Source organism: Caballeronia cordobensis, from assembly GCF_001544575.2.
Classification (GTDB): Bacteria; Pseudomonadota; Gammaproteobacteria; order Burkholderiales; family Burkholderiaceae; genus Caballeronia; species Caballeronia cordobensis.
This window is the reverse complement of sequence record NZ_FCNY02000003.1, coordinates 398648-455978: the sequence shown is the minus strand read 5'-3', so window position 1 is coordinate 455978 and position 57331 is coordinate 398648. Positions and strand designations below refer to the sequence as shown.

Below are 57331 nucleotides of genomic sequence, written 5' to 3'. Positions count from 1 at the left end.
AAGGACCCCGAGGCGCCGATCTTCAGCGTGGCCGACTACGGTCTCGAAGCCGACCTGTTCCAGGCCGTGCCCGAGCTTGCCCAGACCTTGTGATGCATCATACGAACAACGCGATGGAGCGCACGGCCGCATGAATTCCGAATCCCCTGAATCCTTCGATGCCTGGGTCGGCCGCAGCGACGAAAGCGCGGACACGATCACGCCGGCACCCATTCGTCTCATGCAGGCGACGCTCGACTACCCCGATGCCTCGTCGCTGCCCAGGACGCTGCCGCCGCTGTGGCACTGGCTGTACTTCCTGCCGGGCGAGCGCCAGTCCAATATCGGCACGGACGGCCATCCGAGGCGCGGCGGCTTTCTGCCGCCCGTCACGCTGCCGCGGCGCATGTGGGCCGGAGGACGTCTGCAGTTCCTGCGCGCGCTTTCCGTGAGCGCGCCGGTCCGCCGTGTCTCGACGATCAAGCGCATTCAGAGCAAGTCCGGGCGCAGCGGCCATCTGGTGTTCGTAACCGTGCTGCACGAGATTTCCGATGCAGAGGGCGTCGCCATCCGCGAAGAGCAGGACATCGTCTACCGTGACGCACCGGCTCCGGGGGCGGCCGCGCCCGAACCGGCGCCCGCGCCCGTCGACGAGCAATTCGGGCAGACGATCTCGCCCGATCCCGTGCTGCTGATGCGCTACTCGGCGCTGACCTTCAACGGTCACCGCATCCACTACGACCGTCCGTATGCCATCGAGGAGGAGGGCTATCCCGGCCTCGTGGTGCACGGACCGCTGATCGCGACGTTGCTCATGGAAGCGCTGCGCCGCGCGCATCCGGAAAAAGCGATACGCAGCTTCGAATTCAAGGCCGTCAGCCCGGTGTTCGACATCGCGCCGTTCAGCGTCAACGGCAAGCTCGAAGGCGGCACAGCGCGTTTGTGGGCGCGCGGTGCTCAAGGCCAGCTGGCCATGCTGGCCAGCGCGCAAATCGAATAACCGAGACGAGACACGCCATGTCGGAATCCCTCCGCCCAGGGCCGCTCAGCGGCCTGACCGTCATTACGCTGGAACATGCGATCGCCGCGCCGTTCTGCACACGTCAGCTCGCTGATCTGGGCGCGCGCGTCATCAAGGTGGAGCGTCCGGGCACCGGCGATTTCGCGCGTGCCTATGACCATCGCACGCGCGGCCTGGCCTCGCACTTCGTCTGGACGAATCGCTCCAAGGAGAGCCTCACGCTCGACCTGAAGCAGCCCGCCGCGCAAGAAGTGCTGGCCGAACTGATCGCCCAGGCCGACGTCCTGGTGCAGAATCTGGCGCCCGGTGCGGCCGCTCGCATGGGCCTCTCGTGGGACACGCTGCATGCGAAATACCCTCGGCTGATCGTGTGCGACATCTCCGGCTACGGCGATGACGGCCCCTATCGCGACAAGAAGGCCTACGATCTGCTGATCCAGAGCGAGGCGGGGTTTCTCTCCGTCACCGGCACGCCCGACGAGCCCAGCAAGGCCGGCAACTCGATCGCCGATATCGCCGCCGGCATGTACGCCTATACGGGCATTCTGAGCGCGCTGCTGCAACGCAACCTCGCGGGCACCGGCTCGCATGTGGAAGTCTCGATGCTCGAAGCGTTGGGCGAGTGGATGGGCTTTCCCATGTATTACGCCTACGACGGCCAACAGGCGCCGGGGCGCAATGGCGCGGCGCACGCCACGATCTATCCGTACGGCCCGTTCAAGGCGGGCGATGGCAAGGTGGTCATGCTCGGCCTGCAAAACGAGCGCGAGTGGAAAGTCTTTTGCGACATCGTGCTGCAACGCCCTGAACTCGCGGCCGATCCGCGCTTCGACGCCAATGTGCGTCGCGTGGAGAATCGCGCGGTCCTGAAGGAAGTCATCGAAGCGTGCTTTTCAGGCATCACCGCCGAGGACGTGATCGCCCGCCTGGACCAGGCCCGGATCGCGAACGCCGCCGTCAATCAGGTGGGTGATCTGTGGACGCATCCGCAACTGCATGCGCGTCAGCGTTTCCGTTCCATCGATTCGCCAGCGGGCCCATTGCAGGCGCTGCTGCCGCCCGCGACCGTCGATAGCTTCGATGCCCGCATGGATGCGGTGCCCGCGCTGGGCGAGCATAGCGAACAGATACTGCGCGAACTGGGCCGCTCGGACGCCGAGATCCGCCAACTGCAAACCGACGGAGTGATCTGAGACATGGGCGCAACCATCGCATCTGCCGTGCGCCATGCGCGCAGCCTGCTGTTCGTGCCCGCCACCCGGCCCGAGCGCTTTGCCAAGGCGCTCGATTCGGGCGCCGACTGCATCATCGTCGATCTCGAAGACGCCGTGGCCGAGGACAGCAAGGACAGCGCGCGCGCGCATCTCGTGCAGCACCTTCCGCAGCTCGCTCCCGCGCAACTGGCCCGCACCGTGGTACGGGTGAACGCCACAGGCACCCCCTGGCACGATGCCGATATCGCGCTGCTGCGCGACTGGGTCGGGCAGGGCGTGGCCGTCATGCTGCCCAAGTCGGAAGATCCGGTCGCACTGCGAGGCGTAGCGAACGAGCTCGGCGAGGCGGCGTGCGTCGTGGCGCTGATCGAATCGCTACGCGGACTCGATGCCGCCGATGCGCTCGCGCACGAGCCGCACGTCGCGCGTCTCGCCTTCGGTCATCTGGATTTTCAGCTCGATCTCGGCATGCACGCCTCGTCGGAGGAACCGGAACTCGCCTTCGCGCGCAACGCGCTCGTCGCCGCGTCGCGTCGCGCCGGCTTGCCGGCTCCCATCGACGGCGTGACGACCGACACGGGCGACACCGGCCGTCTGACGGCGGATGCCGGGCGTGCACGGGCCTTCGGCTTCGGCGGAAAGCTGTGCATCCATCCGGCTCAGGTAGCCGGCGTGAACGAGGCGCTGGGGTATTCCGAGGCCGAGCGGGCCTGGGCGCAGCGCGTGCTCGAAGAGGCCGCGAAGCGCGGCGGAGAAGCCTTCTCGCTGGACGGACGGATGATCGATTTGCCCGTGATACGCGCAGCAGAAGCGATTGCCGCAGCACGCAACTAAAGTCATAGACCTGGCACGATGAACAGCGAAGAACTTCTAGCGCAGTACGGCCCACGCGAATCCATGGAGTATGACGTCGCGATCGTGGGCGGCGGTCCCGGCGGCCTGGCCACGGCCATCCGCATCAAGCAACTGGCGGCGGAAAAGGGCGGTGATATCTCGGTCGTGGTACTCGAAAAAGGTTCCGAGGCCGGCGCGCACATCCTCTCGGGCGCGATCATGGATCCGCGAGCGCTGAGCGAACTCTTCCCGGACTGGAAAGAGCGGGGCGCGCCGCTGAATCAGCCTGTCACCGACGAGGCCTACGTGTTTCTCGGCCAGAAATCGTCGATGCGCGTGCCCAACATGCTGCTGCCGCCGTTCGCGCACAACCACGGCAACTACATCATCAGCCTGGGCGCGCTGACGAAATGGCTTGCGGAACAGGCCGAGTCGCTCGGCGTGGAAATCTTTCCCGGCTTCGCCGCGGCGGAACTCCTCTACAACGATGACGGCTCCGTCAAGGGCGTGGCAACAGGTGACATGGGCGTTGGCAAGGATGGCGAGCCAACGGAGAACTTTCAGCGCGGCATGGAACTGCACGCGAAGTACACCATCCTTGCCGAAGGCGCGCGCGGACATCTGGGCAGGCAGGCCATCGCGCGCTACGGGCTCGACGCGAGGCGCGACCCGCAGAGCTTCGGCATCGGCATCAAGGAATTGTGGGAAATCGATCCCGGGCGTCATCGGCCTGGCTTCGTCGCGCATACGGCTGGCTGGCCGATGGACAACAAGACCTATGGCGGAGGGTTTCTCTACCATCTGGAAGGCAACAGGATCGCTGTCGGATTCGTCACGGGTCTCGGCTATACGAACCCGTACCTCAGTCCTTTCGAGGAATTCCAGCGCTGGAAAACCCATCCGGACATTCGCCGCTACTTCGAGAACGACAAGGGCGAGATCACGGCGAAGCGTTTGTCGTACGGGGCGCGCGCGATCAACGCCAGCGGCATCAATGCCTTGCCCAGGTTCGTCTTTCCGGGCGGCGCGCTGGTGGGCTGCAACGCGGGCTTTCTCAACGTCAGCCGCATCAAGGGCAGCCACGCCGCCATCAAGACGGGCATGCTGGCGGCCGAAGCCGCCTACTCGGCCGTGGCGGCGGGCCGCCAGCACGACGAGCTTGCGGATTATCCCGAAGCCTTTGGGAAGAGCTGGCTCCATGCGGAACTGAAGAAGGACCGCAACTTCAAGAACTGGTTCAAGTACGGCCTCGTGGCGGGAACGGTGATGAACGGCTTCGAGCAACTCGTGCTGCGCGGCCGTATGCCCTGGACGTTGCGTCGTGACAAGCCCGATCACGCATACCTGAAGAGCGCCAGCGAATGCGAGCCGGTCGTCTATCCCAAGCCGGATGGAAAACTGACTTTCGATCGTCTTTCCAGTGTGTTCATCAGCAATACCAATCATGAGGAAAATCAGCCCGCGCATCTGACGTTGAAAGACGCAGGCGTGCCGGTGAGCGTCAACCTGGCTCGCTACGCGGGTCCCGAGGCGCGCTACTGTCCGGCGGGCGTCTATGAATTCGTCGATGACGAGACGCAGGGCGCCAAGCGGCTGCAGATCAACGCGCAAAACTGCGTGCATTGCAAGACCTGCGACATCAAGGACCCGACGCAGAATATCGTCTGGGTCACGCCGGAGGGCGGTGGCGGACCCAACTACTCGGGGATGTAGATCGGGGCCGCCCTGCTTGGCCCTGTGCAGAGCAACGCCCGGACGGCTCAGCCCCCGATCACTGATCGGTGGCGCACAGGCGCATCAAGTCGGCGGCCTTCATCGCGGGGACCATCTCGCGCAGCGTGATCAGAAGCTTTCTGGCCTGCGCGGTTCCCAGCACGTCTGCTGTGAGTTCCATGAACTTCTCGTCCTGCTCGCGTTCGGACATGGGATTCGTATCGGTGCCGATCGGGTCTTCGACAAACACATGCTCCGCGCTGCCGTCCGTGAACGTGACGGTCACGTCGGCCACGAACTTTCCAGGGTATTGCTTTTCGAGCGCAGGCTCTTCGGTGATGCGGATGCTGCGCGCCATGGCGATGACGGGCGTCATGTCGATCCTGCCGGCCAGGTAGTCGCGATGGATCGCGTAGCCGTTACCCTTGCCGAGCAACGCGAATGCCGCCTGTATGGGCAAGCTGAATTGAACGTGCTCGATGTTCCTCGGCTCGTAAGCGTTGGCGTTGGCCGTCCCGACCACGACGTTGAAGTGCGGCGTGATCTTCAGATGCACGTCGGCGATCTCGTCGCGGCGCGCGGCAAACGGGCGCAGCGCGTCGATGTAGGCATGTGTGCAATAGCAGGCGCAGTACGCCTTGAGCCAGACGGTGGCGATCTCGAACGGCCGGCCCGCTGCAAAGCGCTGCTCGGCGCCATCGCCGGCCGTACGCTGCAGGAAGGTGCGGAAGAACCCTTTATTGCCGCTCAGGAACGCGCGCGGTCCGGTGATGCCGGCCTTGGCCATGTCGGCGGCGGCCATGCCGTTGCGCGTGCCGATGCCTGCGTGAATCCGTTTGATCGAGCCGCCCGTGGACGTGTACTCGGTCGTCCCCGACATATGACTCAAAGCAATCGCGAGTGCGTGCAGCGTGGTTTCGGCGTCGAACCCGCGCAGCTTCGCCGCGACCGCGGCGGCGCCCAGATTGGACAGCGTGCAGTGGGGGTGAAAGCCTCGCTGCAGAAGATCGGGCGAGGCCAGCACGCCGATGCGCGTATACACCTCGTAGCCGGCGACCATCGCGGTGATCACGTCTTCGAGCGACAAACCCAGTTCCTCGCCGATGGCCAGCGCAGCCGGTATGACGCAACTGCCCGGATGGCTGTAGCTCTGGCCATGCGCGTCGTCGTACTCGAAACCGTGGCCATACGAGCCGTTGACGAAGGCGGCATCCGGCGCGCTCATGGTCAGGGTGGAGGCGCTCACGCGGCTCTTGCCCGGACGCTGCTGGGCGACGGCGTACTTCAGCAGTTGCCCGGACCACGGCATCGTCGAGATGCCGATCTGCAATGCGAGCTGGTCGCGCATCAGCCTGCTTACGCCGGCGCGCGCGGAGGCGTCGATATCTTCGTATCTCAACGTCTGGATGAAGCGCACGACGGCCTGCTCCAACGGAGGGCAGTTGGATAGCGAGTCAGCTTGCGTTTCGCGGGTGGTGCTCATGTCTGTCTCCTTGTTGAATGGTCTGGGTCGTCTTAATAACTAATATTAGTTAGGTTTGCGAGCGCGGCATGACGCCGCGTAGAAGTGGGCCGCCGCCTACCGGGGCAATCGGGCTGACGGAAAGTCCGGCTGCCGCTTGGCGCGCATGGCCGCCACGCCTTCTTTGACGTCCGCGCCGAGGAAGCACAACATCTCCATGGCGAGCGAGTTGTCGAAAATGGGTCCGGCCATGCGCATCCAGTTATTCAGCGACTTCTTGGTGGCGCGGATGGCGGTCTGGCTGCCGCGCGCCAGATTGGCGGCGATGGCCAGCGATTTGACGAGCACGTCGGCACGCGGCGCACAGAAGGTGACGAGGCCGATACGTTCGGCCTCTTTTCCATCGACGAAATCCGCGGTCATGAGGTAGTACTTGGCCTTGGCCATGCCGCAGAGCAGCGGCCATACGATCGCGGCGTGGTCGCCCGCCGACACGCCCAGACGCGCGTGGCCGTCGGTCAGGCGCGCGTCTTCCGCCATCACGCTGACGTCCGCGAGCAGCGCGACCACGAGCCCTGCGCCTACGGCTGTTCCGTTGATGGCGGAAATAATCGGCTTATCGCAGGCCAGCATGTTGTAGACGATATCGGAGGCCTCCTTCATCACGCGCATGGTGGCTTCCTGGCTGGCCGACATCTCTTCGACCACCGACAAATCGCCGCCCGCCGAAAACGCGCGTTCGCCCGCGCCCGTCACCACGATTGCATTCACCGTGGGATCGTCGTTGGCCACGCTCCAGACCTGGGTCAGTTCCCAGTGCATTCTGTTGTTGGTCGCGTTCATGACCTCCGGACGGTTCAATGTGACGAGCAATACGCCGTCAGCCTGGCGGTCGAACAGAAGGAACTGAAAGTCTTCGTATCGCATGCGTGAATCCAGAGTTGAGTTGAACGGTGGCGACGTACATTGAACTCGCCGGCATCGAATGGTGCAATGTGCGTGGTGCGGATGTTCCGTACTTTGATCACCGCCCCTCATGTGCGCTGGTATCCGTGCTGCCGGGAACTTGGCCTGGATTTCGCAAGCCTGCCGTTCATCTTCCTCCGTTCGATCTCAATCTAACATATGTTCGTAAGGTATGCGTGCACGATGCCGAATCACTTATCGAGTGGTTTGATCAAAGTACGGAACGCGTCGCTCGGCGCCGTTGACGCCCGATTGCGGCAGGTCGCACGATGAGCATCATGATGAAGGCATGTGCAGCCGGTGGCTGAAAGCAGGAGAGGGTGATGAACGTGACGAGAAAGACCTTGCGCGACGCAATCGAAAGTTGGCTGACACCGAACGGCGCGATCCCGTTTCGCATCCACTTTCTGCGGCGCACGGCATGCAGGCGGTGTGTGAGGATCGATGCCCGCGCATCGACGGGCGACGTGGCGATCTGCTTCTTTCAGCACGACGACGGCGCGTGGCATGTATTCCCGCCGCAGCCGCGTCACGCGACGATGCGCATCGCGTAGCCGTCTCCGCCGCTTTCGTTCGAAACGCGCGTCGGCGCAGCGATTACGCGACGAGACCGCGAAGCCGCTCGCAGATGAAGCCGAGCCCGCTGCGGCTGCCGGGCAGCACACCGATCATCATCAGAAAACCATGCATCTGCCCCTGTGCACGAAGATGATGAACCGGCACGCCAGCCGCTTCGAGGCGCTGCGCGTACGCTTCACCCTCGTCGCGCAGTACGTCGTGTTCCGCGGTGACGACGATCGCCTCCGGCAAGCCGGAAAGATCGGCTTCCCGCAATGGCGAGGCGAGACTCGCCTGCCGGGCGGCGTCGGTTGGCGCGTAGTGAGTCCAGTACCACATCATCACCTCGCGGTTGGTCAATAGCTGGTTCTCCGGTGCGACGTACGACGGTCGATCGAACGTGCAGTCGGTCACCGGATAGACGAGCAACTGACCTTTGAGCGGCACCGTGCGCTCGCGACGCGCGAGCAGCGTCACCGCGATTGCGAGATTGGCGCCCGCGCTGTCGCCGCCCACGAGCACCGGCAATTCGACGCCGAGCAGCGCGGCCCGTTGCGCGGCGAGCCACTGCGTCGCCTGCCATGCATCGTGCACCGGCCCCGGGAACGGGTGCTCCGGCGCCTTCCGGTACTCGACGAGCGCAACGGCGACGCCCGCTCCCGCCGCGAGCTCCCGGCAGAGCGGCGTGAATTCATCGACGCCACCGACGACCCAGCCGCCGCCGTGGAAGTACACGAGCAGTGCTTGCGATTTTTCGTCCGGCACGAACAGGCGTGCACGGAGCATGCCGCCCTCGACGGGGATATCGAGGGGAACGATGGCGCGCACATCGGCACCGGTGGACAGGATCGTGCTGATTCGCGCAAACGCGACGCGCGCTTCGTCCGGCGTCATCTGATGACGCGGCTTCGATGCCGCCGCGGCGAGCTTGTCCATGAACACGCGGGTGTCGAGGTCTAGGCTCATGACGCAGTCCTTTTTATTGGCGAGATTGCAATCCGTCCAGCACGGTCTCCACACCGCCGAACAGGTTCCAGCCCAGCGCCGCGGTCGCGCCGGCATCCACGACGATATTGGTGCCGGTCATCGCCGAGGCCGCATCGGACAACAGGAACGCGATCGGACCTGCGAGTTCGCCGGGCGTGATCACGCGGCCGAGCGCGGTTTGCCGCGCCATCACGGCGGGATCGCGTTCGCCGCGCGCGTAGCTGGCCTCGATCACGGGCGTGCGCACCGGCCCCGGCGAGACGGCATTCACGCGAACGCCCTGTCGGCCGAGATAGACGGCGAGGGCGCCGGCCAGATTGATCATCGCGGCTTTCGACGGGCCATAGGCAAGATGGGGCGTCGGCATCATGCCGGCGAGCGACGAGAGCATCACGATGCTGCCGCGTCCGCGCGATGCCATGAGCAGTCCGACCGAGCGGCAGACTGCATACGCGCCGCGCGCGTTGATGTCCAGAATCCGGTCCCAGGCCGACAGGTCGGTCTGCAACGGGCCCTGCGCGGGCGGGATCACGCCGGCCGCGAACACGAGCCCGTCGATGTCGCCGCATTCACGCTCGATGGCCTCGATACACGGCTCAATGCCGTCGATGTCACCGACATCGAGCCGATAGGCACGCCCCCCGGTTTCGGCGGCCACGCGTTGTGCGGCTTCTTCGTCCCGGTCAACCACGATCGGGTTCCACGCCGATGCGAGCGCCGCGCAGCATGCCGCGCCGATGCCGCCGGCGCCACCCACCACGAGCACGTTCCTGCGCAATTCCATGAACCTCTCCTTTGAATAGGTGTCTTCCGGAAGGCCGCCTGCCGCCGATCCGTGCCCGATACGGCATGGCGCTTCCTTCGCTGTGGAATTCAACGATGACTAACCGGCGCGTAGCGTGTCAACGCGCATTGCGCGCGCTTGCCGTACTTTGAAATCCGGCGCGATTCGTGCGCGAGATTGACCGTCGGAGCGACGCAAAAGAAGTGAGCGCATGCCGCCTGCCAGGCTTGCGGCACCGCGCTTCTAGAGTTCGCTTGCAAGCTCCGGCACGAGCGCGAACAGATCGCCGACGACGCCGTAATCCGCTACGCTGAAAATAGGCGCTTCCGCATCCTTGTTGATCGCGACGATTACCTTCGAATCCTTCATGCCCGCCAGATGCTGGATCGCGCCGGAGATGCCGACCGCGATATAGAGCTGCGGCGCGACGATCTTGCCGGTCTGGCCGACCTGATAATCGTTCGGCACGTAGCCGGCATCGACCGCCGCGCGCGATGCGCCCAGCGCTGCGCCGAGCTTGTCCGCGAGCGGCTCCAGCACCTTCGTGTAATTCTCGCCGCTGCCGAGGCCCCGTCCGCCCGACACGATGATGCGCGCGCTGGTGAGTTCCGGGCGATCCAGCTTCGTCACTTCACGGCCGACGAACTGCGACGTGCCCGTGTCCGCCGCCGCGGCGATAGTCTCGACCGATGCGCTCCCGCCTTCGGCCGCAGCCGGATCGAACCCGGTCGCGCGCACCGTGATGACCTTGATCGGATCGCTCGACTGAACCGTTGCTATCGCGTTGCCCGCGTAGATCGGACGCTCGAAGGTATCGGCACTGACGACCGCCGTGATTTCGGAGATCTGTGCGACATCCAGCTTCGCCGCGATACGCGGCGCGATGTTCTTGCCGTATGCGGTCGCCGGCGCGAGGACGTGCGTATAGTCCTTGGCGATATTCAGAGCGGTCGCCTCGACGTTTTCCGCCAGGCCCGCTTCGAGCTGTGGCGCGTCGGCCAGCAGCACTCTTGAGACACCTGCGATTTTCGCCGCCGCATCCGCCGCGCCCCTCGCAGTGTGACCCGCGACCAGCACGTGAATGTCGCCGCCGATCTTTGCGGCCGCCGCAACCGTGTTCAGCGTCGCGGTCTTGAGCGACGCGTTGTCGTGTTCCGCGATTACCAGAATCGTCATTTCTTTCTGCTCCCTCTCACAGCACCTTGGCTTCGGTCTTCAGCTTGTCGACCAGCGTCTTCACATCCGGCACCTTCACGCCCGCCGCGCGCTTCGATGGTTCGGCCACCTTCAGCGTCTTGATTCGCGGCGCGACATCGACGCCGAGGTCTTCGGGCTTCACGGTGTCCAGCGGCTTTTTCTTCGCCTTCATGATGTTCGGCAGCGTCACGTAGCGCGGCTCGTTCAGGCGCAGGTCGGTCGTGACGACGGCCGGCAGCGTCAGCGACAGCGTCTCCGTGCCGCCGTCCACTTCGCGCGCGACCGTGGCACGGCCATCGGCGATCGTGACCTTCGATGCGAACGTCGCTTGCGGAAAACCGGCCAGCGCAGCCAGCATCTGGCCCGTCTGGTTCGAGTCGTCGTCGATGGCCTGTTTGCCGAGAATCACCAACTGCGGCTGTTCCTTGTCGACCAGCGCTTTCAGCACCTTCGCGACGCCGAGCGGCTCGACGCCATCGATCGACTGAACGAGGATCGCGCGATCCGCGCCGATTGCAAGCGCCGTGCGCAGCGTTTCCTGCGCCTGCGCGACGCCGACTGACACGGCGATCACTTCGGTCGCGACGCCCGCTTCCTTGAGGCGGACCGCTTCTTCCACCGCGATTTCATCGAACGGATTCATCGACATCTTCACGCTACCGATATCGACGCCGGACTGATCGGATTTCACGCCGACCTTCACGTTCGCGTCCACGACACGCTTGACGGGGACCAATACCTTCACTTTGCCTCTCCTTTCCATTTCAACATTCGACCGAAAGCCGGGTGAGCGGCCATTGCTTGCGCATGGCATTCACAGTGGCGGTTCGGCCGGCGTGGCGTCAATCCCGCTCGCCCGATGGTTCCGTACTTCAGAAGCCCGCCAACCGCGACGCCTTGCCCGATGCGCGGCTTCGACCGCATCGAAGCGCGAGTTCGATATTTCGAAATTGGACTGCCTGTCTAACGCGCGTAAGCTTGATCGGAACTTCCATGGAGACGTTCGAGATGCAACACGCTAAAGGGCCGCTTGCAGGGATCAGGATCGTGGAACTGGGCGGCGTAGGGCCCGTGCCGTTCTGCTGCATGCTGCTGTCGGATCTTGGCGCCGATATCATTCGTATCGACCGCCCGCCGGGTTACGACGGCGGCCAGCCCGGCGATCCGCGCTTCAATCTCCTCAATCGCGGCCGGCGCAGCGCGGCACTCGATCTGAAGAGAAAGGAAGCGGCCGAGGCGGTCCTCAAGCTCGCCGGCCGGGCCGACGCGCTGGTGGAGGGGTTCCGCCCGGGCGTCGCGGAGAAACTGGGCCTCGGGCCGGATGCGTGCCTCGCGGCGAACCCCGCGCTCGTCTACGGCCGCATGACCGGCTGGGGGCAGCATGGCCCGCTCGCGCACGCGCCGGGCCACGACATCAATTACATCTCGCTGAGCGGCGTGCTGCATTCGGTCGGCGTGGCCGGCGGGCCGCCCGTGATTCCGCTGAATCTGGCGGGCGATTTCGGCGGCGGTTCGCTGTATCTCGCGCTCGGCGTGGTGTCGGCGATTCTCGAGAGCAAGCGGTCGGGGAAAGGGCAGGTCGTGGACGCCGCGATGGTCGATGGCTCCGCGTCGCTGATGACGCTGTTCTACGGCATGCTCGCGAGCGGTTACTGGAAGGACGAGCGCGGCAGCAATCGGCTCGACTCGGGCGCGCCCTGGTACAACGTGTACGAGACCCGCGACGGCCGCTGGTTGAGCGTCGGCTCGAACGAAGCGCGATTCTGGAGCAATACGCTGTCGATGCTGGGTCTGCGCGAAGACGAGATGCCGGACCAGCACGATCGCTCGCGATGGCCGGAGGTGCACGCAAGGTTTGCCGCGATCTTCCGCACGCGCACCCGCGACGAATGGTGCGCGCTCGCCGAGGGACGCGATGTGTGCATCGCGCCGGTCATGTCGCTGGCGGAAGCGCCGGAGCATCCGCATTTGCGCGCGCGGCAGACGTTCGTCGAGCGCGATGGCGTCGTTCAACCGGCGCCGGCGCCGCGTTTCAGCAGGACGCCCGGCGAGATACAGTCGGGGCCGGCACAGCCGGGCGAGCATACCGACGAAGTGCTGGGCGACTGGGGATTCACTGCCGTCGAACTCGCCACGCTGCGCGAGGCCGGCGCGATCGCGTGACGCCCTAACCGCAGCGCGTCATTTGCGCCCGCTCCGCATGCGGGCGCTGCCTGCTTTTTCTCCAACGGATGTTCTCCGCTCCCCGCGCATCGAATCCTTTCGTCTCCGGTTACAAGCCGATTTCGATTACGCGAATCGTCACTTCAGAAACGGTCAGTTGGTTTGTGACGCGTGACGCTCTAAGCTCGTTTCACGATGAACGTGCGGCTGCTTCAGCAGACGTCAATAACTGGAGTGCAGACTAATGGCTAATTTTCTCGACGAATCGCAAACGATGTGGCTCGACACCGTGAACAGGTTCATGGACAACGAGATCACGGTCGAATACGTGCGCAAGTGCGACATGAATCGCGATTACCCGTACGAAGCGTATGACATGATCGCGAAGCAAGGCTGGCTCGGCATTCTCATTCCGGAAGCCGAGGGCGGTTCGGGCGGCGACATCTTCGATTACTCGCTGATGGCCGAAGGTCTCGGCAAGTTCGGTTTCGACTTCGCGTGCTCGGTGCTGGTGCCGACGTTCACCGCGATGAACATCATCAAGTTCGGCACGCCGCAGCAGAAGAAGCAATACGTGCAGCCGTTCATCGACGGCAAGATCCGCTTCTCGGTGTCGATCTCCGAACCCGATGCCGGCTCCGACGCCGCCAACACGAAGACGCGTGCGCGCCGCGACAGCAACGGCGACTGGATCGTCAGCGGCCAGAAGCTGTGGTGCAGCGGCGCAGCGGCGAAAGACACCGTGATCGCCATGCTGGTGCGCACGAGCACGGACGACAAGCACAAGGGCCTGTCGGTGCTCCTGATTCCGAACGATACACCGGGCATGGTGATCAACAAGCTGCCGACGCTCTCGCGTCATGCCACCGGCACGACCGAAATCTTCCTCGACGAAGTGCGCGTGCCGGGCGACGCGCTGCTCGGCGACGAAGGCCAAGGCTGGAAGATCATCACGGAGCATCTGGAGCTCGAACGCTGCGCGGTGGCGGCCGCATACACGGGCAATGCGCAGCAGGCCGTCGCGACGGCCACGCGCTACGCGCACGAGCGCATTCAGTTCGATCATCAGCTCTACGACTTCCAGGTCGTCCGCCACATGCTGGCCGACTGTCAGACCAAGGTCGATGCCGCGCGCCTGCTGTGCTATCGCGCCGCGCAAATGGCCGCGAATCATGTGCCGTGCAGCCGCGAAGTATCGATGGCCAAGCTCTACGGCTCGGAAACGCTGAAGGAGTGCGCGCTCACCGGCATGCAGGTCCTCGGCGGTTACGCGAACCTGCCGGAAGCCGACATGGAGCGCTATCTGCGCGAGAGCATTCAATCGACCATCGGCGGCGGCACCTCGCAGATTCAGCGAACCATCATCGCGAAATCGATGCGCCAGTAACGGCGAGGAAGCAAGCCAACGACGCGCCCTTCGAATTCAATTGATAAGGAAACCGTAATGAGTACCATCAACAACAGCATCAACATTCCCCTCGACGAACTGGAGGTCGGGCAGAAGTTCCGCTCGCCGGGCCGCACGGTGACCGAAAGCGACGTGGTGATGTTCTGCATGTTCACCGGAAACTGGATCGAGATTCACTCGAACAAGGAGTACGCGGAGAAGACGCGTTGGGGCGAGCGCATCGTTCAGGGCATGCTGACGTTCTCGCTGATCTCGGGCCTCCTGCAATTCGGCCCCGCGATCCAGGCGAACTATGGCGTGGACAAGATGCGCTTCCTGAACCCGGTCAAGATTGGCGACACGGTGTACGCGACGGCCGAGATCATCGGAAAGAAGGAAAAGGACGAGAAGTTCGGCGTCGGCACGATGCTGATTCAGGCGTACAACCAGCGTGGCGAGGTCGTGCAGCGCAGCGAATGGAGCCTGCTGATGCTGCGCAAGCGCGCGGATCTCGACGCGCTGATCGCCGAAGCGCAACCCGAGTTCAAGGTCTGAGGAGCATCGCCATGACTCCTCGTCCGGTTGCGGCGATCATCGGCATGGGCGATGCGTATGCATCCCGCGCGAATCGCAAGGACCCGTTGCAGTTGGCCGCGGAGGCGACGTTGAACGCGCTCGCCGATGCGGGCATCCGCAAAGACCAGGTCGACGCGGTGTTCACGGGCCGTTCGCCGTGGGCCGACAAGCGTTCCCAGTGGAGCAACATCTTCATCTCGCACATGCAGATGCCGGTGACGATCACGAGCGAACTGACGATGCATGGCGCGGGCCTGACATCGACGCTCGCGGTCGCATCGCAGATGATCGCGGCCGGCCGCGCGGAGTACGTGGTGTGCCTGCAGAGCGACGCGACGGAACTGTTCGTCGACGCGGTCGCGATGGGCGCGGAAGCCGACGCCGATCCCCAGTTCGAGATTCCCTACGGCCCGACGATTCCGGCACTCTATGCGCAAGCCGCGCAGCGCTACTTTCACGAGTTCGGCCTCGCCGAAAGCGACCTCGCCGACGTCGCGATCGCGAATCAGCGCTGGGGCCGCCATCATCCGCACGCGGCGAAGGCGAAGTTCGGCGAGATCGACCGCGCGACGGTACTGTCGTCGCCGTATGTCGCAACGCCGCTACGCCGCTGGATGTGCTCGACGTGGGGCGGAGGAACGGGCGGTGCGCTCGTCGTGACGTCGCCCGAAAATGCGCGCGATGCACGCGATCCCGTCTACCTGCTCGGTTACGGATCGGCCACGACGCACGAATATCTGACCGACCGGATGAACATGCGCGAATGCCGGTTCGACAGCCTCGGCGCTTTCCCGAACCTGACGACCACGGCGACCGCCGAGGCGGCACGGCAGGCCTACGCGATGTCGGGCCTCGCGCCTTCCGACATCGACATGGCGCAGATTTCGGTGAACTTCGCGCACATGGGGCCGATCGTGATGGAGGATCTGGGCTTCGCGAAGAAAGGGCGCGGCATCGATCTCTATCGCGAAGGGCGCACGGGTGTCGACGGCGACCTTCCCACCGACACGAACGGCGGCTGGCTGTCGTTCGGGCAACCCGGCATCTCGTGCAACATGGACAGCATGGTCGAGGCGGTCAGGCAGTTGCGCGGGCAGCCGTTGGGGCTTGCGCCGGCGCGCCGCCCGCGAACCGTGCTCGTGCAGGGCGCGGGCGGGATGCTGGCCGCGGGCGCCGTGCTGCTTTTGTCGTCCGCAACGTGATTTTCGATCGAGACCTTCCATGACCGAAACGCATTCGCCGAATACACCGAATACCTGGCCGCAGCCGTACCGGCTGCTCGACGCACAGCCCTACTGGGACGCGCTGGCCGAAGAAAAGCTGACGTTCCAGCGCTGCAACGCTTGCCACGAAGCCGTCTGGCCCGCCCATTCGTTCTGTACGCACTGCGGCGCGAAGTCGCTTGGCTGGACCGAGTCGTCCGGCCTTGGCGAGATCTATTCGCACAGCACGGTCGTGCGCGGCCCGACAGCCGTGTGGGCCGCTATCGCGCCGTACACGGTCGGCTTCGTCCGGATGGACGAGGGCTATTACCTGTTCACGCAGATCGACGCGCCGCCCGAAGCGATACGGATCGGCCAGCGCGTCGAAGTCCGCTTCGTGCAGCGCGGCGAACAGAAGCTGCCGGTGTTCGTTCCTTCGGCATCCTGACAATCTCGCGCGGCGCGCCGCAAACGCGGCGGCCGCCCGGTCATCCATAAAAACGGAGGAGACATGGCCGGACCACTCGACGGTGTGCGCGTACTCGACCTCACGTCGAATTTCATGGGCCCGTATGCATCGCTGTTGCTGGCGGACATGGGCGCCGACGTGTGCAAGATAGAATCGCGCGACGGCGACACCACGCGCAACATCGGACCCAGCCGGCATCCCGGCATGGGGCCCATTTTTCTGCATCTCAACCGCAACAAGCGCAGCCTCGTGCTGGACCTGAAGCACCCGGACGGCATCGCGACGCTCAAACGCATGGCGCAAGCGGCCGACGTCCTGCTGTACAGCATGCGGCCGCACACCATGGCGAAGCTGGGCGTCGCCTACGAGGAGGTGCGCGCGCTCAACCCCCGCATCATCTACTGCGGCGCATTCGGGTTCGGGCAAAACGGCCCCTATGCCGCACGCCCGGCCTACGACGACCTGATTCAGGCCGCGGTCGGCATGCCGGTGCTGCAAAGCCGGAAGCACGGCCCGCCGGACTATGTCGCGACTGCCATCGCGGACCGCGTCGTCGGCATGGCGACCAGCAATGCGGTCGCAATGGCGCTGTACTGGCGCGAGAAGACCGGCGTCGGCCAGCAGGTATTCGTGCCGATGATGGAAACCTTCGCGCATTTCGTGCTCGGCGATCACCTGTACGGGCACACGTTCGTGCCGCCGCTCGGCGACTGGGGCTACGCGCGCATGATGAATCCGGATCGGCGTCCGTATCGCACGCGCGACGGTTATATCGGCGTGAACGTGTACGCGGACCATCACTGGAAGCGCTTCTTCGTGCTGACCGGGCATGCGGAGATGGCCGACGATCCGCGCTTCAACAACATCGGCGGGCGCACCGAGCACATCGCGCATCTGTACGCGTTTCTCGCGCGCGTGTTCGAGACGCGGACCACGGCCGAATGGGTGAGCGCGCTGACCGAAGCCGATATCCCGGCGATCGAGATGAATACGCCCGAAACGCTCATCGACGATCCGCACATGAGGGCGGTCGAATTCTTCGCGGAGCAGGATCATCCGTCCGAAGGGCGGATCCGCACGCTCGGCATTGCGCAGCAATGGAGCGAAAGCGTGCCGGAACTGCGCCATCCGGCGCCACGGCTTGGCGAACATTCGGTGGCGCTGCTGACGGAGTATGGCTTTGGCCGTGCCGAAATCGACGCGATGCTGCGTTCCGGCGGCATCTACGCGCCCGATACCGATGCCGATACCGATGCCAAGCCGCAAACCGAGAAAGTACTGAATCAGGAGAATTGACATGTTGCGCGATCTGCCGCTGTCGGGTGTCGTCGTAGTCGAACTGAGCGACAGCGCGTCGGCGCCGTTCGCCGGAAGGATCCTGGCGGCGCTGGGTGCCGAGGTGTGGAAAGTCGAGCGCCCCTCGGGCGACTCGGCACGCGGCTGGGGGCCGAGCGAATGGAAGGGCAGCGGCGCTGCGTATCACGGGCTCAATCGCGGCAAGCGCGCGATCTGCATCGATATCAAGGATCGCGAGCAACTCGCGACGCTGCACCGGCTGATCGCGGAACACGCGGACGTGTTCCTCCACAACCTGCGACCGGGTTCGAGCGCGCAGTACGGACTCGACGCCGACAGCCTGCGCGTGACCAAGCCGGAGCTGGTCTATTGCGAAATCGGCGCATTCGGCCATCTCGGGCCGATGAATACGCTCCCCGGCTACGATCCGCTGATGCAGGCGTTCTCGGGGATCATGAGCATTACCGGCGAGGACGGGCAGGCGCCGGTTCGCGCCGGCGTGTCGATCGTCGATTTCGGTTCGGGGTTGTGGGCGGCGGTCGGGATTCTGGCGGCGCTGTATCGCCGTCAGGTCAAGCATTGCGGCGCGACCGTCAACGGATCGCTGCTGGAAACGGCGCTGGCATGGATGACGGTCAACGTCGCGAACTACAGCGCCGATGGCGATACCGGCGGCCGGCACGGCTCGGGCGTCGCGTTCATCGTGCCGCATCGCGCCTATTCGGCGACCGACGGTCACCTGATCGTCAGCGCCGCGAACGACGCGCTGTTCGGGAAGCTATGCGCGGCGCTCGGCCGTCCCGAGTGGGCGCTCGACGACCGGTTCGCGACCAATGCGGGGCGGCTCAAGAACCGCACGGAGATCGATCGCCTGATCGGCGAGCGCATGGCGACCGATTCCCGCGCCGCCTGGCAGGCGAAGCTGCAGGCCGCTGGCGTGCCCGTGGCGCCCATCCAGACGACGGCGGAAGTGCTCGATCATGCGCAGACGCATGCGCTCGGCATCATCGAAACGCCGTCGGACGACGAGATCGGGCTGGTCGGGCTGCCGCTGTCGTTCGACGGCAAGCGCGCGCCGCCTTTACACGCGGCTCGGGACATCGGCGCGGACAATCCGTCGCTCGACACGCTGCTCAATACGAGCCGCTGACGATGATGTACGATGGCTTCCGAACTCCAGTGCTGGACATCGGTCACGGGTTCCGACAACGTCATCAAGGCGTGCATGAGGGGAGACATGAGTACTTTCAATCGCCTGCATCTGATCCGGCAGGTCGATCTGCTCACGTTGAAGCTGTTCCTGTCGGCGGTCGAGGAACAGCAGATTGGCCTGGCGGCGATTCGCGAAAATGTGGCCGCATCGACGGCGACCAAGCGCATTCAGGAGCTCGAGGACGTTGCGGGAATCAAGCTGCTCGAACGCGGCCCGAAGGGGGTCGTGCCGAGTCCCGCGGGCGCAGTCCTCGTCCGCTATATCCGCCGGATCTTCGACAATCTCGACGACATGCGCGCGGAGATCGCGTCGTTCACCGACGGCATGCGCGGCGAGCTCACGATTGCATCGGCGCGATCGATCATCGTTCCGTTTCTCGCGCGTGAAATAGGCGACTTCCAGCGCGAATATCCGCTCGTCGATCTCGTCATCAGCGAGCTGGAGAATGCCGAGGTCGTGCAGGCGGTCGCGCGCGGCGAGGCCGACGTCGGCGTATTCGCGGCGGCGCACAAGCTCGATCTCGGCGGTGTCGACGTGACGCCGTACCGGGAGGATCGGCTGATCGCCGTCGTTCCGCAGGGACACCCGTTCGCCGGGCGCGCGAGCGTCACCATTCAGGATCTGCTGTCGGAAAATCTGATCGTGGTCGGCGCGATGCTCGGCGCGATCCAGGCGGCCGCGCGCCGGCTCGGCAGAGAGTTCGAGCCGCGATACGGCGTCAGGAGCGCAGGCGTGGCCGTCAGTCTGGTGCAGGCCGGGCTCGGCGTGTCGGTTCAGCCGGAGTGCATGGTGAGCCATGAACTGTTCAGCCGTGTGGCCGTGCTCGACCTGGCGGAACCGTGGGCCGTCCGGCGCGTTCAGATCGCGACGGCACGCGGTCGCGAGTTGAACCCGATTGCGCGTGCGTTGATCGAGCAACTGCTCGATCAGCCGGGAGACACGCAGGCCGCGTGAGGGAGGGTCGGGCGGACGGCACGGCATGCGGCGGGCCGATCGTATCGCCTCGGCCCGCGCTTTCGGCGTGAGTTATGCCAGCGGCTGGTCGAGCACGATGGTCTTCGATTCGACGAACGCATTCAGCCCTTCGACGCCGCCCTCGCGCCCAATACCAGATTGCTTGAACCCGCCGAAGCCGATCGAGAAGTCGGTGCGCGACGCATTATGACCGACGCTGCCGGTGCGCAGCCGCCGTGCCACATTCAGTGCACGCCCGGCGTCGGACGTAAACACCACGGCGTTCAACCCGAAGATGGAATCGTTGGCGAGTTCGATCGCATGCGCTTCGCTGTCCGCGGCGATCACCGAGAGCACGGGTCCGAAGATCTCTTCCTGCGCGATGGCCGCCCGGTTGTCGACATTCCCGAACACCGTCGGCTCGAAAAAGAAGCCGCGCGACAAATGGCGCGGACGCGCACCGCCAGCGGCGAGCGTCGCACCTTCGGCGATGCCCTTGGCCACGTAGCGCTCGACGGTGTCGCGCTGGCGCGCAGTCGCAAGCGGACCGACCGTCGTGCCGTCGTCGAAGGGATCGCCGGGCACCATCGCACGCGCGGCCGCGCTCAACGCTTCCACCATGGTGTCGTGCTTCGCGCGCGGAACGATGATGCGCGTCAGGCTGTGGCACACCTGGCCGGTCAGATAGCTGAAGTACGGTTGGCCGAGCGCCTGGGCCGCCGCGTCGATGTCGTAATCGTCGAGAACGAGCGCCGCCGATTTGTCGCCCAGTTCCAGCGTGACGCGCGCGATCCGGCCGGCTGCCGCCTCGCTGATGCTGCGGCCAGCCGATGTCGAGCCGGTAAAGGTGATCTTGTCGACGGCCGGATTGCGGACCATCGTTTCGGATACGTCGCGGTCGGCCGTCAGGACGTTGACGACACCGGGCAGCAAGCCGATCTCGTCACAGATCTGCGCGAACAGATACGCCGACGTGGGCGCTTCCGGCGACGGCTTGACGACGACCGTGCAGCCCGCGAGCAGCGCCGGCGCGACCTTGTAGGCGAGCAGTGCGGCAGGACCGTTCCAGGGAACGATCGCAAGTACCACGCCGGCCGGTTCCTTCACCGCGTAAGCCTGATGTCCGGTGGCTGAGCGGCGCGGTTCGACGAACGGATACGTCTCGGCCATCGCGGCGTACTGGCGAAACGCCGCGCCGAGAAACTGGCCGATGCGCGGTTTGGCGATCCGCTGCAGGATGCCCGATTCGATGCTCCAGCCGCGCGCGAACGCGTCGTTCGCTTCTTCCAGGCGTTGCGCAATTTTTTCCAGATAGACCGAGCGCTCGCCCGGCGTCATGCGCGGCCATGGCCCACGGTCGAAGGCGCGGCGCGCGGCGTCGATCGCACGCGCGGCGATTTCCGCATCGGCTCGCGCGACGTGCGCCGCGACGCGTTCCGTGCTGCAGTCGAGCACCTCGAAGGTGTCGGAGTGGGGCGCGGGCATCCAATGGCCATCGATGTAGAAGGCGTCGGGATGCCTCAGCGGAATCGTTCGTTCGGTTGCTTGCATGAAAGCCTTTCCTGAATGAGGAGTTCAGATAGAAACCGCGCGGGGCGGGGCGGCGTCCGCGCGGATCATGTCGGCGCCCTTTTCGCCGATCATGATGCAGGCCGCGTTGGTGTTGCCCGCCACGATTCGCGGCATGATGGACGCGTCGACGACACGCAGCCTGCCGACGCCGTGCACGCGCAGCCGGGGATCGACGACGGCCCTTTCGTCGACGCCCATCCGGCACGTGCCGACCTGATGCCAGCCGCTGTTGCCGTTCGTCCTGAGATGCGCCAGCAATTGCTCGTCGGTCGTGGCCGGCGCGCCCGGCACGAGTTCGTGAATGATCCGCGACGCGAGCGGTGCGGCTTCGGCAATGCGCCGCATCATCCGCAGGCCCGCGATCGAACGGCGGATGTCTCCCGCGTCGCTCAGGTAGTTCGGATGAAACGCGGGCGCTTGCAGCGGGTCGGACGACTTGAGCGCCATATGGCCGCGCGAGTCGGGTGTCAGCAGAACCATCGATCCGCCGATGGCAGGGAAATCGTCGACGACCGGCTCGCCGGACGCGTCGAACTTGAAGGTCATCGGACTCACCGTGAGTTGCAGGTCCGCTTCGGGGCGTCCGGGCTCGCTGCGCGCATAGGCCGTCACGGGGGCCGCGCCGATCGCGAGATAACCGCCGCGCGTGAGCAGGTAGCGCGCGCCCTCCAGATACTTCCGCAGCCCGCGCAGACGGTGGTTGTACGAGCTTCCCGGCGTGACGCGCCACGCGAACGAGCCGAACCAGTGATCCTGCAGGTTGCGGCCCACGCCGGGAGACTCGACTGTCGCGGCGATGCCGTGCCGGCGCAGTTCCGCGGCATCGCCGATGCCCGACAGCATCAGCAGGTGGGGCGAGGCGAGGGCGCCGCCCGACAGGATCACCTCTCGCGTGGCGGCAATCATGCGCCGCTCGCCCCGTTCGAGCACCTCGATGCCGGTCGCCTCGCCGGATTCCAGCGCCACACGCGTCACGCGCACGCCCGTGCGGACGGTCAGGTTGCCACGATGGCGCACGGGTTCGATGAACGCGTTATACGAGGTGTGGCGGCGGCCGTTGCGGATCGTGTATTGCCGGTACGCGACGCCTTCGTGCGGCGGTCCGTTGAGATCCTCGCTGCGGCGAATGCCGATCTGCTGCGCGGCGGCGATGAAGTCGTCGGCAGTCGGGTGCGTGATCGCGGCGTCGCTCACGTGCAGCGGACCCTGGGCGCCGTGATAATCGTTCGCGCCGCGCTGATTCGTCTCCGATCGCACAAAGTAGGGCAGCACCTCGGCCCAGCTCCAGCCAGGGTTGCCGAGCGCGGCCCAGTGGTCGAAGTCGCCCGGCTGGCCGCGCATGTAGATCATCCCGTTGATCGAGCTGCTGCCGCCGAGTCCCTTGCCGCGCGGCCAGTACACGGTGCGTCCGCCGAGCGTCGGCACGGGCTCGGTATCGAACGCCCAGTTGAAGCGCCTGTCCATGAACAGCTTGCCGCCGCCCGCAGGCGTGCGCACCCAGAAGGTGTTCATGTCCGGACCGGCTTCGACGAGCAGCACGCGAACGGCGGGATCTTCGGACAGGCGGCTCGCCACCACACAGCCCGACGAGCCCGCGCCCACCACGATGTAGTCGTAGATTTCCATCGAAGCGGCTCTTATTGCGCCTTCGGGATCAACGGGACGATCGTCGCCGCAATGACGGCGGGGATCGCGAACGCATAGAAGTTCCAGTGCAGCCCGAGGTTGGACCCGACGATCCAGCCGCCGATCATCGGTCCCAGAATCGAGCCGAAGCGCCCGATGGCCTGCGCGCCGCCAAGCGCGGACCCTCTGCACGCCGCCGGGAAATGCGCGGCGATGTAACCGTAGATCAGGCTGCTGGTGCCGATCGAACCGAGCCCGGCGCCGAACACGGCGAGCATCAGCCATGCGAAATCGAGCTTCTGGCTCAGCGCGATCAACGACAGTCCGCCGATGACGAGAAACGGAAGCATCACGTGTCTCGATCCGAGGCGATCGGCCAGCCACGCGCCGCCGAGCATGCCCACGACGGCGCCCAGTTGCATCACCAGCAGGAACTGCAGCGACGAGCCGAGCGGATAGCCGGCCGAACGCATCAACTGAGGCAGCCACGCATTGAGCCCGTAGATGATGAGCTGGACACAGAACGTCATGAACGCGAGCAGCAGCGCGGTCGCGCGAAATTCGCGAGAAAGCACCAGTTGATATCCGCTTTTCGCTCGCACGCCATCGAGCGGCGCGCGCTGCGCGTGCTTGTCGCGCAGGATCTGGTCGAAATCGAGCGAATACCGGGTTGCGAGCTTGCGTGCCTCGTCGAGCCGGCCACGATCGACGAGAAAGTCCACCGACTCGGGAAGAAAGAAGTACATCACCGGAAGGATCAGTGCGTAGAACGCGCCGAGTGCGTACAAGGTGCGCCACCCATGCTCGTGAAGCAATGCGATGGCGAGCAACGCGGACACGATGCCGCCCACCGAGTAGCCAGTCAGGGTCAGCGCGTTGTATAGCTGGCGCCGCGACTTTGGCGCGTACTCGACCGACAGCGCGACCGCCGAAGGCACGACGCCGCCCATGCCGATGCCGGTGACGAAGCGCGCTGCGCCCAGGAACGTCGGCGAGGTCGCGAGCGCGCAGACGATCGAACCCACGGAGAACCAGAGGACACCCGCCATGAGCAGGCGACGCCGTCCGATGCTATCGGTCAGCGGTCCTGCCGCCGCCAGTCCGACCATCAGGCCGACCAGCGTCCAGCTTCCGATCATGCCCGCGCCGGCGGGGCTGAGATGCCAGCCGGGTTCGTTCAGCAGATGCGGAACGGTCGTCCCGTACACGATCAGATCGTAGCCGTCGGCTACGAGGGTCAGAAAACAGAGAAGGATAACGAATAGACTGCTGCGGACCGGCGGCGTTGCTTGACTCACGTTGTCTCCTTACCTTTGTTGTGCAGGTCTTGTAGCCGGGCAGATCGTCGGGAGGTGCGACGGGCGCGACGAACCTGCTCGCGATTCCGCTGTTGCTCGTCGACGGGCTGGGCCCGGCTCTTTGAAGTGTGTCGATTACAGCCACGCAAACTGTTGCACTCGCGGACGAATCTGCTGTGGTTCCCGGCTGCTGCCTGTACGGGGAATTCGAAGCGAATCCGATTCGTCACGACTAGAGTAAGAGCATGTCCACGGCAAGCCAATTGAGCGTTTCCGAAGTCTCGATTCGACGGTGACGAATCTGTCCGGCACGCGCTAACCGGCTTCCGGTTGGCAGGAGAGTGGGCGTCGCGGCGCCCTGTGTGAAGGAGGGGATTTCTGATGTATGTACGGAAGGGATATGCGGGGACGCTATATCCAGTCAGATTGCATCTTCCAATGCACTCCGAAGTTTCGATGCGTTCGAACGCTTCAGCACCACGCCGTTGATGCTACCTGGCGCCTGAGCCCCGTCAGACGATCTTGCGCGACCGCAAATCGGCGACCATCTGGGCATCGAGTCCGAGCCCGGCCAGAATCTCCTCGGTATGCTCGCCCGTCAGCGGCGGCCGGGTATGGATTTCCGGCGGCGTGCGTGACAGCGAAACGGGTGTGGCGAAGATCGGCACCTTCTTCGGCGCGCCAGGATAGTCCATCCAGCGAATCACATCCGCGGCCTTGATGGTGTCGTCCTCCAGCACCTGGCGCGGCGAGTTGACAGGGCTCGCCGGAATGCGGGCCGTCTCCAGCGCGCGGAGCGCCTCGGCCTGCGTCTTGTCCGCACACCATCGGCTCATGAGATCGCTCAGGATTTCGCCATTCTCGCCACGTAGCGTGTCGTCGGCAAAACGCGGATCGTCGAGCAGTTCCGGCTGGCCGATCAGTTGAGTCCAGCGCTTGAACATCGGCCGTCCGATGACCTGGGTGATGAACCATCCGTCCTTCGCCTTGAAGATGTCGGACGGCGCATAACCTGATGCGCGATTCAGCGTGGCCTGGCGGTCCAGGCCGAGCAACGCTTCCTCGATCAGCGCGCCGCTTGCCATGTTCAGGCCCGTGCACAGCAGCGAGGCGGTGACTTCCTGACCCATGCCGCTGCGCTGACGTTCGTAGAGCGCCAGCATGACCCCGAGCGCGCAGGAAAACGCCGTGGCGAAGTCCACCACGGGCACCATGGCCTTTTGCGGCCGGTCGGGCGTGCCCGCGATGTAGACCGCGCCGCTCAGGGCCTGGCCGACGCCGTCGAAGCCCACGCGGTCGCGCACGGCCTCGCTGTTGCCGAACGCGTTGGAGGCGACGAGGATGATGTCGCGCCTGATCTCGCAAAGGCTCTCGTAATCCAGGCCCAGGCTCTTGAGCGTGCGGGGCGGCATGTTGGCGATCACCACGTCGGCGTCGGCCACCAGCTTGCGCACGATGTCGCGCCCCTCGGGACTATCGAGGTCGAGCGTCATGGAGCGCTTGTTGCGGTTGACCTGCAGGAACAACGCGCCTTCGCCCTGTTCGGTCACGGGCACGATGAAGCGGTCTTCGCCGCCGCCGACGCGGTCGATGCGGATGACGTCGGCGCCATAATCGGCCAGCAGCGCCGAACAGAACGGCCCGGCGATGAAGCGTCCGAAATCGAGGACCTTGATGCCTTCGAGTACTTTCATGTCTTGTTCACGTTTTCGATCAGGTAGCAGTTCCGATTGCGCCTCGCACGCGCACACATCGTTGGATGTCCAGACGGTGAGTCAGCCGGAGCTCGCAGCCGAGCGCACTTCGTCGAGCGCGGCGGGATTGTCCAGCGACGACAGATCGCCGGGCGGCAAGCCGCAATACACGCTGCGGATCACGCGCCGCATGATCTTGGAGCTGCGCGTCTTCGGCAATTGCGCGACGACATGCACGCAGCCGGGCCGGAACGGCCGCCCGAGGCGCTTGTCGACATGAGCCGAGACGATCGACGTCAACTCCGCGGCCACGACGCTCGCGTCGGGCTTCGGCACGACAAAGACGACTAGCTTCTGCCCCTTGTCGGCATCCGCCACGCCGATGGCAGCCGCTTCGGATACGTCGGCCAGTTCCAGCACGACTTCTTCCACCTCGGCCGGTCCGAGACGCTTGCCGGCGACCTTGAGCGTGTCGTCGGAGCGTCCCATCATGAAATAGTTGCCCTCGGGCGTGCGCAGCGCCAGGTCGCCATGCACCCAGATTCCGGGAATGGTCTGCCAGTATGTTTCCAGATAGCGCTCGTCGTCGCGCCAGAACGATTGCGTCATGCCGACGAAGGGCGCTCGCATGGCCAGTTCGCCCACAACACCCGTCACGCTTTCGCCCTCGGCATTCACCACGTCCGCCGCGACGCCGGGCGAGACCGTGTTGAAGCCGCTCGGTGGAATCGGGCGGATCGGCACGCTGGCGAGCAAGGCGCCGGAAGCCTCCGTGCCGCCCGTGTAGTTGATGACGGGCGCCGTGCCGTCGCCGAAGCGTTGCAGGAACCAGTTGAAGTGCTCCGGCGCGATGCCTTCGCCTGCCGTGATCAGCAAGCGCACTGTCGAGCGGTCACCCGCCAGCGCCAGCGCTTCGTGGCTCGCCATGCCGCGAATCAGCGTGGGCGCCGAACCGAAGTGCGTGATCCGGTGCCGTTCGACCACGCGCGACATGCGCGACCAGTCGGGATAATCGGGCGCGCCGTCGTAGCACACGAGCGTCGCGCCGCGCAGCAGCGCGCAGCCGAGCACCAGCGTGCCCGCGATCCAGCCCATATCGGCGGGCCAGCAGTAGACATCGCCGGGATGCACGTCGAAATGAACCAGCGAGTCGTGCGCGACTTTGATCGGGAAACTGCCGTGCGTGTGCACCACGCCTTTGGGCTTGCCCGTGGTGCCGGACGTGTAGATCACCATGAAGGCCGTGTCGGGCGTCACGATGACGGCGTCCGTGCCTTGCCCCTGCGCGGCGACTGAAGTTTCCTGCCAGTCCAAGTCGCGTTCGTCCCGCGCCGTTTCGCCTTCGGCGCGCTTCCAGACCACATGTTCGAGCAGCGGCAACTGACGCCATGCGTCGCGCAACGCGCCTTCCACGTTCACGCGCTTGGTGCGGCGCGCGAAGCCCGTGGACGCGATCACGAAACGCGCCTCGGCGGCCGACAGGCGTGCGACGATCGCATCGACGCCGAAGCCGCTGAAGAGCGGCACGACCAGCGCGCCCAGATGCACGATGGCCAGAAGCGAGATGGTCGCTTCGACGCCGTTTTCCATCAGCAGGCCGATACGGTCGCCTTCTTTGACACCGTGGCTCGAGAGGCCCGCCGCGAAATCGCGCACGCGCTGCTCCAGTTCCGCATAGGTCAGCGTGCTCACGCTGCCGTCCTCGCGTTCGGCCACCACCGCCTTTTGCTGCGCCGTGGCAGGACGGCGTGCCCACGCATAGATCGTGTTGACCCAGTTGAGCCGGCCGCCGGGAAACCAGCTCGGAAACTGCGGGCCGCGCGAGAGGTCCGCGTAGCCGGTGGGCGGCACATCCCACGCGATCGCGCATTCGCGCATCACGGTTTGCCAGTAGCGCTCCGGCTCCGCGATCGACACGCGCATCAGTTCGTCATACGAACGCACGTCCAGCGCGCGCATCAGCGTGACGATGCCGGCGTTCTGCAGTTCGCGCTCGCCCGGCTGCCAGATGTGACCGGACGCGTGACCAGATTCCAGGTTGCTCATGATCTGTCTCCTGCCTTCAGGCGCGTTCGAAAATCATCGCGATGCCCTGGCCGCCGCCGATGCACATCGTCTCCAGGCCATAGCGGGCCTCGCGGCGCTGCATTTCGTGCAGCAGCGTGCTCATGATGCGCACGCCCGTCGCCCCCACGGGATGGCCCAGCGAGATGCCCGAGCCGTTCACGTTGAGCCTGTCTTCCAGCGCGTCCATGGTACTGCCCCAGCCCTTGACGCAGGCCAGCGCCTGACACGCAAAGGCCTCGTTGAGCTCGATCAGATCCATCTGGTCGAATGTCAGCCCGGTGCGCACAAGCACCTTCTGCACGGCGGGCACGGGGCCGATACCCATGCGCGCCGGATCGCAGCCCGCGGCGGCCCAGCCGACCAGCCAGCCCATCGGCGTGAGGCCCAGCTCGTCGAGCTTGTCCTCGGCGACGATCAGGCAGGCAGCCGCGGCGTCGTTCTGCTGGCAGGCGTTGCCCGCGGTGACGACACCTTCCTTCATGATGCTGCGCAGCTTGGCGAGGCTCTCCGCCGTCGTCTCGCCGCGCACGCCTTCGTCCTGCTTCACGATCACCGCATCGCCCTTGCGCTGCGGCACCGGGACGGCAACGATCTCGGCATCGAAATGTCCGGCTTGCTGCGCGGCGGCGGCGCGCCGATGGCTGCGCGCGGCGAAGCGGTCCGATGCCTCGCGCGTGATGTCGTACTCGCGCGCCAGCGTCTCCGCCGTCTCGATCATGCCGCTGATACGGCCGAAGCGGCTTTCCGGCTGCGAGCGCTCACGGCCGCGGTCGAGCCGGTCGTGCATCGTGACCGAACCCGCGCGCTTGCCCCAGCGCATGTCGGTCGTATAGAACTCGACGTTGCTCATGCTCTCGACGCCGCCGGCCATGACGACGTCGGCCGCGCCGGTCTGCACCATCATCGCCGCCGTGGCCAGCGCCTGCACGCCGCCGCCGCAGCGCCGGTCGAGCTGCATGCCCGCCACTTCGATCGGAAAGCCCGCCTGCAGCGCGACCCAGCGCCCGGTGCACGGCGTCTCGCCGCTGGCATAGCTCTGCGCGAACACGACATCATCGATGCGCGCGGGATCCAGACCGGTGCGCTCCACGATGGCGCGCGCGACCGTGGCGCCGAGTTCCTCGACGGGAACGCCCTTCAACGCTCCGCCGAACGCGCCCACGGGGGTGCGCAGCGGGGAGACGATGGCTGCTCGTTTCATTTCGAATGCCTCTTCAATGTCATCAATCTTGCACCGCCAGCGCTCGCCTGTCGCGCGCTGGCGGCTATCGTTCCTGTTCTGCCGTTGCGCGATCAGCCGTAGCGTCCGCCGGTGACGTGCAGCACTTCGCCGCTGATAAAGCCCGCGCGCTCGCTGGCGAGGAAGGCCACCGCGTCCGCGATGTCGTCCGGGCGTCCGACGCGCTTGATCGGCTGGGCGGCCACGGCGCGCTCTTTGATCGTTTCGTAGGTCGGAAGCGCCTGCACCATTTCCGTTTCCATGAAGCCGGGCGCGACGCAGTTCGAGGTGATGCCGTAGCGGCCTTCCTCCATGGACAGCGCCTTTGCCATGCCGATCAGGCCTGCCTTGGCAGCCGAATAGTTCGCCTGCGTGGGGTTGCCGAGATACGCGCGCGAACTGATGTTGATGAGCCGCCCCCAGCCCTGTTCGATGAAATGCGGCATGACGGTCCGGGCGGCCAGAAACGCGCCCTTGAGCATGACGTTCATCACGAAGTCCCAGTCGTCCGCGCTCATCTTCACGAGATACTTGTCGCGCGGCGCACCGGCGTTGTTGACTAGAACGTGCACGCCGCCGAAATGCGCGACCGTTTCATCCACGACGCGCTGGACGTCGGCTTCGCGTGTGATGTCGCCCACGACGCAGTGCGCGGCCAGTCCTTCGTCCTGCAGCGCCGTCGCGGTGGCTTGCGCGAGTTCAGCGTTGATGTCGGTGATGACGACCTTCGCGCCTTCCTGCGCGAGACGCCGCGCCGTGGCGGCGCCTAGCCCGCGCGCCGAACCGGTGACGATCGCGACCTTGCCGGTCAAACCCAGATCCATGTGTCTCTCCTGAGAAAATATTGATCAGCGCAGATCGACCCGCGCATTGTTCAGAACCACGACATTGCGTTCGACGGCGGTCACGCGTAGCGACACCGTGCTGCCGCGCATCCACATCTCGGTACGCAGCGTGTCGCCGGGCCAAGCGGGCGCCGTGAAGCGCACGCGCATGCCCGCGAAGCGCGCGTCGTCGTAATCGAGCACCGTGCGCAGCACCGCATGGGCGGCGACGCCCATCAGGGCCATGCCGTGCAGAATGGGGCGCGCAAAGCCCGCCGCGGCGGCCACGGCGGGGTCGGCATGCAGCGGATTAAGGTCGCCGCTCAGGCGGTAGATCAGCGCAAGCTGCTCGGGTGTCGCGAGATCGCATACGTGGTCGGGCGCGCCGTCCGGCATCGCATGGGGCGCGGGCGGCGCACCGGCGCTGCCGCCTGCGCCAAAGCCGCCGTCGCCGCGCAACAGGCTCAGTTGCACGACGGTCGCCAGCGGGCGGCCCGTTTGCGCGTCGGCGATCTCGCGCGTCTGCTGCAGGAACGCGCCCTTGCCGGGGCCCTTGTCCCACAGCCCGGTAATGCGCGTCGTGCCGTTGATGCGTCCGCTGGCCGGCAACGGTGCGTGGATCCTGATCTCCTGCTCGGCGTGCAGGATCTTTTGCCAGGTGATGCCCGTGTCCGCTTCGCGCGCCCAGAAACCGGGGTAGGCGAGCACGTTCGCCATCGTCGGCAACGCGCGCAGCGACTGACCGTCACTGCCTTCGTAGACATAACGCAATTGCCCTGCGTCGAGTGGGTCGGCTCCAAGGCCGAGACCGAGGGCATAAACCTGGCTATCGCGCAGCGAGTAAGCCTGCTCGATGGAAGGAAACGGACGGTTCAACAAGTAATCGGCTCGGAGCGGCATGGCGAACGTGGCATCGTTTGATTCGAGTTCGTACGATGGGTCCGCACCGCCCGCCGGTCAACGGAAGCGCGACCATTGTTCCGTACCTTGGTAGACGTCCTGCCGGTCCCGGAAGTCGGCGCGCGTGCCCGTCTTGCGGGGACGATTCCATCTTCCGGAACGTTTTCGCCAATGAGGTTGTTCCGGATCGGCCGCCCGGCGCAGCATCCTGTCGTGTTCCTCAATCTTTCAAGCGTACCGACATGATTCGCGATCAAGAAACGCTCAACGGCCTGCTCGACTCCATCGCCCGATTCGTGCGCGAGCGCCTCGTGCCCAACGAGGAATTGGTGGCCGAAACCGACGAGATTCCCGACGATATCGTCGCCGACATGAAGGCGATGGGCCTCTTCGGTCTCACCATTCCCGAGCGCTTCGGCGGCCTCGAACTGACGATGGAAGAGGAAGTGCTCGCGGTGTTCGAGCTGTGCCGCGCTTCGCCGGTATTCCGCTCGCTGCTGGGGACGACCGTAGGCATCGGTTCGCAGGGCATCCTGTTCGACGGTACGCCCGAGCAACAGGAGAAATACCTGCCGCGCTTAGCCACCGGCGAACTGATCGCCTCCTTTGCGCTGACCGAGCCGGAAGCCGGCTCCGACGCGGCCTCGCTTCGCACGACGGCGATCAGGGACGGCGACGACTACGTGGTCAACGGCACCAAGCGCTTCATCACGAATGCGCCCCACGCGGGCATCTTCACGCTCATGGCCCGGACCAATCCGGAAGACAAAGGCTCGGGGGGCATTTCGGCATTCATCGTCGATGCGAAGACGCCGGGCTTAAGCTTCGGCAAGCGCGACAAGAAGATGGGGCAGAAGGGCGCGCATACCTGCGACGTGATCTTCGACAACGTGCGCGTGCCGGCGGCCAACCTGATCGGCGGGAAGGAAGGGCAAGGCTTCAAGACCGCGATGAAGGTGCTGGACAAGGGCCGCATCCACATCGCCGCGGTGTGTGTGGCCGTGGCCGAACGCATGTTGTCGATGGCGTTGTCGTACGCGGTGGAGCGCACGCAGTTCGGCAAGCCGATCGCCGATTTCCAGCTCGTGCAAGCCATGCTGGCCGACAGCCGTGCCGAAATCTATGCGGCCCGCTGCATGGTGCTGGACGCCGCGCGCCGCCGCGACGACAAGCTGCCGGTGAGCACCGAGGCGTCCTGCGCCAAGCTGTTCGCGTCCGAAATGTGCGGCCGCGTGGCTGACCGCGCCGTGCAGATTTTCGGCGGTGCGGGCTACATGGCCGAGTATGGCATCGAGCGCTTCTACCGCGATGTGCGGCTGTTCCGCATCTATGAAGGCACGACCCAGATTCAGCAACTGGTGATCGCCCGCGCCATGATTCGCGATGCTCAATAACGCCGAGGGAGAGGATGTAATGACGGACTCTGGCAAACGCTGTAATGAACAGCGTGCCGTGGATGAACAGACGATCGGCGCCGGACCATCGGCGGTCAGCGCGGATTCGAGCGGTGCACGGCGCGATAACGTCAACTGGGCATGGACAAGCGGCGCGGGCCACTACGACTGGATGGATCACGCGCCGCTCTTTCATCACCGCGACTGACGTCGGCGCGCTACTGTTCCGTACTTCGACCGGCCCGACACGCGCGCCTTGAAAGCGCATTCGCCGGGAAAACCCCGAGTTTTCCGACCGAGTTGCCATTGCCCGCCCGGTCGCGATTCCAGAGTACGGAACGCGGCTACGCTTTGATTTGACTCGTTTGCGCCTCGCTCGTGTAATGCAAGGCATCGGAGGGACGAGACAATGGAGCTATCGATGTCGCTGCAGGCAAACCAGACAGCGCTGCGTTCGTCAGTGCATGAAGACGCGAGCCGGTACGATGCGTCGATTCGAGAGATCGGAGACAGCGAGCCTGCCGAGGGCGCGCACGCGTCGCCGGGCATGGTCGCTCCGCTGGCGCGAAGTCTGGCGATACTGGCGGCGTTTCCACCGCACGAGGCCTGGCTCGGCAACCAGGAGCTCATGATCGGAACCGGCATCCCGGCACCGACGGTTTCGCGGATCGCGCGCTCGCTCGTCGCACTCGGGTATCTGCATTATTCGCCGGAGCGCCGCAAGTATCGGCTCGCCGCCCCCGTGCTGTCGCTCGGTTATGCGGCGACGGCCCATTCCAACGTACAACTGCTCGCGCGACTCGAAATGCAGGCGTTCGCGACCGGAAGCGAGACCTACGTGATGCTCGGCTCGCGGGACCGTCTCGACGTGATCGTGCTCGGAACGTGTGTGAGCAAACCCGCATCGGTCGATCTCAAGCTGTATGCGGGCACGCGCCTGCGCATCGCATCGTCGCCGATGGGCTGGGCCTTGCTCGCGGCGTTGCCGGAGCTCGAACGCTTCTATCTGCTCGGCAATATCGAGCGCAAGGCGGGGCGCGACTGGCCCGGCCTGCGCCGCCGTATCTGCCAGGGCATCTCGCAGGTGCATAACGTCGGCTATTGCATGTCGATCGGCGAATGGGAGCCGGACCTGACGATCATCGCCGTGCCGCTGGTGGTGCAGGACCAGACGCCGCTCGTACTCGCCTGCATCGGGCGCAGTGCCCGGCTCGGGCGGGCGCGGGTCGAACGGGAACTCGGGCCGCGGCTGGTTGCGGCCGCGCAGCGCTTGCAGGAGCAGGCGGGCGTCATCGACTGAAACGAACATGGACAAGACCGACATGCACAATGGTGTAACGCTGACCGTCGAACGCGGACTCGAAGTGCTCCATGCGTTTCGTGCGACCCGCGCCCCGTTGTCGAACGCGGAACTCGTGCGCCGCACGGGGCTGCCGAAGGCCACGGTATCGCGGCTGACGACGACTCTGATCTCGATCGGCTATCTGCGCCGGGTGGGCGGCGGACGCCAGTTCGAACTCAGCGCGGGCGCACTGAGCATGGGGCACGCCTATCTGGAAGCGAATCCCGTCACGCGGCTGGTGGCGCCCGTCATGCAGCAGCTTGCCGACAAGCTGAATCTGTCGGTTGCGCTGGCGGTGCCGCATCGGCTCGACATGGTGTATATCGCGTGGCGGGCGAGTGCGACCATCGCCACGCTGCGCCTGGGCGTCGGTTCGCTTCTGCCGATGGCATCGACAGCGGTAGGACGCGCCTATCTGTATGCGCTGCCGGACGCGGAGCGCGAACCGTTGATTGCCGAGTTGCTCGAAGCGGCCGGAGACGATGCGGGAACGGTACGCACGAATCTCGATGCCGCATTCAGCGATCTGAAGGAATCGGGCGTATGCATGTCGGTAGGCGAGTATCAGCGCAACGCGTTTGGCATTGCATTGCCGATCGTGGTCGGCCGAACCCGCACGCTGATGGCGCTCAACTGCGGCGCGGTGGAACTGGAGCCGGACATGGCGGCGATCCGCCGGCGCGTGGCGCCCGCCTTGAAGGCCGCGGCGCTGACGCTGGCCAGTGTGCTGAACGACATCGACTGCGAGCCTTGACGGGAACGCCCGCGCATCGGTTGGATCGCGCTCAACGCCCCGTATGACACTCGCGCTCCAGCCGTTCGCGGTGATCCGGATGCGCGACGGCAATGATCTTCGGAATGCGCTCGGCAATCGACAGGCCGCGCAGATCGGCAATCCCGTATTCGGTGACGATCACGCATGCGTCGCTTCGCGGCACCGTCACGGGCCCCGATACGCGCGTGACGATACGGCTGTGCCGGCCGGCGGTCGACGGTAACGCAACCACGGGCACGCCTCCCCGACTAGCCTGCGCCGCACGCAGAAAATCGCCGACGCCACCCACCGCACCGACATACGTATCGCCGATCGCCTCGGCGTTGACCTGGCCCGTGAGGTCCACCTCCACCGCCGAATTGATCGCGACGAAGCGATCGATCCGGCGCAGCACGTCGGGATCATGCGTGTATTCCGTGCCGCGCAACTGGATCGCAGGATTGCGGTGCGCGAAACGGCGCGTGCGCGCGGAGCCCATGATGACCCCGCCGATGGTGATGCCGGTATCGATCGTCTTTAGCGCATTCGTCACGACACCCGCCTCGCACAACGCTGCGACGCCATCTCCGATACTGCCGGTGTGCACGCCGAGATCGCGTCTGTCTCGCAGTTGCGCCATCACCGCGTCCGGGATCGAGCCGATCCCCGTCTGCAGCGTCGCCCCGTCTTCCACCAGCGATGCGACATGCCGTCCGATCATCTGCTCAACCGGTCCCGTCTCGGCTGCCGGAGTGTCGGGGAACGACGCGTCCGACGCCACCAGCAGATCGATGTCGGCTTGCTGGAGATACGGGCCGCCGTAGGTCCACGGCACGTCGGGATGGACTTCCGCGACGATCGCGCGTGCATGTTTGACCGCTTCGACCAGATACTCGCGTGCGAGCCCGAGGCTGTATCGGCCATGTTCATCCGGAGGCGATACCTGCAGCATCGCGACATCGATCCGCAGGCGGCCGCTGCGAATCAGTTCCGGAAGCTGGGAATAGTGCACAGGAAGGATATCGAGCACGCCCGCGCGCGCGAGCTTGCGATTGGTGCCGCTGCCGCAATAGGCGAGGAAATCGAAGGCGTCGGCATGTTCTGGGCTGAGTACGTCGGCAAGACCGATACCCAGAAAGAGGCGGATCCGCTTCAGATGCTCCCGTTGAGTGACGAGCGCGCGCATGAGCGTCACCGGCTCTGCATGCGACTGACCCCACATCACGGTATCGCCTGGACGAATGAGCGCGCTGAGTTCCCGGCAGTCGCCGGGTGGATAGGCATTGATCACTGATTCAGTGTGGTTCATGCGTAGAAGAATTCAGTTGCGACGTTAAGCGATCCTGTGCGCTGGCCGTGAACGCGTCAACGCGCGGCCGGGCGTTGTTCCGCGCGTCGAAACTTCCTTTGGCGCGCCGTCTCGCGCGCAGGCTTTCGAACGACACGCGGTTTCAAAGTACGGTAGAGGATCTCAGGCCCGATTGACGGTGCGATGTGTGCGCTCGATCATCGGCAGCACGAACACAGGAATGCAGGGAACGAATCGCTCGTTCCGCCGGATTGCTTTCACCCCCGGTCCCTGAGGCTGCGTCGAGGAGACGGAATATCGATGGAACTTGCACGAACGGGAACGCATGGCCAGTTCATCCGGCCCGCAGTCGATGAAGTCCGGTTCGGTGCGGGATGCATCGACCAGTTGGCGCAACTGCTGGAACGCGATGGCATTCGCCGGGCAGTCGTCGTCACTGGAAAGACGCTCGCCAACACGCCGGCCCTGCTCGATGCCGTGATATCGGCCACGGGCGGGCGTTGCGCCGGGATGTTCTGCGAGACGCAGCCGCATGTGCCGCGCGAAACCGCCATCGCGGCCGCCGAATTCCTGCGCGAGAAGGCGGCCGACGCGGTGATCAGTCTCGGCGGCAGCACGCAGAGCGACACGGCCAAGGGCGCGGTGTGGGCGCTCGCCGATGACCTGCGTGCACCCGCGGATTTCGAACCGTGCGCGATCCGCTTCGACTATCCATCGACCCGCATCGTGCCGCCGATGAAAGGCGCGGCACTGCCGATCTACGCGGTGCCCACGACGCTTTCGGCGGGCGAGTTCACCGATATCGCCGGATTGTCCAATTCGGCAAAAGGCGAGAAAGACCTGTATCGGGACCGCAAACTCGGTGCGCGCGCCGTTCTTCTCGACCCGGAACTGACGCTGAATACGCCTGAATGGCTATGGCTGTCCTCCGGCATCAAGGCGGTCGATCATTGTGTCGAGGCGTGGTTCTCGATCACCGCGCAACCGATGGTCGATGCGCTGGCCATCGAAGGGCTGGCCGCGCTCATGCGCTGGTTGCCCGTTACCCGCCGCAATCCCGGAGACCTGGAGGCGCGCATGCACTGTCAGATCGCCGCCTGGCTTTCGGTGTCCGGGCTGGCGAATGTCAGCCTGGGTCTCAGCCATGGTTTGGGGCATCAACTGGGTGGCCGCTGCAAGGTGGCGCATGGCCATACATCCTGCGTGCTGCTGCCGCAGGTCGTTCGCTTCAACGCCGAGGCCACCGCTGAGCGCCGCGCGCTGCTGTGCCGCCGTCTCGAGGCCATGCTGGGCCGGCCTCTCGAAGCCGGCGCGTTCGAGGATGCGCTGCGTGTGCTGATCGTCGATGAACTCGGGTTGCCGTCCCGGTTACGCGACCTGAGCGTCGCCCGTGAGGATCTGCCTTTTGTCGCGCGCGCCGCATTGCGGGACCCGATCGTGGCAACCAATCCCAGGCCGATCCGCTCGGCCGACGAAGTGATGGCCGTGCTGGATGCGGCGTGGTGATGCGCGTTGCGGAACGATCGACATCGGGTTTTTTAGGGAGACTTGAAATGGGAAGGTTGGACGGCAAGGTCGCGTTCGTGACCGGCGCTGGGGGCGGCATCGGCACTGAAATCTGCAAGAGCTTCATCGCCGAGGGCGCACGGGTGCTGGCGGGCGATGTTCATCTGAATCTCGCGGAAGCAGCGGCCGACGCCAGCGGAGGCGGGGACAAGATCATTCCGGTCAGGCTCGACGTGACCGACAAACAGAATGTGTGCGAGGGCCTCGCACGAGCGGCGCAGGCATTCGGACACATCGACATCCTGTGCAATGCCGCCGGCGGCTCCACGCCGGATGACGCCCGCGTGACCGATGCGCCGGAAGACGAGTTCTGGCGGGCCATCAAGCTCGATCTGTTCGGCACGTTCCTCGTGTGCAAATACGGCATCCCGTATCTGCAGCAAGCGGGCGGCGGCTCGATCATCAATTTTTCCTCGATGGTTGCGCTGATGGCGCTGAGCGACCGCGACTGCTACACGGCCGCGAAGGGCGGCGTCCATGCACTGACGCGTTCGTTGGCGCTGGAATATGCCGCGTCCCGCATTCGTGTGAACGCGATCGCACCGGGCCTGACGCTGTCCGAACGCGTGCGGCATCTGGTAGGCGAGCGCGAGGAACTGCGCAAGCTGGCGGACCAGTGTCTTCTGGGGCCCTGCGAGCCTGCCGACATGGCGCATGTGGCGGTCTATCTGGCTTCGGACGAGTCGCGTCGCACGACGGGACAGACCATTCCCGTGGACAGCGGCGTCACGATCTATTGACCGGATTTCGCGTTCCGGCAGGCAAGGGCGCAGCGCAGGGGACGGGCGTCTCGCGATGCTTATAAAAGGACATTCGATGAGCAAGGGAACCGCAATCGTGACAGGAGGCGCCGGCACACTCGGTCTGGCGATTTCACGCGGCCTCAGGGACGACGGCTGGAACGTCGTCATCCTCGACCGGCCGGAGTCGCTCGCGGACTTCGCGCCGCCCGAAGGCATTCGGGCGGATGCGCTGGACGTGACCGACTTCGATGCCTGCCGCAGCTATTTTTCCGGGCTGACGGAACTGTCGGTGCTGGTCAACAATGCCGGGATGGCCAGGCTTGCGCCGGTGCGCGAGATCTCGCTCGCGCACTGGGACGAAGTGCTGAAACTCAACCTGACCGCGCCGCTGGTCCTGACTCAACTGGCGACCGGTCTCCTCGCGCGCAGCGGTCACGGCGCGATCGTCAACATCGCGTCGATAGCGGGGATTCGCGCCGGGTTCGGGCGGGTCGCCTATGGCGCCTCGAAGGCCGGCATCATCCAGTTGACGCGCCAGACGGCGCTGGAATACGCGCCCTTGGGGGTGCGCTGCAATGCGGTCGCGCCCGGCCCGGTCGAGAGCGCCATGTTACGCGAGCAACTTTCGAAGGAAGACTTCGCGGAGTACCTCGACGATATCCCCTTCAATCGCATGGCCGAGCCCGATGAAGTCGCCGATGCGGTTGCGTATCTCGCATCTGAAAAGGCCCGCTACATCACCGGGCAATGTCTGGCGGTCGACGGCGGATTCCTGGCGGCGGGAGCCGGCATCAGAAAAGCGCACCAACTGGCCAGTTGATGCACGGCGGGTATTCACACTTTCCAAGTACGGAACGCACCAGGAACCCATGTTGCCGCGGACGAACCGCCAACATAGATTGACTCGAAATTCAAACTAGATCAGGAGACGGAGAAATGTTGAAACCAGTCGTTGCAATCGCTGCTTTTATATTATTCGTCATACTAACGAACGCCGCCGCTCAGACATCCGACAAGACAGTCAAGGTCGGCGTTCTTACCGACATGTCCAGTACCTACGCCGACTTGTCCGGCAAGGGATCGGTGCTTGCCGCGAAGATGGCCGTCGAGGATTTCGGCTCGAAGGTGCTCGGCAACCCGATCGAACTGGTGTCCGGCGACCATCAGCAAAAAGCCGATGTCGCCGCGTCGCTCGCGCGTGAATGGTACGAGCGCCAGGGCGTCGACGTCATCGTCGATCTGCCGAATTCGGGCATCGCCCTTGCCGTCCAGAATATCGCGAAGAACCTCGGCCGCATTTCCATCATCTCGTCCGGATCGGCCGACGTGGCGACGAACAAGGAGTGCTCGCCGACTGGTGCGATGTGGACCTACGACAACTACTCGTCCGGACGCGTCCTGACATCGGAGGTGAAGCCGGGATCGACCTGGTTCTTCCTGACGGTGGACTCGGTGGGCGGCACCTTGTTGCAGAAGTCCGCCGAATCGTTCATTCAGGCGGCGCAGGGCAAGGTGGTGGGGACCGTGCGGTTCCCGTCGAATGCAGCCGACATGTCTTCGTTCCTGCTGAAGGCGCAGGCGTCGAAGGCGCAATACATCGCCATGGCGGGCGCCGGCACCGATACCGTCAAGCTCGTGCATCAGGCGCGCGAGTTCGGCGTTACCGACGGCGGACAGAAGCTCGTGGGGCTCGTCGTGTTCCTGACCGACCTGAAGGCGATGGGGCTGGATGACGCCCAGGGTCTCACGTATTCGACGGGTTTCTTCCCGAACCAGAGTCCCGAAGCGCTCGCATGGTCGAAGCGGTTCCAGGCGCGCAACAACGGCGCGATGCCGAACGACAGTCAGGCAGGGGTCTATTCCGCCGTGCTGCATTACCTGAAGGCCGTGCAGGCCGCGAACTCGAAGGACGCAAAGACGGTGATGGCCAGGATGCGCGAGATGCCGGTCAACGACATGTTCGCCAGAAACGGCAAGTTGCGCGAAGACGGCCGCATGGTGCACGACATGTACCTCGTGCAGGTGAAAAAGCCGTCCGAGTCGAGCAATCCGTGGGACCTGCTCCAGCTGGTTCGCGTCGTGCCCGGCGATCAGGCCTTCCGTCCGCTTTCCAAAAGCGAATGTCCGCTGCTCAGCCAGAACAAGTGAGCGGGCGCTTTCATGAACGATACGATTCTGGAATGCCGTAACCTCGCGAAAGCCTTCAGCGGCTTTCGCGCGGTCAACGGCGTCGATCTGAAGGTGCGTCGCGGCTCGATCCATGCATTGATCGGACCCAATGGCGCCGGCAAGACGACGCTCTTCAATCTGCTGACCAAGTTTCTGGTCCCCACGACCGGGCAGATCCTTTTCAACGAGCGCGACATCACGCCGATGGCGCCATCCGATGTCTCGCGTCTCGGGCTGGTGCGCTCGTTTCAGATCTCCGCCGTGTTTCCTCACCTGTCGGTGCGCGACAACGTGCGCGTGGCGTTGCAGCGCGCCCGTGGAGGATCGTTCGATTTCTTCCGCTCCAGGAACGTGCTGAACGTATTCAACGACCGTGCGATGGAATTGCTCGCGGACGTCGGTCTGACCTCGCACGCGAATATCGCTGCGGTGTCGCTGTCGTACGGCCGCAAGCGCGCGCTCGAGATCGCGACGACGCTGGCGCTGAACCCCGACATGATGCTGCTCGACGAGCCCACCGCGGGGATGGGGCACGAGGAAATCGAGCGCATCGTGGAACTCGTGCGCCGCGTCAGCAGCGGCCGCACCGTGCTGATGGTCGAACACAATCTGTCGGTGGTGTCGTCATTGTGCGACCGGATTACGGTGCTCACGCGCGGTCAGGTGCTCACCGAAGGCGACTACGACACGGTGGCGTCGAACCCGGAGGTGCAACAAGCTTATCTCGGGGGCGGTCATGGCTGAACCAACGCCCGGCCGGGCGATGCTCGAACTGCGGGACCTCCACGCATGGTATGGCGAGAGCCACATCCTGCATGGCGTGAACATGGACGTCCGAAAGGGCGAGGTGATTACCCTGCTCGGCCGCAACGGCGCGGGCAAGAGCACGACGCTCAAGTCGATCATGGGGCTGGTCGCCAGGCGTCGCGGCTCGATCCACAAGGACGGCATCGAAACCATCGGTCTGCTGCCGGAGCGCATCGCGCATGCCGGCGTCGCGCTGTGCCCCGAAGAGCGAGGCATCTTTTCGAGCCTCTCGGTTCGCGAGAATCTGATGTTGCCGCCGGTGCTGCGCGGCGGCGGCCTCGACATCGAATCGATCTTGCAGCTTTTCCCCAACTTGCGGGAACGCATGGATACGACGCAGGGCACGAAGCTTTCGGGAGGCGAGCAACAGATGCTCGCGCTCGGCCGCATCCTGCGTACCGGTGCCGACCTGCTGCTGCTCGACGAGCTGACCGAGGGCCTCGCGCCGCTGATCATCGAACAGATCGGTCACACGATCCGGAGGCTCAAGGAGCTTGGCTTCACGCTGCTGCTCGTCGAGCAGAACTTCCGGTTTGCCGCCACGGTTGCCGACCGGTTCTACGTGATGGAGCACGGGCGCATCGTCGATGGCTTCGGCATCGACGAGCTGCCCGCCAATGTGGAAAAACTGCATGCCTATCTGGGCGTTTGAGGACGCGATCCGCCATGTTTGAATTGCTTGGAATCCCGGTGCACGCGCTATCCGGTCAATTGCTGCTCGGACTGATCAACGGCTCTTTCTATGCGTTGCTGAGTCTGGGGCTTGCCGTCATCTTCGGCATGCTCAACATCGTCAACTTTGCGCACGGCGCGCAGTACATGATGGGCGCGTTCGTGTCCTGGCTGCTGCTGACCTATATGGGCATCGGCTATTGGTGGTCGCTGCTGCTCGCGCCGCTGCTGGTCGGCGTGTTCAGTGTGATCATCGAGCGCACGCTGCTCAGGCGCATTTATCACCTCGATCATTTCTACGGTTTGTTATTGACCTTCGGGCTGGCCGTGATCATCCAGTCCCTGTTCCGCGTCGAGTACGGCACGACGGGGCAAGGCTACGAGATGCCGGCGCTGCTGAGCGGCGGCTTGCGTCTGCCGTTCATGTATCTGCCTTACTACCGGGCGTGGGTCATCGCGTTCTCGCTGGCCGCATGTCTCGCGACGTGGTACGTCATTGAACGCACGAAGCTCGGAAGCTATCTGCGGGCGGCGACCGAGAACGCGGCGCTGGTGCGCGCCTTCGGCATCAACGTGCCGCGCATGATCACGTTCACCTACGCGAGCGGTGCGGCGCTGGCGGCGCTGGCAGGCGTGCTCGCCGCACCGCTTTATCAGCCCGCGCCGATGATGGGCGACGAGATCCTGATCGTCGTGTTCGCGGTCGTCGTGATCGGCGGGATGGGGTCGATCATGGGCTCCGTCGTCACCGGTTTCGGGCTCGGCGTGGTCGAAGGGCTGACGAAGTTCTTCTATCCGCAGGCATCGACCACGGTGGTGTTCGTCGTGATGATCCTCGTGTTGCTGGTGCGTCCGCAAGGTCTGTTCGGCAAGCCGGCGGCGCCGGGAAGCGCGATGGAGGCTTCGTCGGGCGGTCCCGTGATCGCAGGCGGCTTCGCCCTGAGGCTGGCGACGCTCGGGCTGGCGGTGCTGCTCGTGCTCGCACCGCTGCTGCTCTATCCGCAGTTCCTGATGAAAGGGCTGTGTCTGGCGCTGTACGCCATCGCGCTCAATCTGCTGGTCGGCTACACGGGGCTGCTGTCGTTCGGGCACGCGATGTTTCTCGGCGGATCCGGCTACATCGCCGCGCATGCCGCCAAGGTCTGGGGCTTCCCGCCGGAGGCCGCGATCGTCGCCGGTGTGGCGGCGTCGGCACTGCTCGGGCTGGCGGCCGGCCTGATCGCGATTCGCCGCAAGGGCATTTACTTCGCGATGACGACGCTGGCCCTCTCCCAACTGGTCTATTTCGTCTGCGTGCAGTTCCCGGCGTTCACCGGCGGAGACGACGGCATCCAGGCCGTTCCTCGCGGCAAGCTGTTCGGTTTGATCGATCTGAACGACCAGATGACCATGTACTACGTCGTGCTGGTTATCTTCATGGCAACGCTGCTGTTCGTGCAGCGCGTCATTCACTCGCCGTTCGGCGACATGCTGAAGGCCATCCGGGAGAACGAGTTGCGCGCGATCTCGCTCGGCTACAAGACGGATCGCTACAAGCTTCTCGCGTTTATTTTGTCGGCCGCCGTGGCCGGGCTCGGCGGCGCGACCAAGGCCATCGCATTCCAGTTCGCGACCTTGACCGACGTGCACTGGTCGATGTCGGGCGAGGTCGTGCTCATGGTGCTGGTGGGCGGACTGGGCACCGTGCTCGGCCCGGTCGTCGGCGCGTTCGCGCTGGTGGCGATGCAGTATTTTTTCGCGCCGCTCGGCCAATGGGTGAGTGTCGCGCAGGGGCTGGTCTTAATCGTATGCGTGCTCACCTTCCGTCGCGGCATGGTCGGCGAGATCGCCGCGCGGACCGGGAAGCCGTTATAGCGCCGAGGACGCCGCATGCGCCGTCTTTCAAAGTACGGAAGGAAGCGCTTCGTTGATTTGACGACCACCGCCGCGCGCTCGACCATACATGGAACGAGCCCGGAATGCCGCAGAGGCCTGGCGCGCTCAAGGACTGAAACCCGAGGAACCCGCATGAAAGCAACCTATGTGAAGCGAATTGGCCTGCTGCGTCGCAAAGCGGGCATGAGCGATCAGGAATTCCTGGATCACTGGCTCAACGTACATGCCGAGCTCGGTCGCAAATTGCCGAAGCTGCGCCGCTATGCGGTCAACTTCGTCGATCGCACGCGCTTCCCGCAGTTCGGATGGGACGGCTTCTCGGAACTATGGTTCGACTCGGAAGAGGATCTGATTGCGTCGTATGGCAGCGCGGAGGCCAACGAACTGATGGCCGACGTTCCCAACTTCACCACCGAGATCGCGCCGCTGGTCGCACTGGAGTTTCCGGTGGTCGGAATCTGAGCGCGTAAAGGTACGGAAAACCCACATGGACATGAAACTTGCAAGCCGGCGAGTCCTGATCACCGGCGCATCACAGGGGATCGGCGAGGGTCTCGCGAAGGCGTTCGCCGCCGAGGGCAGCCACCTCGCACTGACGGCACGTTCCGCGGACAAGCTGGAGTCGCTCGCAGCCGGCCTGCGCGCCGCGCATGACGTGCGAGTGGAGGTGCTCGCGCTCGACATGACCCAACCCGGCGCGATCGCGGAGGTCGTTGCGTTCGCCGGAGACGTCGACGTGCTGGTGAACAACGCGGGCGCGATTCCGGGCGGCACCCTCTGGGACGTCGATGAAGAGGCGTGGCGCAAGGGCTGGGAGCTGAAGGTGTTCGGCTACATCAACCTCACGCGCGCGATCTACACACGAATGAAGGAACGGGGCGGCGGGGTGATCCTCAATAACATCGGCAATGGCGGCCAGAACTTCGACTTCAATTACATCGCGGGCTCGACTGGCAATGCCGCGCTCATGGCCTTCACCTGCGCGCTGGGCGGCCGCAGTCTGGAGGACGGAATCCGTGTGGTGGGCGTCAATCCCGGCCCGGTAGGCACCGAGCGGATCGCCAAGGTGCTGAGAAACCATGCGTCGCGGCTGCTCGGCGACGAAGCGCGTTCCGCCGAGCTGATGGCGGGCTATCCGCTGGGGCGCGCTGCGACGGTGGAGGAGGTCGCCGATCTGTTCGTCTATCTGGCGTCGCCCCGCTCGGCCTACACCAGCGGCACCATCGTCACGGTCGATGGCGGCATCACCTCCAAGCGTTCGGTAGCGTGACTATGTACAAGCATGTTTTCTCGCCGATAAGGATCGGCGCGGTGGAAGTTCCTAATCGTATCGTGCGCACGGCGCATGCAACGCGTCTCGCCACCGGCTATGTCAACGACGACCTGATCGCCTACCATCTGGCGCGAGCGAAGGGCGGCGCGGGCCTGTCGATTCTCGAAAGCACCTCGGTTCACCCGTCATCGACCTTTTCGCTGAGCGCGGCCGATGACGGAGCGATTGCGCCCATGCGCAAGCTGGTGGATGCGATCGCGCCCACCGGCATGAAGCTGTTCACCCAGCTCTGGCACGGGGGATACACCGACCCGGCCGCCGATGGCGGTCTGCCGTGGGCGGTGACGGCGCTGGCGGGCCGCTATTCGGTGGCGCCGCCCATTCCGATGACTGCGGATCAGATCGAAGAAGTGATCGACGCGTACGCCCGGGCCGCCGCGCGCATGGAGGCCGCGGGTCTCGACGGCGTCGAGGTGCTGGCCGGAGCGGGCTATCTGTTCTCGCAATTCTTCTCGCCGGTGCTCAACCAGCGCACCGATGCCTACGGCGGCAGTTTCGACAACCGCATCCGGGCATTCCTGGCGACGCTGCGCGCCATACGCGCGGCAACCTCCCCGGATTTCGCGCTGGGCGTGCGCATCGGCGGAAGCTCGGACCCGCGCATTCTCGCCGATGAAGACGTGAACGCCATCGCGTTGCGCGCACAGGCCGAGGGCCTGATCGATTTCGTGAACATCACGCACGGCGACTACTACTTTCATGTGGACCGCTATGCGGGCATGGACGCCCCGGTGGGCTATCAGTTGCCGCATGTGGAGCGCATCTCGCAGGGGCTGACGGTGCCGCGCATCATCGTGGGCCGCTATGCCACGCTGGACGACGCCGAGCAGGCGTTGAAAGAAGGGCAGGCCGACATGGTCAACATCGTGCGCGGCATGATCGCCGATCCGATGCTGGTCGTAAAAAGCCGCGAGGGGCGCGGCACCGAGGTGCGCCCGTGTATCGGCTGCAACCAGGGGTGTCTGGGCGGCGCGTTTGCCGGGCGCATGGGCTGCGCGGTGAATCCGGCGGTGGGGTATGAGCGCACGCTGTCCGACGAGAGCATCGCGCGAGCGGCTGTCCCGCGCAAGGTGCTGGTGGTGGGCGGCGGCGTCGCGGGCATGGAAGCGGCACGGACGGCGCTGCTCGCGGGGCACCGTGTGACCGTGGTCGAGGCGATGTCCGATCTGGGCGGCCTGCTGAACTGCGCGCGGCATTTGCCGAAACTTCACGCGATCGGAGACATCGCCATCTGGCTGGAAAGCGAGATCTACCGCCTGGGCGCGGAGGTGCGCCTGTCCACCTATGTCGATGCGGACGATGTGCTGGCCGAGCAGCCCGATGCCGTGATCGTGGCCACGGGTTCGCAACCGACGGACGCACGCGAGTTCCGGCAGACGGCCGACCCCGCGGCGGAGTTGCGGATTTCGCGCGATGCGACGGTGCTGACGCCACTGGATCTCGCCACGGCGCCGCCGCAGGAGGTGGGCCGCACGGCGCTGGTGTTCGACGACGTCGGGCACTATGACGCCATCGGCTGCTGCGAAGCACTGATCAATCGCGGCGTCGAGGTGACCTATGTGACGCGTCACCTGATGTTCGCCCCGGCGGTCGAGACCACCGGACGCACGCAGGCTGCGCTGCGCCGCATGCACGGTGCGGGCCGCTTGCGCATCGTGACGCAAGCGGCGCTGGTTTCGATCGACAAGGGGAGCGCCGAAGTCAGGCCGCTCTTCGGCAGCACGGCGGAAACCGTGCCGGCCGACACGGTGGTGCTGGTCGGCTACCGGCAGTCGCAGAACGAAATCTGGGAGGCCTTGCGCGGGCGGGTGAATCAGCTCCATCTGGTGGGCGATGCGCTGTCGGCCCGCGACATTCAGCCCGCGATTCGTGAAGGGCATCTGGCCGGACGATCGATCGTCTGACGGCTGCTTCGTGCTGGCACGCCGTCAGCGGCTTGCCGACAGCCGCTCCTGCAGCGCGCGGGCGCACGCGACGAGCCGCGAGCCGAGTTCCCGCTCGACGCTGGCCTGGGCTAACCGGGCCGTGCGTCCGACGCAGCACAAAACGAGCGGCGGCCGATTCGCCAGCACGACGGGCGCGGCGACGCAGGTCAGCTCCTGCTCCCACTCGCCGTGCAGCATGCAGAAGCCCAGTTCATGCACCTGTGCGATCTTCTGACCCATTCGATGGCGTATCGCGGCTGGCCACGTGTCGCCGGCATGGCGTTCGACCTGCGCTTGCAGGTAGTGCCGCTCGTCGTCCGGAAGCGCCGCCAGCAGCGCCCATCCCATCATCGAATAGGCGATCGGCACGTGCATGCCGGGCGACAGCCGCAACTCCAGCAATGAACTGCGGCTGACCTGCGTCTCCAGCAGGATCACGTCGAGCCGGTCGCGCGTGCCGAGCAGCACGTACGTGTCCGTTGCTTTGGCGAATGCGCGCAATTCGATGCTGGCGAGCCGCAGCATCCCGGGGTCGGCAATGGCGGCATAGCCCAGGGCCAGCGACGCCGGCGCGAGCGAATACAGCTTGCTGGTCTTGTCGCGGTGAAGGTAGCCGAGCGTGACCAGCGAACGTAGCAGGCGCAACACGGTCGGGGCCGGGATGCCGGTCGCCTCGGCAATCTCCTGGTTGCCCAGCGCCGCTTTGTCCGGCGTGAAGGCGGACAGAATCGACAACCCGCGTGCGAGTGGCGTCACGACGACATCGCTTTCGGCCTGACCGTTTGACGGCGCCTTCGGCCAGGCGACGTCGATTCCGTACGGCCCGATGAGAGACCGTCTGGCGGCATGTCGCGGTAGAGATCGTTCGGATTGCATCGTTGCGTCGCGCCAATGGGGTGATGCGGGCGCCCTAAGGAAGGACGGGACCTCACGTGCCTTGAAAGTCTACTGCACCGAGGATACCGCTGTCTGCCCTGCGCACTTTCAAAGCACGGGATGGCCTATCGCTGCGGATTGCTGCAACCCCGCGCTGAGTCTTCAATAGATGCCAGTTCAATTGATTCGAAGGAGACAAACCATGCGCTACGTTGATGAACCCGTGTCGAAGAGCGGTGCCGACGGAGCCGGAGGCGGCGGTGGCGTTTCGCCGGATCTGGATGTCGTCATCGTCGGGGCCGGCTTCGCGGGCGTTTATGCGCTGTACAAGTTCCGCAAGCTGGGCTTGCGTGCGCGGGCGCTCGAAGCGGGCAGCGGCATCGGCGGCACATGGTTCTGGAACCGCTATCCCGGCGCGCGATGCGACGTGGACAGCGTCGAGTACTCGTACTCGTTCTCCGACGCGCTCCAGATGGAATGGGACTGGCCGGAACGGTTCTCCGCGCAGGGCGATATCCTTCGATACATCAACCACGTCGCCGATCGCTTCGACCTTCGTCGCGATATCCAGCTCAACACGCGCGTGCAGTCGGCGACATTCGACGAGCCCAACGGCATCTGGCGCGTCACGACCGTCGACGGGCAGGCGTACACCGCGCGCTTCTGCGTGATGGCGACCGGCAATCTGTCGCTGCCGCGCGTGCCGGAGTTCCCGGGCCTCGATACCTTTAAAGGCGACTGGTATCACACCGGTCTCTGGCCGGACGAGCCGGTCGATTTCACGGGGCGTCGTGTCGGTGTGATCGGCACGGGCTCCTCGGGCATCCAGGTCATTCCGATCATCGCGAAACAGGCGAGCGAGCTGTTCGTGTTCCAGCGGACCGCGAACTTCACGCTGCCGGCGCGCAACCGCGCGCTGTCCGGCGATGAACTCGGCCAGCACAAGACGCGGTACGGGTTCTGGCGAGCCGAGGCGCAAAACACGCCATTCGGCATCGCGGGGCACCCGGCTCCGACGAAAAACGCGCTCGACGATACGCCCGAAGATCGTCTCGCCCGGTTCGAAGCGAAGTGGAAGGCCGGGGGCAGCGTCAGTTTCCTGTACGCGTACAAGGACCTGCTGACCAGCAAGGCGGCGAACGACACGGCTGCCGAGTTCGTGCGCGGCAAGATTCGCAGCACGGTGAAAGACCCGGCCACCGCCGAACTGCTCGTGCCGAAGGACTATCCGATCGGCGCGCGGCGTTTGTGTCTCGATACGGGCTACTACGAGACGTTCAACCTGCCGACGGTCACGCTCGTCGATGCGAAATCGGCGCCGATCGTCGAGATCACGGAGACGGGGGTGAAGACGACCACGGGCGCCTATGCACTTGACACCCTCGTGTTCGCGACCGGCTTCGATGCCATCACCGGAGCGCTCGCGGATATCGACATCCGCGGGCGCGACGCACTGTCCCTCAAGCAGAAGTGGGCGCACGGGCCGCGCACCTATCTTGGCCTGATGACGGCCGGGTTTCCGAACATGTTCATCGTGACGGGGCCGGGCAGCCCGTCCGTGAAGGCGAACATGGTGTGCGCCATCGAGCAGCACCTGAACTGGATCGCCGATTGCGTCGCCATGCTCGACGCGCGCAAAAGCCGGATGATCGAGGCGGATGCGCAAGCGGAAACGCGCTGGGTCGAGCATGTCAACGAGGTGGCTGACGCGACGCTGTATCCGCTGGCGGAGTCGTGGTACACGGGCGCGAACGTGCCCGGCAAGCCGCGCGTGTTCATGCCGTACGTGGGCGGCTATCACCGGTACCGGGCGATTTGCGAGGAGGTGGTCCGCGACGACTATCGCGGCTTCGTCATCGCCGGCGTGCCGGCGATTGCGGCGTGAGCCGCTGCCCGGTTACATCTTCTTCAGCACGTGATATTCAGGCCATAGCGTCTTGACCAGATCGCGCGACGCGCCATACGCATGGCAGCTATCGATCTTGCGAGGCTTGCCCTGGTCGTCGCGCGCTTCCAGCGCCGAAGGGCGCTCGGTGACCATGGTCTGGAACGCGGCGCTCGCGAGCGGCCCGAGCAATTCCTTGAGGTGCGTGCAAGTATCTCCGGCGGGCAGACGCTTGCGTACCTCGCTGTTCCACCCCGCGCCGATATGCATGCCGACCAGAGCCTGCAGCGTGTCGCCACCGCCCTGGCACGGTGCATACGGATGAGACCGGATGAACGTATGAACCTCGCGAACGATCATGTCTCTGTCGAACACCAGCGTGACGCCAAGATCGTGAATGGGTGCGTGAGCGCTTACCAGCCGTGCCGCGCTGGGCGGCGTGAAGTCGCTCGTCTTGCGATCCACGAGGTTTGCGCTTGCCTCGAACAGACCGTCGCTGCGCCGATAGCCTCGCATCTCGATCTGCCGTTGATGAATCTCTTCGCGTGTGACCGGTTCGGCCGCGAAGTCTTGGTTACGGACCATCCTTGACTCCAGTGTTGAGTATTCACTTCGCCGGTGGCACGAGTTGAACATGCGTCATGGCTGCAATCGCAATCCCGGCGTTCAGAGCGCGTGCTGCCGTCTGCAAACCGGATCGTGACGCCGGTCGCGAACTGCCTGGGATAATACTTCCGTTCGATTTCCTCGTTGATCTCGAAGCGTACCTTATCGGCCACCGCACGAATGGCCGGGTCGTCGAGATGAGCCTCGCCATACACATCGTATCGTGCGGGGCCGTAGGCCAGCGTGGCGCCGACGATATTCAGTCTCCACGACGGGACGGTTTCAGTGTTGCGCACGGTTCCGCCGCGCCTGGTTCGCGGCCGGTCGTACTTGCGGCGCGCCGATCAGAAAGCTCTGCATCCCGAGGCAACTGACAAGCTGCATCACCTGCAGAATCTGCGCGGGCGTCGCGCCATAACGCAACGCATTGCGCGTGTGGATTCTCACGCCCGGTTCGAAGAGATGCGTCGTCGAGACATCGATCGCCACGTACAGCAGTTCCTTGACAACGGGCGCAAGCGTGCCGGACTTCCACGGCGTCGAAGAAAAGGCGGTATAGCCTTCGAAGAACGCGGGTGAGCTGCGTACCATCGATTGCAACTGGTCGCTCCAGTAGCCGCGCTGCTCGCTGAATTGAGACTTGACGCGCTCGAACGCCTGATCGAGCGGAAACACGGTGTCGAGCGATGTTCCGGCAGCGGTGAGTTCGTCGAAGAGAATCGGCACGCCGACCATGTAGGCATGAATGCCGAGTACCGAGGAAATTTGCAGGACTTCGAGTAGTTCGTCACGCGTGGCGCCGTGCCGCAGTGCGCCTTCGATGTGCAGCGCAACGGCCTCGCGATTCAGATGTGTCACGCTCGCGCTCGCGGCGAGCATCACGAAGTCGCATAGCTTGCGCTCCAGATGTCCTGATTCGAGCGCGACTTTCGCCATGACGAGATAGTCGTTGAAGAAGTCCGGACTCTCCTGCAATGCGATATGGAGCGCGTCGCTCCAGAAGCCGTGCAATCGTTCGAATTCGGTTTTGAGCGCTGCGATGTCCGACATGGCGTCTCCAGAAGGTCATGGGGATCGACGCAGGATCGCCGCCCCGGATGGCTATCCCGGATTTGAATCGCTATCTCACGCGCAAGGCAACGGCGCTGGCCTATCTCTTCCGTACTTTGGCGCCGCGAACATCACGGACCCGCTTTCGCGTCGCCGAGCAGCGACTCCAGTTCGCGCGCGGTCTCCTTGAGCGCCGGGACGACGCGTTGTCGGATCGAGGCGATGTCGCGGGCGACAGCGACCGCTCCGCAACTCAGCGCCATGTGTGTCCGCGGGCGCCCCAACGCGACCGGCAATGCAATGCCGTACGCATGGCGTTGATATTCCCCGACCGCCATGCACACGCCGTTCGCTTCCAGATCGCGGAAAGACGCGTCGATGGACTTCCGGAGTTCGCCCGCCTTCGCACCGGCCGCGGCCACCAGTTGCTCGACGTAGCGATCCCGCGACGTTTCAGGCTGCGTCCAGAGCCAGGCCCGGCCGATCGCCGTCAGCCCCATCGGCAGCAACGATCCCACGCCGAGTTGCAGCGTCGAAACGCCCGCGGTGTATCGGTATGCGATGTACAGCATGTCGAGGTGATCGGGCACGGCGAGCGCCACCGAGACGTCAAGCCGGTCGGCGAGTTGCTGCATGAGCGGTTCCGCAGCCCCCGTGATGGGGTTGGTGGACAAATAGGCGTGCCCGACGCCGAAAGCGCCGGGCGCCAGTTCGAACTGGCGGCCGCCCGCGACGCGGCGAACGAATCCCACATGAATGAGCGTCGAGATCAGCCGCGACACCGCCGAACGGGACATCCCCGTTCGCTTCGCCAGTTCGCCGTTCGTGAGCGGCGCCCGATCGGCATGAAAGGCGCGGAGCAGTTGCAGCCCGCGATCGAGCGTCAAGGTTACGGGCGGTGCGGAGGGCATGTCGGTTCCGTGTTGTGATGGCGGCCGTGGTGCTTACGCGCGTTGCAGCGCGTGCGCCTGCAACACTTGCGCGGTTGCCACGAGCCGAGGTCCGAGTTCCAGTTCGATGCGGGTCTGGGCCATGCGCGCGGTGCGGCCGACACAACCCAGTACCCACGGTGGCCGGTCAGGCATGGGAACAGGTGCGGCGACACACGCGAGCTCCGGTTCCCATTCGCCATGCAGCGTGCCGAACCCCAGCTCTCGAACCTCGGCGATCTTGTCGGCCATCCGGCGTCTGATCGAAGCAGGCAAGGTGACGCCTGTTCTCCGTTCGATTTCTTCCTTCAAATAGGCGCGCTCTTCTTCCGGAAGGATGGCAAGCAGCGTCCAGCCCATCAACGAATAGGCCATCTGCATGCGCATGCCCGGAAAAAGCCGTAGATCGAGGACCACGCGTTTGCCCACTTGCGTATCCAGGATGATGACGTCGAGACGGTCACGGGCGCCGAGCAGGAGGTAGGTGTCGGTTGCGTCGGCGAACTTGGCCATTTCCCTGCGCGCGAGGCGCAGCATGCCGGGATCGACGATCGCCGCATACCCCAGCGCCAGCGAAGCGGGCGCGAGCGCGTACTTCCGGCTCTCGTCGTCGTGATGCAGATAGCCGAGTGCGACGAGCGAGCGCAGCAGGCGCAGCACGGTCGGGGCGGGAAGGCCGGTCGCAACCGCAATCTCGCGATTGCCGAGCCACGCCTTGTCGGGGCCGAATACCGACAATATCGACAGGCCTCGGACGAGCGGTGTCACGAGGACATCGCTTTCTTCACGTTCTACGCGAGACGGCCGTGGCCAGGCCGTGTCGACGCCGTGCGGACCGTTGCGCGAGCGCGCGCTGGCGTGCGGTGGCAGGGACCTCGGGGATGACATGCGTGTCTCCATGCTGCGGCTGTATTTCTTTTTAATCCTACTATGTTCGTGGCCGCGTCGAAGGCCGCATTGCGCGTTTCCGCGCCCGATCATGAGCCATCTTGCTTCACTTTTCTCCGTTGGGTCGCACCGTCAACGATGGAGAGACCGGACCCACCTCGTCAACTTGCCCGCGCGTCGCTTCCCGTACTTTGGAATCGGCGCATGACGGGCCAACCGCTTCCTGCCGGCTGCGGCCGATTCCAAAGTACGGCAGGCCGTTGCCGTCGCGATTGCTGCGATCCCGCCTCCAGTCATTCAATAGAAGAACAGGAAAGCAGCATCATTCAGGAGACGAAGGACATGACTCAGGTGAGAAACGACTCGGCGATTCTTGACGCAGTGGTCGTCGGCGCTGGATTTGGCGGGCTGTATGCGGTCAAGCGTCTGACCGACGCAGGGTTCGCCGTGCAGGCATTCGAAGCGGGCGATGGCGTGGGCGGCACATGGTATTGGAATCGCTATCCCGGCGCGCGCGTCGATCTCGAGTGCTGGGATTATTCATACTCTTTCTCGCCCGAACTGCAGGACGAGTGGGACTGGCCGGAGCGATACCCGACCTCGTCCGAACTGATGAAGTACCTCAATCACGTCGCCGATCGCTTCGAGCTGCGCCGGCACATTCGCTTCAACACGAGAGTCGAGACGGCCGTGTTCGATGAACGCGAGAACCTCTGGATCGTGACGACCTCGGACGGCAAGGTCACGCGGGCGCGCTTCTTCGTGCCGGCGACCGGCGTGCTCTCGGTGCCCAAGCCGCCCGAGATAGCGGGACTGGATTCGTTCAAGGGCGAGAGCTACCACACGGGGCGATGGCCTCACCATGAGGTCGATTTCAGCAACAAGCGCGTCGGCGTGATCGGCACCGGTTCGTCGGGCATTCAGGTGATTCAGGCGCTGGCCGGACAATGCAGGCACCTGAGCGTATTCCAGCGCACGGCGGTCTATGTCGTGCCGGCGAAGAATCATCCGCTGACGCCGGCGATGCGTGCCCGCGTGCGGGCGACCTACACCGAGCGGCGCGCGGTCAGCCGCCTCACGCGCTTCGGCATCGCGGTGCCGTTTCCGGTCGAATCGGCACTCGACGCGACGCCCGAGGAGCGCAGCCGGAAGTACGAGAATGCCTGGGAGAACAGTCAGTTGCTGGGCTTTCGCATGTGCTACGGCGATATTCTTTCGAACGAAGCGGCCAATGAGACGGTCGCCGAATTCATCCGCGGCAAGATTCGCGACACGGTCAGGAAGCCGGACGTCGCCGAGAAACTGATGCCTCGCGGCTTTCCGTTCGGCACGAAACGCCCCTGCCTCGGCGATACGTACTACAGCGTGTACAACCGCGACGACGTGACGCTCGTCGACCTGAAGCAGACGCCGATCGAACGCGTGGTGCCCGAAGGCATCGAGACGAGCGAGGGCCTGCACGAACTCGACGTGCTGATCTACGCGACCGGCTACGACGCGCTCACCGGGGCGCTGACGCATATCGACGTGCGAGGCGTGAACGGCCGCAAGCTCACGGACAAATGGGCGAGCGGAGCGAAGACCTATATCGGCCTGATGACGAGCGGATTTCCCAACCTGTTCACGGTCACCGGTCCGGGCAGCCCGGGGCCGCTCGCGAACATGTCGATGAGCATCGAGCAGCACATCGACTGGATCGCCGCGTGCATGACGTATCTTCGAAACAACGCGATCGAGCGGATCGACGCGGTTCCCCAGGCCGAGGAGGACTGGATGCAGCATGTGCAGGACGTCGTGTCGAACACGCTGTATCTCAAGGCGAACTCGTGGTACATCGGTGCGAACGTGCCGGGCAAGCCGCACGTGTTCCTGCCGTATCTCGGCGGGCATGGCACGTATCGGCGCAAGTGCGATGAAATCGCGGCAGCCGGTTATCCGGGTTTCGTCCTTTCGCGCGCAACGGCCCGTGAAGCGTCGCAGGCGAGCAGTAACGAAGCCATCCATGTTGCCGAGGCGGGCTTGATGGGCGGCGCGGTATGAACGGTGAGGAAAGGCACCATGCCGCTCGATCCTGAAGTCGCGGTCATTCTGAAGGCGCTCGAATCCGCGCCGCCGATGGAAGGCATGTCCGTCGCGGCGTTGCGCGCGAGTCTCGCGTATCCGCCGCTCGAGCGGCGCACGGCGGTCGGCGAAGTGATCGACCTTGCGGTGCCGCTGCCGGGACGCGTTCTCGCCGCCCGGCTATACCGTCCTCAGGAGCGGCACGGCGAAGGCGTGACGGTGTTCTTTCACGGCGGCGGATTCGTCATCGGGAACCTCGACACGCACGATCACGTCTGCCGCGATCTGTGCGCGGGAAGCGGCGCCGCCGTGATCGCCCTGGACTACCGGCTGGCGCCCGAGCATCCGTTCCCGGCCGCCGTCGACGACTGCCTGGATGCGGTCCGGTGGATCGCGCAAAACGCCGATGCGCTCTCGTTCGACGCAGCCCGCATGATCGTGGCGGGCGATAGCGCGGGCGGCAATCTCGCCGCCGTCACGGCACTGCGCATTCGCGACGAGGGCGGCCCGCGGCTGCGCGGGCAGGTGCTGGTGTATCCGGTGACCGGCTATCACACGCCGCCCACGCGCTCTTATATCGACAACCAGTCCGGCTACTCGCTCACGCGTGCCGCGATGATCCGTTTCTGGCAAGACTATCTCGTGGACGAGCGCGATTCGGCGCATGTCCATGCCTGCCCGTTGCTCGCGGCGTCGCTGACCGGCTTGCCGCCCGCGCTCGTGGTCACCGCGGAGTTCGATCCACTGCGCGACGAGGGCGAAGCGTATGCGCACCGCCTGCTCGACGCCGGCGTGCCGGTCACGCTGTGGCGCTACGAAGGGCTGATTCATGGCTTCTTTCGCATGGGCCTGGCTTGTGCGAAAGCAAGGGAAGGGCTGCTGCGCGCCGCGCAATGGATTCGCTCGGCGATGAACGCCTGAGTGAACGATCAACAACGAATCGAGGTTTGCATGAAACTCGCAGAAGACGTCGGTTTTCTTGGGCTCGGCCAGATGGGTGGCCCGATGGCCGAGCGCCTGCTTGGACAGGGCTTCCGGCTGCATGTTCACGACCCGTCGCCGGCGGCGCTCGCGCCTTTCGCGGCGGCTAACGTTGTCGTGCACGATTCGCCACGCGCCGTGGCCAACGCGGCGTCCATCGTGTTCGCGTGCCTGCCCAGCAGGCAAGTGTCGCTTGCAGTCGGTCTCGGGCCCGATGGCGTCGTGCACGGTTCCGCGATTCGCCTGTACGTGGAGATGTCGACCATCGGTCAGGACACGATCGAGCAGATCGGCACAGGGCTGGCCGCGAAGGGCATCGATATCGTGGATGCGCCTATCTCCGGCGGTGCGCCCGCGGCGCGCGCCGGCACGCTCGCCATGCTGGCGGCCGGCGCGCCGCGGCTCATCGAGCAGGTGTCTCCGTTGCTCGCGCTCATCGGCAAGGAGGTGTTCGTGATGGGAGAACGCCCAGGCATGGCGCAGATCATGAAGATCGTCAACAACATGATCATGGCGACCAACATGGTGGTCTGTTCCGAGGGGCTCGCCATGGGCGCAAAGGCCGGGCTCGATCCCGACATGATGCTGCGGCTGCTCGATGCGGGCACCGGTCAGAGCTTCGCGTGCTCGAAGATGCTGACGCGCGCTGTTGCTGGAACCTATGACTACGGCGCGGCGCTGTCCATCATCGAGAAGGATATGACGCTCGGGCTTGCCGAAGCGAATCTCATGGACATGGCCGTGCCGACGATCGGGCGAGCGCGGGACGTCTGGCACGCGGCCTACGAAGCAGGGCAAGGCAGGGAGGATTTCACGTCCATTCTGCGTTATATCGCGGAAAAGAATGGAACCTCTGTCCGAAGCGACCTTTCCTGAAGCGATGGTTTCAGGCTACTCAAAAACGCGACGCGGCATCGTTTTCGGTGCCGCTGCGACTTCAAGAGAACCCAAGAACATGGCCGATGACCTCCAGCGACTGCTCGACAAGGAC

At 64.9% G+C, this 57331-nt stretch carries 53 protein-coding genes (2 of these 53 cut by a window edge); 33 read left to right on the top strand and 20 right to left on the bottom strand.

What is annotated here, in order from left to right:
- The 5 genes in view from AWB70_RS08515 to AWB70_RS08495 are tightly spaced (at most 37 nt apart) and all read left to right on the top strand, a layout consistent with a single transcriptional unit that may run on beyond the window.
- Positions 1–93, top strand: partial view of an electron transfer flavoprotein subunit alpha/FixB family protein gene (locus AWB70_RS08515; RefSeq protein ID WP_053571383.1) — the final stretch only. The gene continues 852 nt to the left of window position 1, outside the view; the window shows 93 of its 945 coding nt (coding positions 853–945); its start codon lies off the left edge, out of view; the stop codon is at positions 91–93.
- A 37-nt stretch (positions 94–130) separates the two neighbouring features.
- Positions 131–979 carry an HTD2 family dehydratase gene (locus AWB70_RS08510; protein WP_053571382.1) on the top strand — a complete coding sequence of 283 codons (849 nt, stop codon included), beginning with the start codon at positions 131–133 and terminating at the stop codon, positions 977–979.
- A 17-nt stretch (positions 980–996) separates the two neighbouring features.
- On the top strand, positions 997–2193 hold the full coding sequence (locus AWB70_RS08505; RefSeq protein ID WP_053571381.1) for a CaiB/BaiF CoA transferase family protein: 1197 nt from the start codon (positions 997–999) through the stop codon (positions 2191–2193).
- A 3-nt stretch (positions 2194–2196) separates the two neighbouring features.
- Positions 2197–3048 carry an HpcH/HpaI aldolase/citrate lyase family protein gene (locus AWB70_RS08500; RefSeq protein WP_053571380.1) on the top strand — a complete coding sequence of 284 codons (852 nt, stop codon included), beginning with the start codon at positions 2197–2199 and terminating at the stop codon, positions 3046–3048.
- A gap of 18 nt (positions 3049–3066) precedes the next feature.
- Complete coding sequence (locus AWB70_RS08495; RefSeq protein ID WP_053571379.1) at positions 3067–4761, top strand: electron transfer flavoprotein-ubiquinone oxidoreductase; 1695 nt, start codon at positions 3067–3069, stop codon at positions 4759–4761.
- 58 nt (positions 4762–4819) lie between these two features.
- Here AWB70_RS08495 and AWB70_RS08490 read toward each other — a convergent pair whose 3' ends face one another.
- Complete coding sequence (locus tag AWB70_RS08490; RefSeq protein WP_053571378.1) at positions 4820–6244, bottom strand: MmgE/PrpD family protein; 1425 nt, start codon at positions 6242–6244, stop codon at positions 4820–4822.
- A gap of 96 nt (positions 6245–6340) precedes the next feature.
- Entirely contained in the window at positions 6341–7150 is an 810-nt protein-coding gene (locus tag AWB70_RS08485) for an enoyl-CoA hydratase/isomerase family protein (protein ID WP_053571377.1), read from the bottom strand.
- Between the two features lie 362 nt (positions 7151–7512).
- On the opposite strand from AWB70_RS08485, the gene AWB70_RS08480 reads away from it, so the two are divergent.
- Positions 7513–7743, top strand: coding sequence for a hypothetical protein (locus tag AWB70_RS08480; RefSeq protein ID WP_041733396.1), 231 nt, complete (start codon positions 7513–7515; stop codon positions 7741–7743).
- 43 nt (positions 7744–7786) lie between these two features.
- Here the strand turns inward: AWB70_RS08480 and AWB70_RS08475 are convergent, their stop codons facing one another.
- The 4 genes from AWB70_RS08475 to AWB70_RS08460 form a co-directional block, all read right to left on the bottom strand.
- Entirely contained in the window at positions 7787–8713 is a 927-nt protein-coding gene (locus AWB70_RS08475) for an alpha/beta hydrolase (RefSeq protein WP_053571376.1), read from the bottom strand.
- 13 nt (positions 8714–8726) lie between these two features.
- Positions 8727–9518, bottom strand: coding sequence for an SDR family NAD(P)-dependent oxidoreductase (locus AWB70_RS08470; RefSeq protein ID WP_053571375.1), 792 nt, complete (start codon positions 9516–9518; stop codon positions 8727–8729).
- Between the two features lie 243 nt (positions 9519–9761).
- Complete coding sequence (locus tag AWB70_RS08465; RefSeq protein WP_053571374.1) at positions 9762–10694, bottom strand: electron transfer flavoprotein subunit alpha/FixB family protein; 933 nt, start codon at positions 10692–10694, stop codon at positions 9762–9764.
- Positions 10695–10710: 16 nt separating this feature from the next.
- Entirely contained in the window at positions 10711–11460 is a 750-nt protein-coding gene (locus AWB70_RS08460; protein WP_053571373.1) for an electron transfer flavoprotein subunit beta/FixA family protein, read from the bottom strand.
- Positions 11461–11723: 263 nt separating this feature from the next.
- Here AWB70_RS08460 and AWB70_RS08455 point away from each other — a divergent pair, with 263 nt between their 5' ends.
- From AWB70_RS08455 to AWB70_RS08420, 8 genes are all read left to right on the top strand, one after another.
- Positions 11724–12878 carry a CaiB/BaiF CoA transferase family protein gene (locus tag AWB70_RS08455; protein ID WP_053572080.1) on the top strand — a complete coding sequence of 385 codons (1155 nt, stop codon included), beginning with the start codon at positions 11724–11726 and terminating at the stop codon, positions 12876–12878.
- Between the two features lie 244 nt (positions 12879–13122).
- The gene (locus AWB70_RS08450) at positions 13123–14265 is read left to right on the top strand and encodes an acyl-CoA dehydrogenase family protein (protein ID WP_053571372.1); all 1143 of its coding nucleotides are present in this window, start codon (positions 13123–13125) and stop codon (positions 14263–14265) included.
- 57 nt (positions 14266–14322) lie between these two features.
- Positions 14323–14820 carry a MaoC family dehydratase gene (locus AWB70_RS08445; RefSeq protein WP_053571371.1) on the top strand — a complete coding sequence of 166 codons (498 nt, stop codon included), beginning with the start codon at positions 14323–14325 and terminating at the stop codon, positions 14818–14820.
- Between the two features lie 11 nt (positions 14821–14831).
- Entirely contained in the window at positions 14832–16043 is a 1212-nt protein-coding gene (locus tag AWB70_RS08440) for a thiolase family protein (protein ID WP_063786749.1), read from the top strand.
- A 19-nt stretch (positions 16044–16062) separates the two neighbouring features.
- Positions 16063–16491, top strand: a complete 429-nt coding sequence (locus tag AWB70_RS08435; RefSeq protein ID WP_053571370.1) for a Zn-ribbon domain-containing OB-fold protein — start codon at positions 16063–16065, stop codon at positions 16489–16491.
- A gap of 63 nt (positions 16492–16554) precedes the next feature.
- Entirely contained in the window at positions 16555–17808 is a 1254-nt protein-coding gene (locus tag AWB70_RS08430) for a CaiB/BaiF CoA transferase family protein (RefSeq protein ID WP_053571369.1), read from the top strand.
- Between the two features lies 1 nt (position 17809).
- Positions 17810–18958: a CaiB/BaiF CoA transferase family protein gene (locus AWB70_RS08425; protein ID WP_053571368.1), complete on the top strand. Its 1149-nt coding sequence runs from the start codon at positions 17810–17812 to the stop codon at positions 18956–18958.
- Positions 18959–19045: 87 nt separating this feature from the next.
- A complete protein-coding gene (locus AWB70_RS08420) occupies positions 19046–19975 on the top strand; it encodes a LysR family transcriptional regulator (protein ID WP_053572078.1) in 930 nt (309 codons plus the stop codon).
- 72 nt (positions 19976–20047) lie between these two features.
- On the opposite strand, the gene AWB70_RS08415 is transcribed toward AWB70_RS08420, so the two are convergent.
- The 8 genes from AWB70_RS08415 to AWB70_RS08380 form a co-directional block, all read right to left on the bottom strand.
- Positions 20048–21526, bottom strand: coding sequence for an aldehyde dehydrogenase (locus AWB70_RS08415; protein ID WP_053571367.1), 1479 nt, complete (start codon positions 21524–21526; stop codon positions 20048–20050).
- Between the two features lie 24 nt (positions 21527–21550).
- A complete protein-coding gene (locus AWB70_RS08410) occupies positions 21551–23173 on the bottom strand; it encodes a GMC family oxidoreductase (RefSeq protein ID WP_053571366.1) in 1623 nt (540 codons plus the stop codon).
- Between the two features lie 11 nt (positions 23174–23184).
- Positions 23185–24471: an MFS transporter gene (locus AWB70_RS08405; protein ID WP_053571365.1), complete on the bottom strand. Its 1287-nt coding sequence runs from the start codon at positions 24469–24471 to the stop codon at positions 23185–23187.
- Between the two features lie 512 nt (positions 24472–24983).
- A complete protein-coding gene (locus AWB70_RS08400) occupies positions 24984–26165 on the bottom strand; it encodes a CaiB/BaiF CoA transferase family protein (RefSeq protein WP_053571364.1) in 1182 nt (393 codons plus the stop codon).
- Positions 26166–26246: 81 nt separating this feature from the next.
- On the bottom strand, positions 26247–28211 hold the full coding sequence (locus tag AWB70_RS08395) for an AMP-binding protein (RefSeq protein WP_053571363.1): 1965 nt from the start codon (positions 28209–28211) through the stop codon (positions 26247–26249).
- A gap of 16 nt (positions 28212–28227) precedes the next feature.
- Positions 28228–29433 (bottom strand): acetyl-CoA C-acetyltransferase, encoded by a 1206-nt coding sequence (locus AWB70_RS08390; protein WP_053571362.1) that lies wholly within the window; start codon positions 29431–29433, stop codon positions 28228–28230.
- Positions 29434–29525: 92 nt separating this feature from the next.
- Positions 29526–30275, bottom strand: coding sequence for an SDR family NAD(P)-dependent oxidoreductase (locus tag AWB70_RS08385; protein ID WP_053571361.1), 750 nt, complete (start codon positions 30273–30275; stop codon positions 29526–29528).
- 24 nt (positions 30276–30299) lie between these two features.
- On the bottom strand, positions 30300–31175 hold the full coding sequence (locus tag AWB70_RS08380; RefSeq protein WP_053571360.1) for a MaoC family dehydratase: 876 nt from the start codon (positions 31173–31175) through the stop codon (positions 30300–30302).
- A gap of 242 nt (positions 31176–31417) precedes the next feature.
- Between AWB70_RS08380 and AWB70_RS08375 the strand changes: the two genes are divergently transcribed.
- From AWB70_RS08375 to AWB70_RS08360, 4 genes are all read left to right on the top strand, one after another.
- On the top strand, positions 31418–32569 hold the full coding sequence (locus AWB70_RS08375) for an acyl-CoA dehydrogenase family protein (protein WP_053571359.1): 1152 nt from the start codon (positions 31418–31420) through the stop codon (positions 32567–32569).
- A gap of 58 nt (positions 32570–32627) precedes the next feature.
- The gene (locus AWB70_RS38690; RefSeq protein ID WP_159680190.1) at positions 32628–32777 is read left to right on the top strand and encodes a hypothetical protein; all 150 of its coding nucleotides are present in this window, start codon (positions 32628–32630) and stop codon (positions 32775–32777) included.
- Between the two features lie 213 nt (positions 32778–32990).
- A complete protein-coding gene (locus AWB70_RS08365; protein ID WP_053572077.1) occupies positions 32991–33869 on the top strand; it encodes an IclR family transcriptional regulator in 879 nt (292 codons plus the stop codon).
- 7 nt (positions 33870–33876) lie between these two features.
- Complete coding sequence (locus tag AWB70_RS08360; protein WP_053571358.1) at positions 33877–34665, top strand: IclR family transcriptional regulator; 789 nt, start codon at positions 33877–33879, stop codon at positions 34663–34665.
- A gap of 31 nt (positions 34666–34696) precedes the next feature.
- Here the strand turns inward: AWB70_RS08360 and AWB70_RS08355 are convergent, their stop codons facing one another.
- Positions 34697–35974, bottom strand: a complete 1278-nt coding sequence (locus AWB70_RS08355) for an acetyl-CoA hydrolase/transferase family protein (protein WP_053571357.1) — start codon at positions 35972–35974, stop codon at positions 34697–34699.
- 300 nt (positions 35975–36274) lie between these two features.
- Here AWB70_RS08355 and AWB70_RS08350 point away from each other — a divergent pair, with 300 nt between their 5' ends.
- The 10 genes from AWB70_RS08350 to AWB70_RS08305 all read left to right on the top strand — a co-directional run bounded on the left by AWB70_RS08350 (position 36275) and on the right by AWB70_RS08305 (position 47043).
- Positions 36275–37480, top strand: a complete 1206-nt coding sequence (locus AWB70_RS08350; RefSeq protein ID WP_053571356.1) for an iron-containing alcohol dehydrogenase — start codon at positions 36275–36277, stop codon at positions 37478–37480.
- Between the two features lie 47 nt (positions 37481–37527).
- A complete protein-coding gene (locus AWB70_RS08345; protein WP_053571355.1) occupies positions 37528–38280 on the top strand; it encodes an SDR family NAD(P)-dependent oxidoreductase in 753 nt (250 codons plus the stop codon).
- Between the two features lie 76 nt (positions 38281–38356).
- Positions 38357–39103, top strand: coding sequence for an SDR family NAD(P)-dependent oxidoreductase (locus tag AWB70_RS08340; protein WP_053571354.1), 747 nt, complete (start codon positions 38357–38359; stop codon positions 39101–39103).
- Between the two features lie 116 nt (positions 39104–39219).
- Positions 39220–40431, top strand: coding sequence for an ABC transporter substrate-binding protein (locus tag AWB70_RS08335; RefSeq protein WP_053571353.1), 1212 nt, complete (start codon positions 39220–39222; stop codon positions 40429–40431).
- 12 nt (positions 40432–40443) lie between these two features.
- Positions 40444–41196, top strand: coding sequence for an ABC transporter ATP-binding protein (locus AWB70_RS08330; RefSeq protein WP_045460667.1), 753 nt, complete (start codon positions 40444–40446; stop codon positions 41194–41196).
- Entirely contained in the window at positions 41189–41911 is a 723-nt protein-coding gene (locus AWB70_RS08325) for an ABC transporter ATP-binding protein (RefSeq protein WP_053571352.1), read from the top strand. Before AWB70_RS08330 ends, AWB70_RS08325 begins: the two co-directional genes overlap by 8 nt.
- Positions 41912–41925: 14 nt before the next feature.
- Positions 41926–43785: an ABC transporter permease gene (locus AWB70_RS08320; RefSeq protein ID WP_053571351.1), complete on the top strand. Its 1860-nt coding sequence runs from the start codon at positions 41926–41928 to the stop codon at positions 43783–43785.
- Positions 43786–43938: 153 nt separating this feature from the next.
- Positions 43939–44268: an EthD family reductase gene (locus AWB70_RS08315; RefSeq protein WP_053571350.1), complete on the top strand. Its 330-nt coding sequence runs from the start codon at positions 43939–43941 to the stop codon at positions 44266–44268.
- 25 nt (positions 44269–44293) lie between these two features.
- Positions 44294–45076 carry an SDR family oxidoreductase gene (locus AWB70_RS08310; protein ID WP_053571349.1) on the top strand — a complete coding sequence of 261 codons (783 nt, stop codon included), beginning with the start codon at positions 44294–44296 and terminating at the stop codon, positions 45074–45076.
- 2 nt (positions 45077–45078) lie between these two features.
- Positions 45079–47043 (top strand): oxidoreductase, encoded by a 1965-nt coding sequence (locus tag AWB70_RS08305; RefSeq protein ID WP_235516586.1) that lies wholly within the window; start codon positions 45079–45081, stop codon positions 47041–47043.
- A 24-nt stretch (positions 47044–47067) separates the two neighbouring features.
- Here AWB70_RS08305 and AWB70_RS08300 read toward each other — a convergent pair whose 3' ends face one another.
- Positions 47068–47940 carry an IclR family transcriptional regulator gene (locus AWB70_RS08300; protein WP_053571347.1) on the bottom strand — a complete coding sequence of 291 codons (873 nt, stop codon included), beginning with the start codon at positions 47938–47940 and terminating at the stop codon, positions 47068–47070.
- Positions 47941–48142: 202 nt separating this feature from the next.
- Here AWB70_RS08300 and AWB70_RS08295 point away from each other — a divergent pair, with 202 nt between their 5' ends.
- Complete coding sequence (locus AWB70_RS08295; protein WP_053571346.1) at positions 48143–49825, top strand: flavin-containing monooxygenase; 1683 nt, start codon at positions 48143–48145, stop codon at positions 49823–49825.
- A 12-nt stretch (positions 49826–49837) separates the two neighbouring features.
- Here AWB70_RS08295 and AWB70_RS08290 read toward each other — a convergent pair whose 3' ends face one another.
- From AWB70_RS08290 to AWB70_RS08270, 4 genes are all read right to left on the bottom strand, one after another.
- Positions 49838–50410 (bottom strand): DUF2889 domain-containing protein, encoded by a 573-nt coding sequence (locus AWB70_RS08290; protein WP_053571345.1) that lies wholly within the window; start codon positions 50408–50410, stop codon positions 49838–49840.
- Positions 50411–50713: 303 nt separating this feature from the next.
- The gene (locus tag AWB70_RS08280; RefSeq protein WP_053571344.1) at positions 50714–51481 is read right to left on the bottom strand and encodes a carboxymuconolactone decarboxylase family protein; all 768 of its coding nucleotides are present in this window, start codon (positions 51479–51481) and stop codon (positions 50714–50716) included.
- A gap of 131 nt (positions 51482–51612) precedes the next feature.
- Positions 51613–52392: an IclR family transcriptional regulator gene (locus tag AWB70_RS08275; RefSeq protein ID WP_053571343.1), complete on the bottom strand. Its 780-nt coding sequence runs from the start codon at positions 52390–52392 to the stop codon at positions 51613–51615.
- 33 nt (positions 52393–52425) lie between these two features.
- A complete protein-coding gene (locus tag AWB70_RS08270) occupies positions 52426–53391 on the bottom strand; it encodes an IclR family transcriptional regulator (RefSeq protein ID WP_235024167.1) in 966 nt (321 codons plus the stop codon).
- A 249-nt stretch (positions 53392–53640) separates the two neighbouring features.
- Here AWB70_RS08270 and AWB70_RS08265 point away from each other — a divergent pair, with 249 nt between their 5' ends.
- The 4 genes from AWB70_RS08265 to AWB70_RS08250 form a co-directional block, all read left to right on the top strand.
- On the top strand, positions 53641–55338 hold the full coding sequence (locus AWB70_RS08265) for a flavin-containing monooxygenase (RefSeq protein WP_053571341.1): 1698 nt from the start codon (positions 53641–53643) through the stop codon (positions 55336–55338).
- 18 nt (positions 55339–55356) lie between these two features.
- The gene (lipP1, locus tag AWB70_RS08260) at positions 55357–56280 is read left to right on the top strand and encodes a LipP1 family hormone-sensitive lipase (protein WP_053571340.1); all 924 of its coding nucleotides are present in this window, start codon (positions 55357–55359) and stop codon (positions 56278–56280) included.
- A 30-nt stretch (positions 56281–56310) separates the two neighbouring features.
- Positions 56311–57216: an NAD(P)-dependent oxidoreductase gene (locus tag AWB70_RS08255; protein WP_053571339.1), complete on the top strand. Its 906-nt coding sequence runs from the start codon at positions 56311–56313 to the stop codon at positions 57214–57216.
- Between the two features lie 79 nt (positions 57217–57295).
- Positions 57296–57331: the beginning of a nuclear transport factor 2 family protein gene (locus AWB70_RS08250; protein WP_053571338.1), read on the top strand. Its footprint extends 537 nt past the window's final position; only the first 36 of its 573 coding nucleotides appear in the window; it begins with the start codon at positions 57296–57298; its stop codon lies off the right edge, out of view.

Bases quoted from the DNA above. Each gene is read 5' to 3' on its own strand.
- AWB70_RS08510 (WP_053571382.1), top strand. From the start codon at position 131: ATGAATTCCGAATCCCCTGAATCCTTCGATGCCTGGGTCGGCCGCAGC.
- AWB70_RS08505 (WP_053571381.1), top strand. From the start codon at position 997: ATGTCGGAATCCCTCCGCCCAGGGCCGCTCAGCGGCCTGACCGTCATT.
- AWB70_RS08500 (WP_053571380.1), top strand. From the start codon at position 2,197: ATGGGCGCAACCATCGCATCTGCCGTGCGCCATGCGCGCAGCCTGCTG.
- AWB70_RS08495 (WP_053571379.1), top strand. From the start codon at position 3,067: ATGAACAGCGAAGAACTTCTAGCGCAGTACGGCCCACGCGAATCCATG.
- AWB70_RS08490 (WP_053571378.1), bottom strand. From the start codon at position 6,244: ATGAGCACCACCCGCGAAACGCAAGCTGACTCGCTATCCAACTGCCCT.
- AWB70_RS08485 (WP_053571377.1), bottom strand. From the start codon at position 7,150: ATGCGATACGAAGACTTTCAGTTCCTTCTGTTCGACCGCCAGGCTGAC.
- AWB70_RS08480 (WP_041733396.1), top strand. From the start codon at position 7,513: ATGAACGTGACGAGAAAGACCTTGCGCGACGCAATCGAAAGTTGGCTG.
- AWB70_RS08475 (WP_053571376.1), bottom strand. From the start codon at position 8,713: ATGAGCCTAGACCTCGACACCCGCGTGTTCATGGACAAGCTCGCCGCG.
- AWB70_RS08470 (WP_053571375.1), bottom strand. From the start codon at position 9,518: ATGGAATTGCGCAGGAACGTGCTCGTGGTGGGTGGCGCCGGCGGCATC.
- AWB70_RS08465 (WP_053571374.1), bottom strand. From the start codon at position 10,694: ATGACGATTCTGGTAATCGCGGAACACGACAACGCGTCGCTCAAGACC.
- AWB70_RS08455 (WP_053572080.1), top strand. From the start codon at position 11,724: ATGCAACACGCTAAAGGGCCGCTTGCAGGGATCAGGATCGTGGAACTG.
- AWB70_RS08450 (WP_053571372.1), top strand. From the start codon at position 13,123: ATGGCTAATTTTCTCGACGAATCGCAAACGATGTGGCTCGACACCGTG.
- AWB70_RS08445 (WP_053571371.1), top strand. From the start codon at position 14,323: ATGAGTACCATCAACAACAGCATCAACATTCCCCTCGACGAACTGGAG.
- AWB70_RS08440 (WP_063786749.1), top strand. From the start codon at position 14,832: ATGACTCCTCGTCCGGTTGCGGCGATCATCGGCATGGGCGATGCGTAT.
- AWB70_RS08435 (WP_053571370.1), top strand. From the start codon at position 16,063: ATGACCGAAACGCATTCGCCGAATACACCGAATACCTGGCCGCAGCCG.
- AWB70_RS08430 (WP_053571369.1), top strand. From the start codon at position 16,555: ATGGCCGGACCACTCGACGGTGTGCGCGTACTCGACCTCACGTCGAAT.
- AWB70_RS08425 (WP_053571368.1), top strand. From the start codon at position 17,810: ATGTTGCGCGATCTGCCGCTGTCGGGTGTCGTCGTAGTCGAACTGAGC.
- AWB70_RS08420 (WP_053572078.1), top strand. From the start codon at position 19,046: ATGAGTACTTTCAATCGCCTGCATCTGATCCGGCAGGTCGATCTGCTC.
- AWB70_RS08415 (WP_053571367.1), bottom strand. From the start codon at position 21,526: ATGCAAGCAACCGAACGAACGATTCCGCTGAGGCATCCCGACGCCTTC.
- AWB70_RS08410 (WP_053571366.1), bottom strand. From the start codon at position 23,173: ATGGAAATCTACGACTACATCGTGGTGGGCGCGGGCTCGTCGGGCTGT.
- AWB70_RS08400 (WP_053571364.1), bottom strand. From the start codon at position 26,165: ATGAAAGTACTCGAAGGCATCAAGGTCCTCGATTTCGGACGCTTCATC.
- AWB70_RS08395 (WP_053571363.1), bottom strand. From the start codon at position 28,211: ATGAGCAACCTGGAATCTGGTCACGCGTCCGGTCACATCTGGCAGCCG.
- AWB70_RS08390 (WP_053571362.1), bottom strand. From the start codon at position 29,433: ATGAAACGAGCAGCCATCGTCTCCCCGCTGCGCACCCCCGTGGGCGCG.
- AWB70_RS08385 (WP_053571361.1), bottom strand. From the start codon at position 30,275: ATGGATCTGGGTTTGACCGGCAAGGTCGCGATCGTCACCGGTTCGGCG.
- AWB70_RS08380 (WP_053571360.1), bottom strand. From the start codon at position 31,175: ATGCCGCTCCGAGCCGATTACTTGTTGAACCGTCCGTTTCCTTCCATC.
- AWB70_RS08375 (WP_053571359.1), top strand. From the start codon at position 31,418: ATGATTCGCGATCAAGAAACGCTCAACGGCCTGCTCGACTCCATCGCC.
- AWB70_RS08365 (WP_053572077.1), top strand. From the start codon at position 32,991: ATGTCGCTGCAGGCAAACCAGACAGCGCTGCGTTCGTCAGTGCATGAA.
- AWB70_RS08360 (WP_053571358.1), top strand. From the start codon at position 33,877: ATGGACAAGACCGACATGCACAATGGTGTAACGCTGACCGTCGAACGC.
- AWB70_RS08355 (WP_053571357.1), bottom strand. From the start codon at position 35,974: ATGAACCACACTGAATCAGTGATCAATGCCTATCCACCCGGCGACTGC.
- AWB70_RS08350 (WP_053571356.1), top strand. From the start codon at position 36,275: ATGGAACTTGCACGAACGGGAACGCATGGCCAGTTCATCCGGCCCGCA.
- AWB70_RS08345 (WP_053571355.1), top strand. From the start codon at position 37,528: ATGGGAAGGTTGGACGGCAAGGTCGCGTTCGTGACCGGCGCTGGGGGC.
- AWB70_RS08340 (WP_053571354.1), top strand. From the start codon at position 38,357: ATGAGCAAGGGAACCGCAATCGTGACAGGAGGCGCCGGCACACTCGGT.
- AWB70_RS08335 (WP_053571353.1), top strand. From the start codon at position 39,220: ATGTTGAAACCAGTCGTTGCAATCGCTGCTTTTATATTATTCGTCATA.
- AWB70_RS08330 (WP_045460667.1), top strand. From the start codon at position 40,444: ATGAACGATACGATTCTGGAATGCCGTAACCTCGCGAAAGCCTTCAGC.
- AWB70_RS08325 (WP_053571352.1), top strand. From the start codon at position 41,189: ATGGCTGAACCAACGCCCGGCCGGGCGATGCTCGAACTGCGGGACCTC.
- AWB70_RS08320 (WP_053571351.1), top strand. From the start codon at position 41,926: ATGTTTGAATTGCTTGGAATCCCGGTGCACGCGCTATCCGGTCAATTG.
- AWB70_RS08315 (WP_053571350.1), top strand. From the start codon at position 43,939: ATGAAAGCAACCTATGTGAAGCGAATTGGCCTGCTGCGTCGCAAAGCG.
- AWB70_RS08310 (WP_053571349.1), top strand. From the start codon at position 44,294: ATGGACATGAAACTTGCAAGCCGGCGAGTCCTGATCACCGGCGCATCA.
- AWB70_RS08305 (WP_235516586.1), top strand. From the start codon at position 45,079: ATGTACAAGCATGTTTTCTCGCCGATAAGGATCGGCGCGGTGGAAGTT.
- AWB70_RS08300 (WP_053571347.1), bottom strand. From the start codon at position 47,940: ATGCAATCCGAACGATCTCTACCGCGACATGCCGCCAGACGGTCTCTC.
- AWB70_RS08295 (WP_053571346.1), top strand. From the start codon at position 48,143: ATGCGCTACGTTGATGAACCCGTGTCGAAGAGCGGTGCCGACGGAGCC.
- AWB70_RS08290 (WP_053571345.1), bottom strand. From the start codon at position 50,410: ATGGTCCGTAACCAAGACTTCGCGGCCGAACCGGTCACACGCGAAGAG.
- AWB70_RS08280 (WP_053571344.1), bottom strand. From the start codon at position 51,481: ATGTCGGACATCGCAGCGCTCAAAACCGAATTCGAACGATTGCACGGC.
- AWB70_RS08275 (WP_053571343.1), bottom strand. From the start codon at position 52,392: ATGCCCTCCGCACCGCCCGTAACCTTGACGCTCGATCGCGGGCTGCAA.
- AWB70_RS08270 (WP_235024167.1), bottom strand. From the start codon at position 53,391: ATGATCGGGCGCGGAAACGCGCAATGCGGCCTTCGACGCGGCCACGAA.
- AWB70_RS08265 (WP_053571341.1), top strand. From the start codon at position 53,641: ATGACTCAGGTGAGAAACGACTCGGCGATTCTTGACGCAGTGGTCGTC.
- lipP1 (WP_053571340.1), top strand. From the start codon at position 55,357: ATGCCGCTCGATCCTGAAGTCGCGGTCATTCTGAAGGCGCTCGAATCC.
- AWB70_RS08255 (WP_053571339.1), top strand. From the start codon at position 56,311: ATGAAACTCGCAGAAGACGTCGGTTTTCTTGGGCTCGGCCAGATGGGT.